This window comes from Prosthecobacter sp., from assembly GCF_014879935.1.
Taxonomy (GTDB): Bacteria; Verrucomicrobiota; Verrucomicrobiia; order Verrucomicrobiales; family Verrucomicrobiaceae; genus Prosthecobacter.
This window is the reverse complement of record NZ_JACSRD010000226.1, coordinates 1-57,671: the sequence shown is the minus strand read 5'-3', so window position 1 is coordinate 57,671 and position 57,671 is coordinate 1. Positions and strand designations below refer to the sequence as shown.

The window sequence follows — 57,671 nt, the reverse complement described above, 5'->3', positions numbered from 1 at the left end:
TTCTCCGGCAGCAGCACGTTGTTGCCGTGCGCGACGTAGATGTCGCCATCGGGGCCGAGTTTGATGTGATTGCGGCCATGACCGACTCCGCCGCCGGTGCGCATGAGCTCTTTGCGCTCATCGAAGACGCCGTCGCCGTCTTTGTCGGTCATGCGCACGAGGATCTTGGAGTTGTTGGCATTCGCGAAGAGCGATCCGTGCGCGTAGAGCAGCCCGCGGCACTCCAGCAGCTCGTCGTCGATGACTTCGACCTTTTGATCGCCGCTGCCGCTGATGGTGAGGCGCAGCAGGCCCTTCTTCTCTTTGCCCAGGGTAATGCGTCCCTGAGGATCGAAGGCCATGGAGACCCAGGAGTCTTCTCCGGGCTGGGCAGAGCGGATGAGTTCGGCTTTGAAGCCCGGAAGCAGCGTCAGTGTGGCTGGATCGGTTGCTTTGTTTTGCGCTCCGGGCTTCGCGAGCTGCCAGGAGTTGTAGGCGTCGAAGGTTTTCTTCAAATCGAAGGGGTTCTTCTCGGGGTCGGCGTCAGTGTGCTGCAGGGCTGCCGCGTTTTTCCAGCTCGAATCCGTCACGATCCACCGCACGGCAGCGAGATCGCCGTTAAGTTCGAGCAAGGCGGCCGTGCGTCCTTTTGCCGACGAGCGCAGACCCAAAAGATGCGGCTGCCCGTCGCCCAGTAGCTGGGTGAGGTCCGTGCCGGTCGCAACGTCTGAAGGCGGGATCGTCGCGATCCGATGCCCGTCCACCAGCACCTCGACTGTGGCATCGCCAGCGGTCAGCAGCACTGCTTTGAGGAGCTTGCCTGGATGCTGGACCTGCTTGCTGTAGGTGATCTGGCCGATCTTGGGACCCTCCAGCCACATCGGGACCGGCGGTTTGTTGGCCATTTGTGCGACGGCGGCGGACGTGATCAGCAGAAACAGGAGGCTGCGGGACATGCGCAACCAAACGTGCGCTGGCGTGTGAGCCTGTCTGGACGGCCTCAGAACGACGACGCGGCGATGGTGAATGTCACGTTTGTGAGGCGGGCCTTGTGCAGCGAGTTCAGGACGTCCATGACGCGTTCGTAGCTGGCGAGTTGCTCTGCCTGCACAGTCACGAGCACGTTCTGTTTTTGCCGCGCGGACGATTCTGCGAGGCGACGAAGATTGTGAGTGAGCGACGGCAGCGCCTTGTCCTCCGGCGAATCGAAAGCCTCGTCATTCATGGTCACGGTGCCGTCTTCGAGGACGCCGATGGTGACCTCGTTGTCGGGAAACGTGACATGACCTTCCAGCGGCGGTCCTGGCAGCCGCAGCCCGATGTCGCGCTCCACTTTCACGCTGCCAACCATCACCATGAAGAAGAGCATGATGACGAAGACGACATCAATCATGGGAGCGATCTGGAAACCGGGCATGTCGGTGGGCTGGCGGATGACGTGTTTCAGTTTCATGGCAGGAAGGGCGTGGTGAAGCTGTCACGAATGGCGCCACGTGTTCTTGGGGTGTCCTGGCGAAAATGATGCTCGCTCTTTCGGGTGATGTCGGCTTTTCTCATGGAAAACAATCATGAGGCGGGCTTCCCACACAGCAGAGAAGAAAGGCGCGGCGGCGAAAACCCGGAGCAGCAAACGGGGTGTCGAGCTGGGCATGAGCCTGGAGGAACTGCATGAGCTGGAGGAAAAAGCGGTGCGGCTGGAGAAGCTGGCCAAGACGCTGCTGAACACGCCGCAGCAGGCGTTTTACCTCTATGACCATCACGCGGGGCGTTTTGTCCTCGGGGAGAAGCACCTTCCTGGCCTCTATGGCTACAAGCAGGGCGAGGTGGAACGGCGCAAAGGGAGCTGGCTCGGCATCGTGCATCCCGACGATCTGCCGGAGTTCACGGGGGCTCACACGCGCATGATGGAAGGCAAGGGCGACGAGGTGCAGACGGTGCGGGTGCGCATCCGGCGGAAAGATGGGCATTTCGAATGGATCCTGGCTCACATGCGGGCCTTCGAGCGGGATGAAAACGGCCGCGTCATCTCCGAAGTGGGCATGGTGAACATCATCACGCCGCTGGTGGCGGCCGAGGGAGAGCTGCGAGCCACGCAGGCGCGTTATCATGGCCTGTTTCAATGCAACACGGCCGGCGTGCTCGTGTTCGACGGCAAGTTTCACATCGTGGATGCCAATCCGGCCGTCTGCCGCATGCTGGGTTATGACAGGAAGCATCTGCTCCGGTTGGGAGTGCTGGATGTGATCGCCCCGGGTGCGCGGCCGGAGATGCACAAGCTGCTGCGCAGTCTGACGACCGGCGGGCGGCCTGCGCCAGCCATGGACATCACGCTGGAGCGGAGGAACAGCGGGAAGATGGAGGCGATGGCCGGGGCGACGTGTCTGCATGACGCGCAGGGCAGTTTCCATCAAGGCATGCTGCTGCTGACCGATGTGACCGAACGCAAGGCCACGGAGCAAGAGCTGCGACGCGAGGCGGAGTTGAACCGCTTGTTGCTCGATCATTCGCCCGTGGCCATCGGTCTGCTGTCCGCCGAAGGACGGGTCGTGCGCATGAACGCGGCTGCGGAGAAGATGTTCGGCTATGGAGCGAAGGAAGTCCGCGGGAAGACGGTGTGGGCGCTGCCAGTGATGGATGCGGGTGAGATCGCCCTTTCCCGCCAGCGGTTTCAGGAGCTGACCAAAGGCGCCGAAAAAGTCACCGCCACCATCCCGATCCGCACCCGCGACGGCCAGGCACGGCACATTCAAAGCGAGACGCAGCCGGTGACGAAGGCGGATGGCACCATCGATTTCTTCATCGCCACCGGCGTCGATATCACGGAGCGGCACAAGCTGGAGACCGAGGTCATCCGCGTGGCCGAGCAGGAGCAGGTGCGCATCGGCCACGATCTGCACGATGGCGTGGGCCAGACGCTCACGGGCATCGCCTCGCTGGTCGAAGCCCTGGAGTCCAAGCTCCATGGCGAGGACCAAAAGGACGCCCGCCGCATCCACGAGCTGGTGAAAACGGCCATCGCTGAGACCCGCCGCTTGTCTCACGGGATGTCCTCCGCCGCCGTCAAGAATCGCGGCCTTGCCGGAGGCCTGAATCTCATTGCGGAGACGGTCCGGGAAAATTTCCGCCGGGAATGCCTGTGCCGCATCGAGGAACCCGTGCCCCGGGTGAGCCGGGACGCTGAAATCCACCTGTTCCGCATCACTCAGGAAGCCACGAGCAATGCCATCCGGCATGGCGGGGCCACAAAGATTCGCATCACCCTCCGGCGACAATCCCCTAATCGTGGAGTGTTGGAAATCAATGACAACGGACGGGGTTTCTCCGCAAAAAGCGCTGTTTCAAGAGGGGACGGCATCGGTTTGCGCGTCATGGCCCATCGGGCCAATTTGATCAACGGGGAGCTCACGGTTGAGGGCGTGAAAAACAAGGGAGTCCGGGTCCTGTGCCGGTTTCCTTTGGAGCTTCCTTAGGAACGTCGGCTTGACATTCTTTTCAAAATGAGTCTTCTAGGCGAACTGTGAAAAGCAAAATCTATATTCTCGACGACCATCCCATCGTTATCGAAGGGCTTAAGAAACTGATCGACCAGCAGGAAGACATGCAGGTCATCGGCAGTGCCGAAGACGCAAACATGGCATTGCAGCAGATCGCGAAACTCAAACCGGATGTCGTCGTGCTCGACATCACCTTGAAGGATCGCAGCGGCGTGGACCTCATCAAAAAGCTGCGGGCCAGCCATCCGAACATGCAGATCCTGGTTTATTCCATGCATGACGAGAACGTGTACGCCGAGCGCTGCCTGCGTGCCGGTGCCATGGGCTACGTCATGAAGGGTGAGCCCAGCACCCGCGTGCTTCAGGGTCTGCGCCAGGTGTCCGCCGGTTCCTTCTTCTTCAGCGCTTCCCTGCTCGGCAGCATCGTCTCCGGTGGCGGCCCTCGCGGTGGCTCCCGTGGCGAACCCGCCCGCATGCTCAGCGACCGCCAGCTCGAAATCTTCGAAATGGTCGGACGCGGCTTTGATTCTCACAGCATTGCCGAAAAACTCGGCCTCAGCGCCAAGACGGTCGATGCCCACAAGGCAAACATCCGCCAGAAGCTCGGTCTCGCCTCCGCACGCGAGCTCCTCATGGAAGCCGTGCGCTGGGTGGAGAAATAAGCCTCCGCGCCGTTCCAATCACTCCTCAAACCCGAAACGGGCGGCAGAACAGGCCGCCCGTTTTGTTTTGCGTCGCTTCGGTCCTGTTCAGTCCTTCGCCACCGCGTCGCGGTCAGCCCGTGCCTTGACAGTCATGCGTTCCTTCATGGTGGCGACGATGTTCGCCTTCTCGGCGGCCAGGTCCTTCTTTTCCTCGGGATCGGCCAGGATGTCATAGAGTTCGTACTTCGTTTTGTCGCCCTGGCGGTGCTCCACGAGCTTCCATGGGTCCAGGCGCAAGGCTCGGGACCTGAAGCCCGGGGCCACCGTGTAGATCATGCGCGTGGGTGGCACGGTGCCTTCCGCCAGTTGCGGCCACAGGTTCACGCCGTCCCATTTGAGATCCTTTTCGGGTTTGAACCCGGCCAGGGCGCAGAACGTCGGCATCCAGTCGGTGATCTGTGCGGGGAACTCGTGCTTCCCGGCCTTCAGCGTGCCGGGCCAGCTCGCGATGCACGGCACGCGGGTGCCACCTTCATACACGCTGCCTTTCTCATTCCGCAGCGGCTTGTTGTTTCCGGGCAAAGGTCCGGTGGGATAACCGTCCTGCGGATAGGTCTGGCCGTTGTTTTCCGTCGTGCTGGCACCGTTGTCGCTGGTAAAAACGAGCAGCGTGTTCTCCCGCTGGCCGTTTTTCTCAAGCGCGGCAACGATCCGGCCCACCGCATCGTCCAGATGCATGATGCAGGCCGCGTAATGTCGCGGCACATCGCCCGTGATGCCCGCAGGCACTTTGGTGAGCCACTCTTCCGGCTCTTTCAGTGGCAGATGCACGGCCGTGAACGGAACATAGAGGAAGAACGGCTTCCCGCCGCGCCCGCCAAGCCATTCACAGGCCTCCTGGGTGATCAGATCGGTCACGTGGCCGGTTTCGGTGAGCAGCTTCTCATTCCGATGCCAGGTCTCGCTGAACGGCCCCTTCTTGTAGTGATGGTCCCAAGGCCCGACGCCGCCCGCCAGCGAGCCGTAGCTGTGATCGAAGCCGAAATGATTCGGACCCCACTCGGGTTTGGAGCCCAGGTGCCATTTCCCCGTCAGGCAGGTGTCGTAGCCCACGCCTTTCAGCGCCCGTGGCAGCGTGACCGTGTCCCACGGCAAAGCCCGCTCGTTTTGCGGCGTCGTCACGCCAAAACGGCTCCAGCAGCGGCCGGTCATGAGCCCCGTGCGCGTGGGGCTGCAAACCGGAGCCACATAGTGATGCGTCAGTTCCACGCCCTCGGCCGCGAGCTTGTCCAGATGCGGCGTCGGCGCGTTCCCGCCATGGAAAGCCACGTCCGCCCAGCCGAGATCGTCGGCCATGATGAAGACGAAATTCGGGGTGGATGCCACGGCATGCACCATCATCACCAGCGGTGACAGGAGGAGAAAAAGCAGTTTCATGATGACGAAAACGGGCACTCCGGCGCGATCTCGCATGAACGGTTGCACGCTGGAAACCGTTGCGGCATAGACAATCCATGGGCGATGCTCCGGAATCCACACGTTTTCAAAAGCGCGCCGGGCAGTGGCTGGTTTACGCGCTGTTCCGGTGCGTGGAGGGCGTGATCAAATGCATCCCGCTCATCGCGGTCTGGTGGCTCGGACGCATGCTGGGCACGCTGGCTTACTTCGTGGCAGGCAAGTACCGCAAACTGGCGCTGCACAACCTGCGCATCGCCTTCGGCCGGGAGAAAAGTGAGGCGGAACGTCGCCGCATGGCCCGTGCGCACTTCAAAAGCCTCTTCGCCAACCTCCTTTGCGGCCTCAAGCTGCCGCTGATGGATGAGGCCGAGGTGGCAAAGCGGGTCACGGCTGAGAACATGCATCACCTCAAGGAGGCCTTTGATGCCGGAAGGCCGCTGCTGCATCCCATCATGCATGCCAGTTGTTGGGAGATCATGACGCAGGTGCCGTCCCTCTACGTGTTCGGCCACAAACCCGCCAGCATCTACCAGCCGTTGCGCAATCCCTACCTCAATGCCCTGGTGCTGCGCCGGCGCGAAAAACTTGGCTACAAGCTCTTCGACCGCCAGGAGGGATTCAACGCGCCCATCAGCTACGTTCGTGACATGGGCATGCTCGGCATCCTGGTCGATCAACATGCCGGCTACCACGGCCAGTGGAGCCCGTTCTTTGACCGTCTGGCCTCCACCACGAACATCGTGGCGCTGTGTGCCCTGCGCACCAATGCGGTGATTCTCCCCATGATGGTCTATGACGATGGGCCTGCTCGGTGGCGTTATGTGTGCGATGGTCCTCTCCGCACGAGCGAAGCCAAGCCTTCCATAAGCGGGATGACCGCTGACATCAATCAAACGGTCGAGCGCCTCATCCGTAAGCAGCCAGAGAGCTGGTTCTGGGTGCATGAGCGCTGGAAGACGCCGAATCCCAATTTTTTGTTTCCTGGCTACAAGCGCGGCGTGGTCTTCCCCTCCGATTACGATCAAAGCCGGCTGCAGCCCTTTGAACTCCTCATCCGCAGCCCAAATTGGCTGGGCGACGCCTGCATGGCCTTTCCCATGGTGCGGGCGATCAAAAGCGGCCGTCCGGACATCAAGATCACCGTGCTCGGGCCAGACAAGCTGGAGGAACTGTGGCTTTCCATGCCGGAAGTGTCCCGTTACATCGGCAAGCCGGCGAAGGAGGGCCTTTTCGCCGTCGCCAAGCGTATCAAGGCCGCAGGCGTTCATTTTGACGCGGCGTTGCTGTGCACCAACTCCACGCGCAGCACGTTGGAGATCTGGCTGGCTGGCATCCCGCATCGGATTGGCTACAAAGGCTCTTTCCGCTCCAAGCTGCTGACACACCTCGTTCGTGAGCCCAAAGCAGGCTTTCCCAACAAGCACCATGCCCATCTTTACATGTTCCTGGCTCGGCGCATCGGTGCCGATGTCGATCAGCCGGGCTTGTGGGATGCCGGTTCGCCGCCGGTTTCCACGGACGGCACGATCCGTGTCGGCGTCTGTGCCGGTGCGGAGTATGGTCCGGCCAAACGCTGGCCGCTGGAACGCTTCGCGGAGGTCGTGAATCAAATCTCCGCGCAGCATGCGCAGTTCCGCTGGCAGTTGTTCGGTGCTCCAGGCGAGAAAGACATGGGCGAAAAGCTATCCGCCATGCTCAAGGCACCGCACGAAAACCTGGTCGGCAGAACACGGCTTTCGGAGCTGATCGCCAAGCTCCGCCAGTGCCAGCTCCTGCTAACCAACGACACCGGCACCATGCATCTGGCTGCCGCGCTGGGCATTCCGACCGTCAGCATCTTTGGCTCCACCTGCCCCATCGAAACCGGCCCGCTGGGCGAGCGCCACACCGTCATCCAGCACAAGGTGCCGTGCAGCCCCTGCTTCGAGCGTGAATGCCCCTTCGGCCACTACGAGTGCATGACCCGGGTCGCTGCCGGCGAGGTCGCCGCTGCTGTGTTGAAGACCGCAGGTGTCAATCAGGCGGCGTGACCGCCTCCTCAGCGCTCCAGCACAGGCTCACGTCCCACGAACACGCCCAGCACGGCGCCACCGATGATCCAGGCGATCAAATGGTCCGCGATGTTCACGATCGTGTCGCGTCCAGGGTTCTCCATCCAGATCCACAGCGGCAGGTCGCAGGTCAGCCCGGCGAACAAACCGGCCGCCGCCACGAACGCGATGCGGGCCGGATAAAACAGCGCCACCTGGCTCAGCAGCGCCCCGATCAGACAGGCGCACACCAGGCTGCGGATGAAGCTCAGGATCATGCTCCGGCCCATGTTGATCTCGCCTTTGCCCGGGCGGATGATCGCATACACGTAAGGCCCGTTCTCCATCGCCTGCGCCTGCTTCTCTTCGAAGACCTTCTTTTCCTCGGCCGTGGCCAGTTTGGGCGCGTCTTCCATCGATGGCAGCCTGTAGATGCCGTGGCCGGCGGAAACGTTCGCCTTGATCACCTCGGCGACGGCGGATTCATCGCGAAACGAGCGGAAGCCGTTCACATGCCAGCTCAGTGCCGTCCAGGAAACGGCCTCCCACAGGAAGACAGCGATCGCAGTGAGGAAGGCTCCGAGGATGAACTTGATCATGGGCTGTTAGTAATGGCTCGAAGACGAAGGGCAAGCAGCCATTCGGCCAAATCCCCCCGCCGGTCAGCACACGGGTGTCAGCAGCGGCTTTCCTCTGACATGCGCTGCCAGATTGTCCACCACCAGCGCCGCCATCGCCCGCCGCGTCTCATGCGTGCCGCTGCCCAGGTGCGGCAGCAGCACCGCGTTCTCACATCGCAGCAGTGCCTCAGGCACGCGTGGCTCGTCTTCGAACACATCCAGTCCCGCAGCGCGGATGGTGCCGTTTTGCAGCGCCTCGATCAGCGCCGTTTCATCCACGACGGAACCACGGGCGATGTTGATCAGCGTGCCGTCGCCTCCGAGCGCCTGCAAAACAGCCGCGTTGATCAGATGTTTCGTCGCCCCGCCGCCTGGACAGGCCACGATCAGAAAATCCGATGCCTTCGCCAGCTCGATCAGCGATTCGAAAAACTCCCACGTCACGTCCTGCCGTGTGCGGCCGTGATAGGCGATTCGCATGCCGTGCGCTTCCAGGCGTTTCGCGATCGCCTTGCCGATGCGTCCCAGGCCCACGATGCCAGCCAGCTTGCCACGCACCGCATGCGCCAGCGGAAACGGCCCCTTCAGCCACGCTCCGGCATGCAGAAAGCGGTTCGCGGCGATCAAATTACGGCTCGTCATCAAAACGAGAGCGCTCGCCGTGTCCGCCACGTCCTCCGTGAGCACATCAGGCGTGTTCGTGACACGAATCCCATGCTCCCGGCACCAGTCCACCGGCACACCGTCGTAACCGACGCCAAACACGCTGATGATCTCCAGTTTCGGCAGCCGCTCCAGCAGCGCCACCGGCGCTACGCTTCCCCCGGCCATCACGATGGCGCGGATCTGCCCGCCCACCTCCGCCAGCAGCGCCTCCTTGTCCGTGGCGTGAAAGTAGTCATGACAGAGATGCGCCGCACGCAGCGGCTCCAGCAGGAAATCTGGCAGCGGGGCCAGGATGAGAACGGGGGTGGGGTCCATGAAAAGGTTATGAGCGTGATTTCTTCCAGTCCTGCGGCGGGATGAGGCGCACGCCCTCGGGCCAGTCCGCGCCTTGCTGGATCCAGTCGTGGATGATTTGCTCGTGCTCACGCTCCAGCCGTTCCGGCGTCGGCGGCATCGCCACCGGATTGTCATGACCCAGCAGCAGCACTTTGTAGAGCAGGCTTTGGTGCGGTGCCCCTGGCACGATCACCGCGCCGCTGCGGCCCCCTTTCATCGCCAGTTTCTTGGTTTCCAGGTTCAATCCGGCAAACACATAGCGGCTGTGATGACATTCCAGGCAGCGTGACTCCAGAATGGGCTGCACCTCGCCCACGAAGTCCACCGGCTCGCCCGACGCACCTCCAGATTGCAGGAGTTCACAGGCGGGGATGAGCGCCGCCACTCCCAGGGCGAGGAAAAGCTTTCGTGTCATGCCTGCATCATCCTGGGGCGGTCTGCGCTGACAAGCAGCGTTTCAACCTTCGCGATTCCGCATCATGTCCGCCACCTGGGCAAAGAATGAGCCGATCAGAGGAGCGGCCGCCTCCGGCACCGCTACCTCCTGCATCGCCTCCCCCATCAGCGTCATCCAGCGGTCACGCTCTGAGATTCCGATGGAAAACGGCATGTGCCTGCCACGCAGCCGCGGGTGGCCGCGTTCCTCAATGTAGGTCTGCGGCCCGCCAAAGCGATACACGATGAAATCCGCCAGCCGCTTCTCCGCCCCTTCCCAGTCGTCCGGCGGATACATCGTCCCGATGACATCATCCACACGCACACGCCGGTAAAACGCCGCCACCATGTCACGCAGCTTCGATTCGCCCACCTGGGCGCAGAGAGTCGAGATTTCGTCCATGACGGCGAGAATAGATCGAGCGTCGCAAACCGAAAGCAGATCAACGGCCCGGAACTTGGCCCGGGAACAGCCATTTTTGCCGGGGACCGGGGCATGGATGGCGAATCCTGGGAATTCCGTCGAAAGTTTCGCGTCTCATGGCACGGATGATTGACTCACACGTCTGATCCGTTCGTATCACCGTCATGAAAACCCTCGTCACCCTGCTCATTGCCCTCATGGCCTCCGTCACCACCCACGCCGCCGACGCTCCCGCCGCCAAGACCGAATCCGCCGTCATCGGCGGCGGCTGTTTCTGGTGCGTGGAAGCGCAGTATCTCCTCGTCAAAGGCGTCAAGAAAGTCACCAGCGGCTACGCCGGCGGCAAGACCGTGATGCCAACCTATGAACAGATCTGTGAAGGCGACACCGGTCACGCTGAGGTCATCAAGATCGAGTTCGATCCTGCGGTGACGACCTACAAGGAAATCATCGACCTGTTCTGGGACGCGCACGATCCCACCAGCGTGACGAAGGAGGACATGTACAAGCACGGCAAGTTCCTGCCCAAGGGCACCGCCTACCAGGGCAACGACTACGGCTCACAGTACCGCTCCATCATCCTCTACACCAGCGAGGAGCAGAAGAAGGTCGCCGAAGCTTCCAAGGCCGCCGCGCAGAAGAACTTCAAAGAACCCATCGCCACCGAGATCGTCCCGCTGACGAAGTTCTACGTCGCCGAGGACTACCATCAGAACTTCAAGGAGCGCAATCCCAACCAGGGCTACGTCCGCGCCGTCGTCGATCCCAAGACCGAAAAGTTCAAACACACCCTCGAAGACAAAGGCAAGATCAAGCCCGGGGCGAAGTAGCTCCGCCGGCTGTGTGCGGCATCGAATCACTCACGGGACACGCAGCCGCGTGTCCCGTTTGCGTACGTTGTTCACGCGTGTCCGGACTGTTTCTCACGCTCAAGCGTGAACAACATACCCAAACCGAATTTGCCTTGCCACGCCGCCGCGCTTCTGGCGGAATGCCACGGATGAGTAAGTCGCGCACGTTATCCCACAGCCCTGTTGTGCTTGTGATGGCCGTCTTGGGAGCCTGTGTTGGCGTTTTTGTCCAAGTCCTGCGGATAGCGAACAGGGTGCCGGAGTTCCGTTCCCTCGCCAAGGTAAGCGCAGAGGGTCCACGTATGATTCGAGGATACGAAGGACGAGTGATCGACCGCCACATGGTAATCGTCGAAACTCTTGGTTCGAGCGAAATGCGGCGTCGTGCTCTTGAACGCGTGAGGAGCCTGCATCCAGAACTCCAAGACAAGGAAGTCGAGATCAGGGTCTTTTCAGACAGCGCTGCTCCCGCCTTCAGCGTTCTTGCCACGGCCTCGGAGCCACGATACGCTCAGATCTTCCTTGGGGCGCTATTGGATGAATTCATCGCGTTTGAGATGGCGGCATGGGAGCAATCATTTAAACGAAACCATCGGCAACTGCTTGATGAGCTGGAACAGCGGCGGAAACAGACAGAAACAGCTTCCCAAAAACTTGAAACCCTCCGTGCTGAATCGCTAGCAGCAGTCGAATCAACGAGTGGCGCATCAGTTCGCAAGAAAGAGGCCGAAGCGGCTTTCGCCGCCGCAGATCTCGCAAGACGGGCGAGTTTCGCAACCGTCGAAGCAGCGAGAGAGCAGTTCAAGGCGCACAATCCCTTCATTGCTGTTCTCGAACGTCCCACCCCTGCGATGGAAAACATCGAAGACTGGGTCATGCCGTTCACAGTCGGTGCCATCGGTGGGGGTTTGCTCGGTGCTCTCGTGGGCCTGTTGCTTGCTTGGTTGCTCGTCTGCCAGCCTCGTGCCGCCTGACCTCGAATCACTTTTCTCAATCCAACCATGCAGAGCATCAATTCGCGCCTTCGTGGCGAACTACGCAGACTCGCCGCCAATCTTCTCCCGCCATGAACTCCCACCATCGCTGGCTGCACGAACAACTCCCGCAATGGGAGCGAGACGGCATCGTCACTGCCGAGAACGCCCGTTCGCTGCGGCAGCGACATCCGCTGGATGATTCCACATCCGGCGTGGGGCAGATCGTGATGGGTGCGCTCGGCGCGTTGCTCATCGGCGCCGGTCTCATCGCGGTGATCGGCTACAATTGGGATGACTTCTCGCGGCCGGTGCGGCTGTTGTTCGCGTTTCTGCCGCTGCTGGCGGCGCAGATCGCCAGTTTTCGCGTGTTGCAGCGTGGCGATGCCGCCGCCGCGTGGGTGCGCGAGACCGTGGCCTTGCTGCAAGCCCTCGCCACGGGTGCCTGCATCGCGATTGTCTCCCAAATCTACAATCTGGGCGGCGAGTGGCCGGATTTCCTCTTCTGGTGGATGCTGCTGAGCCTGCCGCTGGTCTGGGTGCTGCGTTCGCAGGCCGTTGCCATCTTCTACCTCATCGCCATCGCGACCTGGAGTGTCAGTCAGATCGAAACCGGCAGGGCCTGGCATGACAGCCCGCTGCTTTATCCGCTGTTGCTGCTGGGTCTGCTGCCGTGGTGGCCTGGCTGGCCGCCAAAAACAGCGCTTTCGGTCTCAGTGCGCTGGGTCATGACGATCAGCGCCATCTTCGGCCTGTGCAGCGCGGCCGTCTTTGTGTGTGAGCAATCCGACCGCTTCCTCAGTTTCCAATTTGAGACGGCGATGTGGCTTTGGACACTCACCGCCGCCGCGTTCGCGCTCTTCCCGCTCAATCAAGCCGCCTTTGAAGAACCCACGCGCCGCAAGCCGCAGGTCGTGCTCGGTTCTCTCTGGCTGCTTGGTTATGGCTTGGCCATGACTAATCATGAAATAGGCCGCGACATTCTTATGGGAGTCTCACGATCCATAAAGCTACCTTGGTGTTGGGGTTTGCTAATTGTGTTAATTCTGTTTGTGCTGCATGCATTACGGCGTCGTCGATGGGCTGTTCTGAGCCTCTCATCAATTGTGATTCTGCCATTGCCCAGTTGGCTTACCATGAATGCGATGAACTCTGTTAGCCAGAGTATGCTGTCGCTGCCATCTTGGCTGGCCACACTGCACCTCGCGGCCATCGGACTCACTCTCATCGTGCTCGATTTCAGCGGCAGGCGTGGTGCGCCGCGTTTCGGTGCTCTCTTGCTCTCCGTGCTGATCATTCTGCGCATGGCGGACAGTCATTTCTCCCTTCTGGCCAAAGGCGTCGGCTTCATCGTCGTCGGCATCGCCTTTCTGGCCTTCAATCTCCTCATGAGCCGCCGTCGTCGTCCATCCACGCTCCCCGCCGCATGAAAACGCTTCCCATCATCATCTTCGGCATTGCCGCGCTCGCTCAGTGGGCCGCGCCGCTTGCCCAAATCTGGACGCATGAGCAAACGCTCGCGAAAGGCACGCTCATCAGGCTGAAATGTGTCGCCCCTGACCCCTACGATCCGCTGCGCGGCCGATTCCTCGCCGTGCGGCCGGAGCAGGATCAGGCCGATGTGCCTGCGGGCATGAAAGTGGAACGTGGCATGCACGTGTTTGCGACACTCATCACCAGAGCGGATGGTCTCGCAACGATCAGCCAGTTGTCCCTCACACCGCCCACCAGCGGCGACTTCATCCGGCTGAAAACTCGTTACGCCTATGACAACAAGGCCACCATCGAATGGCCCTTCGAGCGGTTCTACATCAACGAAAAGCTCGCACCCGAGGCTGACAAGTGGTTCGCGGAAAACATCCGCACCGCCCAAGGCATCATCGCCGAGGTACGCGTGCTGAACGGTCGCGCCGTGCTGGCAGACCTCAGCCTTGGCGGCAAACCCTTCCGCGAGATCCTCAAGGAGCGGGTGAAGTGACAGAGTGGTCCGCACAGTCCTCTGTGCGGCGCTCCGTCATCACTTGGAGTTCCATGCCACCAAGAGGCGGAACTCCGTGCGAGGTCGTGTTTGCAGATGAGAACCATGAGCCTGCGTGAAACCGCACAGAGGACTGTGCTGACCACTTTGGCTCAGATCTTCACGTCCCAGCCTTTGCGATAGCTGCCGCGGCCCCAGAGCTTGTCGGCGGCGGCGTTGTCGAGGATCTTGCCAGTCTTCGGATCGCAGCGCACGACGGTGTTGGTGCGGTAGGCCATGTTGCCGAGGTGGCACATCATCGTGCTCTTCTGGCCCTCGTCGATGGGGCTGTTGAGCTTCGCCTCGCCACGAATGGCGTCGATGAAGTTGCCGATGTGGGACACGTCGCCGGTGCCGGCCGTGCTGGCCTTGCCCTTGCTGACCTCCACGCCTTTCGGGTCGTAGATCGTCCAGGTGTCGCGGGCTGCGGCCATCGTGCCGTTGTCGCCATAGAACATGACTTCGGCCAGCGGCTTCTCGGCCGCACGTGGATGGCAGGAGCTCTGCACCCACTCACACCCTGCATGGCCGAAGTCATAGACCGCCGTGCCCGTGTCCGGGGTTTCCTGGGCGTCGTCGTAGAAGTAGCGGCCGCCGGTGTAGGTGGTGCGCAGCGGATAGTCGCCCTTCAGGCCCCAGCGCAGGATGTCCAGCGTGTGGATGCCGTTGTTGCCGAGCTCGCCGTTGCCCCAGTGCCAGAACCAGTGCCAGTCGTAATGCACCATGCTCTTGAAGTCGTGTTTCGCATCATCCGGCACGGGGCCCTGCCACAGATTGAAGTCGAGATCGGCCGGAGCCGGTTTTTCATTCACGGCGACGGTCTTGCGCGTGTTGTAGTAGAAGCCGCGACCGAACCGCACGGTGCCGATCGCACCCTCATGCATCGCGGTGATGGCGTCCTTCATCCACGTGCGGCGTTGGTTGCCCATCTGCACCAGACGATCGTATTTTTTCGACGCTGCGACGATCATTTCGGCCTCGTTCGCGTTCTGGCTGCCAGGTTTTTCCACATACACATGCTTTCCGGCCTGCATGCAGAGCAGCGCGGCGGGGGTATGCCAGAAATTCGGCGTGGCGATGAAGACGGCGTCCAGCGTCTTGTCATCCAGGAAGGTGCGGAAGTCCTTCACGCCCTGGCAGGACACGCTTTGCTTGTCGTTCACGGTTTTGAGGCCGATTTCGAGGCGCTTCGGGTCCACCTCCGCGAGGTAGGCGATCTCCACGTTCGGGATCTTCAACAGCGCCCCCACATGCCCCATGCCGCGTCCCAGAGCGACGACGGCGACTTTGATCTTCTTCTGCGCCGCGTCTGCGGCGCGGAGTTTTGGCAGGGCGGAGACAGCGGCGAGCGCTGACGTTTGGTGGAAGAAAGTGCGGCGGTTCATGGCGGGGAATCAAATCGACCCGCATGATCCATCTCTTGCACGCCGCTGGGGCACGCGACGAGAAAGGCGGCCGCCACGACGCACTCGCGAATGAGTGGTTCGCTCAGAACAGCACGCCGACCTGAACACCTCCGCCATATTCCGTGGTCCCGGAGCGGAAGACATTGCTGTAGGCCGTCAGATTGACCCGCAGGGCCTTGTTGGCGAGGATTTCGACGCCGACCTGCACGTTGGCGAAGTTCTGGCTCGAATCCGAGCCTGCGATGGCGCTGGACGGACCCGTGCCGAAGGCCTGCACGCCTCCACTGCCGATCACGGAGAAAGGCGTGCCCTGGAAGCTCGCGACGGTGCTGCTGGTGTGCTGCGACTGGTAGATCCACGCGGCGCTGAAATACGGCACGATCTTGCCGAAGTCCGTGTTGATGTGGTACGCGGCGTTGTAGCCCAGGTTGACGCGGAAGACGGAGAAGTCCTGTCCGGTCAGCGTCATGAGGCCTGGCACCGGAACGGCGGAGCTTTCCGAGTAACCATCGACGGTGCCAAAGGAGTAACGCAGGCCGCCCGTGGGGCCATGCACCCAGCCCTTGTGACGCATGTTGTAGGAGATCACCCAGTCCAGCGTGTGAGAAGAAGAACCTGGCGATGCCTCGGCCTCGCTGCCGCCGATCTGACGGCGGATTTCCGTTTCGCCGAGGGAGTAGTTGTAGATGAACGAATTGGTCAGCCCATACCACTCGGTCAGCACCGAGATGCCGACCGCGTTGCCGCGGCTTTCCATGTCGAGATCGGTCGAATGGCCGGTGCCATAGAGGTAGCTCCAGAAAGCGCCGACCATCACGTGGGAGGTGGCCAGGAAATCGACGCCCACGGTCGCGGCACCGTAACGGGAGTCGAGGGCACCATTGTTCGTGCCGCCGCTGTCCGAATCGACGCGACCGAGATTGCTGGAGGCCCAGATTTCCCAACGCCGGGAGCCGAAACCGGCCAGTTCACGCAATGTCACCTCATCGCCGCCCACGTTTTCGAAGTTCGAAGTGCCGCGGGTGATCTGGTTCGCGCGGGCCTGCACCGTGCCGACGGGGGCCTGCAGCGGGTTTTGAGCCTGCTGCTGGGTCTGCGGGGCCGTGTTGACACCGTTGTTGAAGTTGGTGATCCCGGCGGCGTCCATGATCGCGAAGCCGGCGCCACCGTAGTCGCCAGCAGAGACGCCGTTGAAGGACAGGCCGACGAAGATTTTTTGTCCCTGAAGGAAGGCCAGGTTCGGCTGGGTCAAAATGGGCGCATACTGGGAAATGTCGCCAAACGTGCTGGCACCCGTGGGGAAGTTGTTGTCACCGCCGTTGAGCACACCCACGACCTCGAGCTTTCCATCGCTGTTCGTGTCCGCAAAAATGGCCGAGCCGCTGTCTCCTTTCGCCGTGCCGACCTCGTTCGGGCCGCCCGTGGTCGCGCCCATGGTGCTCGTGTTGCCATCCGGTTTGTCAAAGTCCGTGAGGATGACAAAACCTGATTCGGGGGTGATGGTGCCTCCCACGGTGATCGTGGGCACGCCCACGGAGTCGATGGTGTTGGTGCCGCCTTTGAGAATGCCGTTCACCTGGTTTTGATCGGCGATGTTGTTGCCTCCCAGGTTGACAGTCCCGTCGGCATGCAGGCCGTGTCCCGCCTGGATCGCCTGCATGCCCAGGGGTGAGGCGGAACTGACGGCCGACGCCTGGAGGGTGCTCGCACTCGGCTGTCCGCCTTCGTCACGAACGACCGGAGTGAGCTGATCGATGCGGAAACTGATCACCGCCAGGTCATTGGTGGCCACTCCCCCGGGCGCGGTGCTCCACAGCGGATTCAGCGCGATCTGATTTGCCGCAGCGGTGACCGAGTAGGTGGCGCCGGTGCCGTTCTCACCCGGCGTGTTGCCAAAGTAGATCTTGATCGTACCTGCGCCTCCGTCCAGCACGCCGTTGTTGTCGCTGTCCACGTTGTGCGCCGCGGTCAGGAACTTGAAGACACCGGCCTCTGTGGACGGCACCAGCGTTCCCGTTCCCGTTGCATTGTTGTAGTCCACAAAACCCATGGTGCGTCCCAGGTCCAGATTCGCCGCGAAAGTGATGTGCTGGTTGCCGATCACGCCAGGGGAGGCGGAATTCACGCCCACAATCGCCTGCGACGGAGACGTGGTAAAGAACACGGAAAGCAGGAGAACGGGGAAGGCACGAAGGCTCATTGTTTTCATCGTAAAAGAATGGCGGCCCGCCTTTTAGCTGTTTGCGGCGGCCAGTTCAAAAGCAAAATGAGTGCCGGGGCGATGTTGCCGACGCTGCGCCCTGAGCACACACTTTCCCCGTGCATCCGGTCCGTTTCCGGCCACTGTCCGGGCCGAATTTCCCCTCCATGACCTTCGCCGAGCTTCACCGCATCTATCACCAGCCCTTCTTTGACCTCCTCAAGCAGGCCCGCGCCGTGCATGACGAGCATTGGACGGACAACTCGGTCCAGCTTTGCACCCTGCTCAGCATCAAGACCGGTGGTTGCAGCGAAGACTGCGGCTACTGCGCCCAGAGCGCCCGCTACACCACCGGCGTGCAGGCGGAAAAACTCATGCCGAAGGAGCAGGTCATGGAGCGTGCCCTCGCCGCACGTGCGAACGGCTCCACGCGCTTCTGCATGGGTGCAGCCTGGAAAGGCGTGCGCAAAGGCACGCAAAAATTCGACCAGGTGCTCGACATCGTGCGCGACGTTTCCAAGCTCGGCATGGAAGTCTGCGTCACCCTCGGCGAACTCGGCGCGGAAGAAGCCGCCGACCTCAAGGAAGCCGGCGTCACTGCCTACAACCACAACGTGGACACCTCGCCGGAGCATTACCCGAACATCGTCAGCACGCACACCTTTGAAGACCGCCTGCGTACCATCCGCCACGCGCAGGACGCCGGCATGTCCGTCTGCTGCGGCGGCATCCTCGGCCTCGGCGAGACCATCGACGACCGCCTGAAGATGCTGGAAGTCATCTCCAACTTCAATCCGCAGCCCGAGAGCATTCCAATCAACGCCCTCATGCCCATCAAAGGCACACCGATGGGCGACAACGAAGTCGTCGATGCCTTCTCGTTCGTCCGCATGATCGCCGTCACGCGCATCGCCGTGCCGAAGGCCAAAGTGCGCCTCAGCGCTGGCCGCACGAACCTCAGCCGCGAAGCCCAGGCCCTCGCCTACTTCGCCGGTGCGAACTCCATCTTCTACGGCGACAAACTCCTCACCGCCGCCAATCCGCGCGCCAACGAGGACATGAAACTCCTCCGCGACCTCGGCCTCGCTCCCCTGGAGCCCAATCCCGACCTCGAAGCTCCCGAGGCCATGAACGGCGTCCCCCTCAGCCCCTGCTGTGACCATTCCTGCAACAAGGAAAAGGCGAGCGCTTGTTGCTAGCGAAACGTTCCAGCAAGCAACTCATGAGCCAACAAAGCCCGATGCGTTTTGTGATTCGGGCTATTCGGTTGCTTTTGTTGCCATTCCCTGCCGCGTATTTTTTGGGCACGTCAGTAATGGTGATCGCAGATCATGTCATGCGACCTGATCGCAATCGTGTTGAATCGGGAGACGCAGGTGAATACATCGGTGGCATCTTGTTGCTGCTTGTCGTTGCCAAGTTTCAAATTTTCCTCGGAGTCCCGTCGTTGCTGATTCTCGATGCCAAGGCATGCAGATTGCGCGGATACACAATCACTGCCTTCGTGATCGCAACTGTCATTTCGTTAGCGTTCTCCATGATGCTGCGGGCTCCCGAGCTCGGAGAGACGCTGGGATGGATGTTCCCTCGCGTATTCGCCATTCTGGGCGTTCCTGTTGTCCTGAGTTATCTGCTGGCGTTCAGCCTGCGGAGGAAAGGCGATCAATAGCGTTCACACCACCGCCTTCAACAGCCTCGCCAGATACAAACTCGCGGTCTTGCCGACCTCGACGACTTCGGCGTGATGCAGTGTCTGTGGCCTCAACCCGGCGGCCCAGTTGGTGAGCATGGAGATGCCGGCGACTTCCATGCCGAGGGCGCGGGCTTGAATCGCCTCGGGCACGGTGGACATGCCGACGGCGTCGGCGCCAAGGGTGCGCAGCATGCGGATTTCGGCGGGCGTTTCATACTGCGGGCCGAGCAGCGCGGCATACACGCCCGCGTGCAGCTTCAAACCGATCTCCACTGCTGCGGCGTGAAACCGTTCCGCCCACGGCCGCGAATACACCTCGCTCATGTCGTGGAAGTTCGGTCCGCCGAGCAGCGGCGTGGTGCCCTGGAGGTTGAGATGATCGGTGATGAGCATCAGACCGCCGACGTGCAGCGACTCATGAATCGCGCCCGCCGCGTTCGTGAGTACGATGCGCTTCACGCCGATCTCGTACATGAAACGAATGCCCGCCGTGACTTCGGCGGCACTGAGTCCTTCATACAAATGCCGCCTCCCTTGCGCGATCAGGACCGGCTTGTCGTGATGCCGCACTAAAACGAAACGCCCGGCATGCCCCGGCACCGTCGAGGCACTCAAGCCGGGCACGTCGGCATACGGCACTTCAAGGAGCGGGGGATTCGCTTCGCGGCTACGCAGCTGTCCCCCTCCCTCTCGCGGGTCGGGAGACCCCCATTCCTTGGTTCCAAACGCCTCCGCCACGGCCCCCAGGCCGGAACCAAGCACAATGGCGGTTTCAGGACGGGCGTTTTGAAGTGCAGTGAGCGACATGGCGTGAGAAAAGTGGTCCGCACAGTCCTCTGTGCGGATTTGGACGTCAGGTGGCGCTCGTTGCGCCGCACAGAGGACTGTGCGGACCACTATCTGGCGCTCATGCGTGTCTTCAACCGCTCACTTCACCATCAAATAATGCCGCGTCTTGCCGTGCTTCTGCTTGTTCGTCAGCGGCGGCAGGTCGAGGTGGAAGAAGTGGCGCAGCGTTTTGGTGTGATGCTTCAACACCGCTTTCGCGGCTTCCTTGAGCGCCATCCAGCGCTTCCACGGATGATCCGGTGCGTGCGTGATGTGGCGCAGCAGGCTTAGCCACTCGACGTAGGCGCGTGAGATGTCGCCCTCGGCGATGTCGGCCTTCAAATCCTGCGCACCGGGTTGTTCCGGATGCAGCATGGCATCGAGCAACTCCGCCGCGCCCTCGCCGTAATCGACCGGCAGGCCGTTCTCGAGATAGCCATGATGATTGACAAAGCCGTAAGTGCCGCGGCACACGGCGGCGAGACGTTCGGAGCCACAATCGAGCGGCAGATCGAACTTCGAGCCGCTACGCAGGTTCGCCATGTGATGCACGAGATCATCCGCAGGATAACTTTCGTCTTCGAGCGCCGCGACCACGGCCAGGCCCTCGCCGTGCTGGAAGAAACTGAAAATCTCGCCGCGCCGCGTCGGCACGCCGTGCGCATCGATGAGACCCAGCGTGCGCCACGCGTGAATCGGCGATCCGATGCGTGGCTCGCGATCGGTCGTGGTGGTTTCGGGCGTGTGGACGCCTGTTTCGTTTTTCACGACGATGCTGCGCTCCTGTGGTGCAAAGAGCAGCGCTCCATGACCGTCCTCGTAAGCCATCACCTCCACTGGAGCGAGATCGAAGCAGGCAAACACGAGGTTCTCTTTCGCAATTGTGCCGATGAACTCCGGCGCGACGTCTTGGATGACCTCTTCGATATTCGCGAGGATCGCCTTCGCCAGCTCGCCGGCATGCAGCACGGTGATTTCTTCCAGCGGCACAGTCTCGATCTTCCTCGAAAGCTTCAGCAGACGACGAATCGACTTGGTGGGCTTGATGAGATCTCCCTCCGGCGTGCCGAGGCTGATCTCGACGCCATAGGTCACTTCTTTCTCGCGACGAATCTTTCCCACGCGTCCGATGCCATGCGCAAACTTCGCCGCGAAGGCCGGAACGGCGAGCGTGCCATGCACGCGGCTCAGCGGCATGCGTTGCAGCGCGTGTTTGTGTTTGCGCTCCCATTCGCCAAACGAGTTCAAAACCTGCTTCTCCGTCGCTTCGAGTCCGAACAAGGCCTTCGCGTGTTCCAACTGCGGATGTGTGATACTGGGCTCCAGTTCCTCCAATCCGAGCAACGGCGGCACTTTGGCGAAAAGTCGTTCGGAGAAATGCTTCGCCGCCTCAAAGGGATTCTCCTGCGTCGTCGCCGCGTGCTTCATCACGCGCAGAAAAATCGGCCATGCGAGCAACGCGCTGCGGTGCAGCCGCGCGGGCCGCGCATCGAAGATGGAAGGACTGTCGCGGCTGGTGATGACGTGGCCCTTGTCATCGAGCCCACGTCGTCCCGCGCGGCCATACATTTGCAGCAGCTCATCTGGCGCGAGTTTGTGCTCGCTGCGACCATCGTGAAAAGTTGTACCTGCCACGTGCACGCTGCGCACGGAGAAATTGATGCCAGCAGCCAGTCCCATCGTCGCCACGATCACGCGGAGCTGTCCCGCCTTCGCCAATGGCTCGATCACACCCGCGCGTGCGCCGTATGACAATCCGCTATGATGAAACGCGATACGTTTCTCGATCAACGTCGCCAAATCCTTGCCGCACACTGCACGCTGCTCAGGCGTGAGATCGAGCGGATCGCCCATTGGCAAGTCGGCGGCGAGACGTCGTGCGATTGACTCCGCCTCCTTGCGACGTGGTGCGAAGATGAGCAACGGCGCGAGATCCGCGAGCATCACCGCCGCTGCAAAACGCGGCCAGTAGTTCTCAAACTGCCGCTGACGCTGCGGCAGCGTTTCAACGGGTGCTTCCTCGAGCGGCACGGGCCTCTCGCGCGTCGCCACGACTTCGGCTTTGCGATTCAACGAACGCATCCACGCCACGACATCCTCCGGATTCGCCACCGAACCGCTGAGCAGCAGCAAACGCGTCTCCGCCGGAGCCAGTGCGACAGCAGCTTCGTAATTCGCGCCGCGCGCATGATCCGAAATCATCTGATACTCGTCGATCACCAGCAGCGCCGGCCCTTCGCCGCGCACGAGACGCTCGAGCTGCGTCTCCAGCGTCGCCACCACGACTGGCGCGTCCACATTCTCCGCGATGTCACCCGTGGCGATGCCCACGTTCCACTTCGCCTCCTTCCACTCCGCATACTTGTCGTTCGCCAGCGCCCGCGTCGGCACCGTGTAGATCGCCTGGCCCTGCAGATGCCGTCCCTGATGCAGCAGCTCAAAGATGTACGTCTTCCCCGCACCCGTCGGCGCGCTCACGACCACATCCGTTCCTGTGCGCAGCAGATTCACCGCCTGGTGCTGCCAGGGATCGGGAAGTTTGAGCTGGTTGAGAGACGGAAGCAAGACAGCTCCTTATGGAGCACAAAGCTTCACTTGTCACGAAGGCTGGACCGCTTCTGACGCTGAAGCTTTTGCTTTTGGTACTTCACCTCTTTTCGTGACCGCAGTGGTGTCCCTGCTACGGCTTCCTCTCGCAAGAACAACAAACCTTGTTCGACGTTTTCCGCGTGATGACGTTTGCTGTCAGTCGCATTGACAACAGATCCACCGTTGATTGTCCCGGAAGAGTAAACAGCCCGACGGAAATCCACGGCTTCACCAGCCATCAAGGCATCGTAAGCATGAACAAGATCATGCTCGGTCGCGGTTTCGCCGAAGAAGCGAAAGGAACTGGCGGCCAGATAATCGAGTCGTTCCTCGAAGGCGAGCCAGTGACGACCTTCCCGTTCAGCGACCTGGCCGGTGGTGTTGGAACCTGCGAAAATGTCCAGCACCACGTCTCCCGGCTCGGTGAGAAAGCGGATGAAGAACTCCGGCAGCTTTGCCGGGAAGCGGGCGGGATGTCCTTTGGCTTCCACGGCCTTGCAGCCGCGCAGGTAGCAGCCGTTGGACTCGGAGTTTGGGATTTGAAGCAGATTGGAAGGAATGGCACCACCGTTGTCTTTGCCGAAACTAGCGCTGATGTCGTGGCCTGAAGGTCTCTTTTTTGGCGTGTAAAAGGCGGCGGGATCTTCGATGAGCTTTTTCATCCGGTCGCTGTATTCCGCCAGCACCTTTGACACGTTTGCCTTGGGCCAGGGTGTCTTGCTGAACCACCAGACCGTGTTCACCGCATCTTTTGCCCGCAGCTTGCGCTTGTTCACCCATTCGATGGGGCTGGGGAGTTTCGAGGGATTGTACCAATAAAAATCTTCCGCGAGATGAAAACCGAGGTTGTCGCAGAACTCGATGAGCACGCGGAAGGGATACAAACTGCGGCTTGGTTGTCCTGGTTCGTAAGCGCCACCGAGGTCGAGCACGAAGCTGCCAGTTTCCTTCAACTTGTCCTTCACCAGCCGTGCGAACTGAGCCAGCCAGGCCACATATTCATGTTGCTGCTTGTTACCGTATTCCTTCTCCCTCAGCAAGGCGAATGGCGGGCTCGTCATCACGAGATCGATGCTGCCGTCCTCCAGCTCCGCGAGCAGTCGCAGCGAGTCGCCGCAGTAGGCCGCGCCGTGGTTTGTCTGATAGATGGGTTCTGAGTGTGTCAGCAACATTGCGCCACTTATAGTCTGTAGATTCATAAGCATCAACCCGGCTTTGGTCACGACATCATGCCGCAACCCAACGCCCGACAGCGATTCGCCGCAAATCTGAAGGAGCAGAGGCTCGCCAAGGGACTCTCGCAAGAAGATTTAGCGGATCTGTGCGGCCTGCACCGAACCTACGTCGGTTCTGTCGAACGCGGAGAGCGCAACATCTCCATCGACAACATGGAACGCTTCGCACAAGCGCTGGAGATGCCGCTCGAAAAACTCATCCGGGAGCGCAAGGCGTGAAAGCCCACCCCGACAAAGCCCGGCTTGAACGTCTGCGTCCTGCCATCCGCGAACTGCAAGACCTCGCCACCAAGCATGGCATCAACGACATCTTCCAGGACAACGGTGGCAAGCTGCTCCAAGTCCTGATCCTCACCGGGTTGCGATGCCTTGGCAAACGTGAGGGCAATGATGCAGTGGATGAGCATGGCAACGAGTATGAACTCAAATCGGTGAACACGCTGCTCACCAAAAGCTTCTCCACTCACCATCACATGAACCCAACCATCATCCGCAAATATCGGCAGGTGGGCTGGGTTTTCGCCATCTACGAGGGGATAGAGTTGAAAGCTCTCTATCGCATGGCTGCAGAACAGCTTGACCCCTACTTTACGAAATGGGAATGCAAATGGCATGAGTCCGGTGGGAAAGACATCAACAACCCGAAGATTCCCGTTCGGTTTGTGGTGGAGAACGGAAAGCCGATCCCGTTTTGATCCGATCACTCAGACAACCGCGGACTTATTCACAGCATTCTCACCGCCGCGGCGCTTGAATCCATCTCGCGGCACGGTATCGCTGTGCGCACATGGATTGCCGCCAAAACGAAATCGTCACCAGCCTCATGGCCTCCTACTGCGAGGTGGGCGGGATCAATCATGTCGATTGCGGCAATCTGCCTTCCAAGCGCGCCATCGCGACGTTGTGCGAGGACCTGCTGCACCTGCTGTTTCCCGGGTTCTTCTCGGAAGAGGCGGTGTCGTCGCAGGAACTGGAGGTGATGACGAACGAACTCGTCTCAAGCATCCGCGAACGCCTGAACGTGGAAGTACGGCGCAGCCTGCGGCTCAACGGAGCCACGGAAAACCGCGATGCCGAGGTGTCGGGCCTGGTATGCCGCTTTTTGATGGGGCTGGCGGAAGTGCGGTCGCTTTTACAGACGGACGTCGAGGCGGCGTATGAAGGCGATCCGGCCGCGCGTTGCTTTGAGGAAATCATTCTCGCGTATCCGGGGCTCGAAGCGATTGCGATCCAGCGCACGGCACATGTGCTGTATAAAGAAAACGTTCCCGTGATTCCGCGCATGATGACGGAATGGGCGCACGGGCGCACGGGCATCGACATTCATCCTGGCGCCGAGATCGGCACGCATTTCTTCATCGATCATGGGACAGGTGTGGTGATCGGCGAGACGGCGACGCTTGGCAATCATGTGAAGCTGTATCAAGGCGTGGGCCTCGTGGCGCGTTCGTTGGCCGCGGGCCAGGCGCTGCGTGGCAAGAAGCGTCATCCGACGCTCGAAGACCACGTCACGGTGTATGCCAATGCCACCATCGTGGGCGGCGACACGGTCATCGGTGCCCGCAGCACGATCGGCGCGAATGTTTTCATCCTCGAATCCGTGGCTCCGGACATGACGTATGCGCTCAGCCAGCAGGAGCACCAGGTGAAGCCCAAGAAGCAGAAGTGAGCATGCGCGATTTCTCCCAGCTTTGCTTCGACTTCTCCGCAGCACCGCTGTGGACGCCGTTTCAATCGGTGCGCGAGCTGGCGCCGGTGGAGCCGCCGGAATCGAATGAATCGGGTGACGAATCGGTGCCGGATGGCCGCGATGAGTCGCTGGAGGAGCAGGCGCGCGCCATGCTGCATGCCTTGGAGCTGCCCGGCGGGGCGAAGCTGGTCACAGTGGCCTGGAATGCGCGTCTGCGCAGCACGGCGGGTTATGCGCGGTATCCGAGCTGGACCATCGAGCTGAATCCGCGTCTGCGGGAGTTCGAGGGCCAGGTGGAGCGCACTTTGAAGCATGAGTTGGCGCATTTGATCGCCTACCATCGCAGCGGACGCCGCCGGATCGAGCCGCATGGCCGTGAATGGCGTCTGGCGTGCGCTGATCTCGGCATTCCGGATGAAAAGGCGCAGCATCGCCTGCCGCTGCCGCGCAATGAGGTGGAGCGGAAGCTCAGCTACACCTGTCCGGCCTGCCGCACCGTGGTGCATCGTGTTCGGAAGTTCCGCCGGCCCACCGCGTGCCTGCATTGCTGCAACCGCCACGCGGGCGGTCGCTACGATGGACGCTTCCGGCTGGTCCTGGTGACGGCAACTCAGGCCTGAGGGAGGATTCCGCCAAGCTCCGCCGTGTCCGCTGCGTTTAGGCTTGACCATTCCACTGCAAAAGGCTGCTTTAGCCTTCCACCGCCTCTCCTGCCATGAAACCCACCTCGTGTTTGCTCGCTCTCGCTGTCTCCGGCCTGCTCGCCATCGCTCCTGCCAGCGCCCAAGTTGCTGAAGAATTCCGCATGTGGACGAACACGGCGGGCAAGCAGATCGAGGCGGCCTTTGTCTCCGTCGATGCCGTGGCGAAGACGGTGAAGATCAAGATGAAGGACGGCAAGGAGTTCGACGTGCCGATCGCCAGCCTCATCCCGGCCGATTTTGAATACGCCAAAGCCCGCTACGCCGCCATGCAGGGCGCTCCCGCAGCTCCGGCCGCCACACCGTCAGCACCTGCGGCGCCCGCCGCTCCAGCCGCCGCACCGAAAGGCGGTGCGAAGGTCGCCAGCAAGCCCGCGCCGCCACGTCCGGCGATCACCGTGATCCCCGTATCGAAGTTCAAGGCACCGGCAGCGAATGACTACCTCGGCGGCATTGCCAAGGTGCGTCCGCGTCTGTTGCAAAACGCCGCCGGCTGGGCCGCCATCAAAGGTCAGATCTCCGCCGATCCGGTGCTGGCAAAGCTGATGGAGAACCTGAAAGCCTCTGGTGAGGAACTGCTGAAGGACCCCGAGCTTAACCGCATCAACGGGGAGATTCGCGGCCAGGTCAGCGAGGGCTCCCGCGCCATCTACCGCATGGGGTTGCTGGCGGCGCTGCATTATGGTGACGGCGATTTGAAGTGGAAGGAACGGGCGGTGCGCGAGGCGATCCTGCTATGCGACAAGTCGAACTTCCGCGACTGGCATCCCGAGGAAAGCGACGCGGTCTCAGACATGGTGATCGCCGTCTGCCTGGCCTACGACTGGTTCCGCGATGGTTTCAATGCCCAGCAGGCCACCGACATCCGTACCTTCCTGGATCAAAAAGGCATCGATGCCCTGGTGGCCCACATTGATGACGAACCGGTGCCGGAATCGACCAAAGGTGTCTCCGGCGGTCAGACCGCGCCGAGCAAGGCTCCTGCGAAGGGCAAAGCCAAAGGCCCGCCTGCCAAGGGGGACGACATTCCTCCAGGACGGGAAAAGATGGCCGCAGCTTCGGCGCTGCTGCTCACTGCGATCTGTTTCGCGGATGAGGACATCAACCTCGCCAAGAAAGCCGCGGCTGCTGGTGCGAAAGTGTTCGGCGAAGGCATCCAGCGCTTCGCCCCTGCGGGTGTGTGGCCTGAAGGCATGTCCGCGGGCGATGCCGTGATGGACTACGCCGCGATGGTGATCCAGTCGTTGCGGAGCGCCACTGGCAAGGACCTCGGGCTTTCGATGCTGGAGGGCATTCCGCAGTTCGCCGTGGCACGCATGCATCTTTATGGCCCGACCGGCCAGCCCTTCAACTTTGGCGACAACGCGACCAACTCCGGCAGCCGGCCGTGGATCGCCACCTGGCTGTGCGGCCTTCATGGCAATCCCGGCATCCCGGCCGTGACCGCTGGCGCGAAAATGGCGGTGAACAGCGCCTTCTTCGGCAGCGCGGGCAATTACATCTACTACAACCCGCACGCGGCGGGCCAGGGCACGGCTGACAGCCTGGAGTACGCCATGCCGGGCGGTTTCGTCGCCACCGTTCGTTCCGGCTGGAACAAGGACGACCTGTTCTTCGCCGTCAAAGGCGGCGACAATCGCGACTACAAAGCGCAGCTCGACATTGGCAGCTTTGTTCTCGATGCAGCGGGCCAGCGCTGGGGCATCGAGCTCGGCTCGGAAGGTGACCGCGTTTCTGGCTACGAGGTCAAACCCGGCGCGGACCGCACCAAACGCTTTGAGTATTACCTGGCAGGCACCGCGGGCCAGAACACCCTCAGCTTCGGCGACAATCAGGACCTGGAGGCTCGCGCAGGCGTGCTGATCAGCGCCTCGGCGCCGGAACGAGGCGTCGCCGTGATCGACATGTCGAAGGCTTACTCCAAGGATGCGAAAGACGTGCATCGCGGAGTGATGGTCGTGCGCGGAGCCGCTCCTTATCTGGTCATCCAGGATGACCTGCAGGTGAAGAACACCAAGCCGCTCGTCTGGAACATGCAGACGAAGGCGGAGATCGCCGCGGATGGAGCCACGGCGAAGCTCACCCAGGGTGGGAAGACTTTGATTGCCACGATTGTTTCGCCCCAGGGCGCGACCTTCTCCACGGGCACGCCGCCGGAGGCCGCCAGCGAGCAGGCGCGTGACTTGATCAAGGAGAAGGTCAACATCCTCAAGGCCACGATTCCAGAAGCCAAAGGCCCGCAGAGCCTCTGCATCACCTTCACCACCGCCGCCGAGGCGCCTGCGCACACCGTGCAGCCCATCGCCGAGTGGGTGAAGGCGAAGTGAGCCTGTCACGCCCGCGGGTGCGCGGCCTCATAGACTTCCTTCATGCGCTGCGTGGAGACGTGCGTGTAGATCTGCGTCGTCGAAAGGCTCGCGTGGCCCAGCAGCTCCTGCACGCTGCGCAGATCCGCGCCGTTGTTCAGCAGATGCGTGGCAAAACTGTGCCGCAGCTTGTGCGGTGTCAGATGAACCGGCAGCCCTGACGCCTGCCAGTATTTGGTGATCACATCCCCCACCGCCTGACCGGTGATGCGCCGCCGCAGCTTGCTCAGAAACAACGCCCCAGCATGCACGCCCGCCTGCATGCGATAGCGCTGCACCGCCTCCAGAGCCTTGCTGCCCACGGGGCAGATGCGCTCCTTGCTGCCTTTGCCCAGGACACGCACCGTTTCCGTGTAGGTGTCGATGTCCTCCACATTCAGCGCCACCAGCTCGCTCAGGCGCATGCCGGTGCTGTAAAACATCTCCAGGATCGCCGCGTCACGCGCCGGTGCCCAGACCGCGTCACGCTTCGATTTCTCCATCGTCAGCGGCAGATTGAGCATCTGGTCGATCTGCGTCACCGTGAGCACCACCGGCAGCTTTTTCTCGCGTTTTGGCAGTTGTACCTCCAGCAGCGGATTCGTCTTCCAGCCACGACGACGCGTCAGCCATTTGAAAAAACTGCGCAGGGCGGCGAATTGCAGCCGGATCGTCGCACGACCGCGTTCCTGCTTCATCAAATCGAAGAGAAACGCGCGGAAATCATCCGCCGTGAGCTTGTCCCAGCCTTTGAACGGCTCCCGCCACTCGCGGAACTGCCGCAGTGCCAGCTCGTAGTTCGTCACCGTGCGGTCCGACGAACGCCGCTCGGACTCCATGAACATCAAGAACTCGTCGGCCAGCTTGTCAGCCATGGCGGTCAGCCTCCATTGCGTGCCGCACGGCAGGCGCTGCAGATCTCATCTCCGGAGTCCAGCACACGGAAGTCCAGATGCGGATCATCCAGCTCCGTCTTCTTGCAGACGGAACACTGATGGAAAAACGTGTCCTGCGGAATCTTCGCTGATTCAAACCGCCCGCGCCGGGCCGCCACCTTCCCCTGCTGCAGCCACATCTTCACAAAGTGCGGTCCGAACACGATGAGGAAGTTCAGATTCGCGAACACGATCAAAAGGATCGCTGACGGTGCGCCCAGAAACATGAAAAACATCGCCCCCGCATCCAGCAGCGCGATCCACTTCATCTTCAGCGGGATGATGAAGAACAGCAGGATCTCCTCGTTCGGAATCAGTGCCGCCACCGCAAAGATCAGCGTGTTGAACAGCCAGTAGCTGCTCAGCGGAAAGCCGAAGAAGATGCTCCAGACTCCGAGGCTCAGCACCAGCCAGCCGACATACAGGTTCACCCGGAACGCGCCCCATGCCTCCTCCAGCACACGTCCCAGCCACAGGCTGAAGGAAGAGATGCAAAGGCAGGCGAACGCACTGCTGAATGATGGCACCAGCACGTGCGAAAGCAGCAACCAGACGTGGCCGGACAGGATCTTGCCCGAATCCGGCACCAAGGCCGTCAGCACCCCTTCCCTGGTCTCCACCGGGCCGTAACGCAGAAGCAGAAACACGATCAACTGCAGGATCGCGATGATCTGCACCAGGCCGGGGATCGCGAACCGGCCGAATTTGGACTCTAAGGAGGAGATGATGCGCATGAACGCCTGTTGGTAGCCTCTTTTCAGCCGCCAGCCAACAGAAGAACGCCCGCCACACACAGCGCGGCCAGCCAGTCACGCGTACCGAAACGATCCGCGTCGCCGGTGAAGCGCAGCAGCTTGAACAACGCGCCCGTCGGGCAACCAAAGCGGCAATAAGCCAGCGGCGTGACCAGCGACCACAGCAATCCACCCACCGCGATCGCGATGCTGGCCCAGCCGGCCACGCGAAACACATACGCGTCGAACGGCTCCAGCGCGTTCAGATTGAGCGGCAGTGCGATGGCGACGCTCAGCAGCACGAACGCGAGCAACAGGAACGGCAGCTTGGTCAAAACACGCTCCACCGGCTTCGAAGGCGACCACTGGAAGCGCAACCTTCGTGCCACGAGCTGCTGCAAGGCTCCGTGCGGGCAGATGTGGTGGCAGTAGAGCTGCTTGCTGGTGAAAACCGGACCCAGCAATGCCACAGCGGCCAGCAGCACCAGCCCCTGCGCATTCCGCCACGGCGTGCCATGCGCCGCCCAGCCGACGAGCAATCCCTGCGAGAGCATTTCACCCGCGATGAAGCCGCCGTAGAGCACCAGCAGCGCATGATGTCCATGGCGGCACCATGCGATGCCACGCAAGCGCGTGAAAGCCATCGCAAATGCGGCGGCGATGATCGCCACATGCCCCGTGTCCTGCCAGCGCCAGCGAATGCGCGTCCACCAGCCGCGTTTCGCCTCCTTTTCCTTGATGAGCGACTGCGCACGCACCCGCACACCTTCGGCGATGCCGTAGCTCGTCTGTGTCGCGCCGGAGACGCCTTCCACACCGGCTTCGGCAAAGTCGATGTTCGCGATCTGCTCCAGCGCCATGCCGTCAAACGTCTTCAAAAACGCCGGATCACCGGTGACGTAGCCGACATACTGCTCCGTGTCATAACTGCGGCGCAAAGCGATGCCGCGCAGCGTTGAACCGCTCGCATCCATCAGCATGAAAGTGTCGCTTGGGCCTTTGTAGCCCACGATGCCATCCGAAGCCGGTGCTGTGCGCACGGCGAGCGCGATCGTTTCGCCCGTCACATCCAGAACTTCCTGCGAACCGGGATGCGTCGTCGATTCGCGCAGCTTCGCAGCCTGCGGCTCGATTTTTTTCACCTCGTCGAGAGTGATCGCGTCTGGAAAGCGCAGCGATGTCGTCGCGCTTTTGCCGAGACGACGCAGAACGCCCTCCGCGATCGCGCTGCTGGTCAGTGTCGCGCCTGAAACACCATCCACGCGCAGATTCGCCACCTCAGCCGGCTTCTTGTTCGTGAACTGCTTGAAGAACGACCGCTCTCCGACCACCTCCGCCACGTGATCCGTCGTGTCACCGCTGTGCAGGATGCGCAGCCCCAGCACCTTGCCGCGTGAGTCCAGCGCGATGAGCGTGTTCGTCGGCCCCGCGTAGCCGATGATGTCATCCGCCTCCGGTGAAGTCTGCATCACATGCCCGAGCGTGATGCCGGACCCGTCCTTGACCATCTGCATCCCATTCTGCGGCATCAAAACGGCTGCAGCGGGGAAAAAGTCCCGCACTCGCTCCACCGTCAGCTCCGCCATCTCCGTCTGCTGCGCCCGGCGGATCGCCACCACGGCCGCTGCGAGCAACGCCACGCGCCAGAGGCGCAGGGCGAGCGTTTTCCAGTGGCGGACCGGCCCCATCAGGTCAGCAATGGGTCCAGCCGCACCGCGAACCCAGGAAACAGGCTGCTGCGAGCCTCCTCGTTGGGTGAGAATTCACTGCGCGTGCCATAACCAGATACGGCCGGGTGTTGAAACAAAACCAGCGACCCGTTTTCAGGTTCGAACAGCCAGTATTCCTTGATCCCGGCCTCGGCGTAAACGGCAGCCTTGCTGCGGTCGCGTTGAAGGGTGTTGATGGCAATCTCGATGACCAGTTCGGCGGTGGTGGGGTGATGGTGCTCGTAATCCTCTATCTTTCCGGCAAAAACGGCCACATCCGGTTCCGGCTCAGATCTCGCGCACGTGATCGGGCACTCTCGATCCACGAAAAACCCGTCGGGCAGCGCGTTTTCGAGCAGGCGCTGGAGCTTCCGCGCCAGGGATTGATGCATGGGCGACTTGGACATCTTGGTGAACAACACTCCCTCCAGCAGTTCGACATCATCACCGATCAATCCGAGCCGTCCCGCCTCGTGGTAAAACTCCACGGTGAGGGGATACACGGTCTGCCGCGCTTCCGGCGTGTCGAGGACACTGATCATGGATTCAGTGTAGTGGGAAGGACCGGAAGGTGCAAAACTTACTTTCTTCCGAGCCTCACACCCCATTCGCGCTGGCGAGCGGGTCTCCGGCGGGCAGTTCGATCCAGAACTCGGCGCCGCCTTCGTCGCGGTTGCGGCAGCCGGTGTTGCCGTTGTGCGCATGGGCGAGCGCCCGCACGAGGCTGAGGCCGAGTCCCATGCCGGGCGTGTTGGCCGTGGCGGCACTGCCGCGCACGTAGCGCTGCCAGATTTTGTCGAGATCTGCCGCAGTGAGGCCAGGACCCGTGTCAATCACGGAAATCCGGGCTTGATCATCGCGGACAGCCAGTACGAGGCGGACGGTGCCGCCGCGGGGCGTGTACGCGAAGGCATTGTCGAGCAGATTGGCGACGGCTTGATTGATGCGCTGGCGGTCCAGCAGCGCCCATCTCGACTCGGATGCCTCCAAGGCGAAGGTCAGGCCGCGCTCGTCGGCAGCAGCCTTGTAGAGATCGTGCAAATCGGTGAGCAGCTCGCGAAGATCGAGGATCTCCAGGTGGAGCTTGAGTGCCTTGTGCTCGCCAGCGCGGGTGGTGAGGATGGTCTGCACGAGTTCGACGGCACGATCGATCTCCTCCAAGCCACGCGCTGCCGCGTCGCGGGCCGTTTCGTTGTCGGTGTGGTCGTGAAAGGTCTCCAAATTGCCACGGATGCGTGCCAGCGGGGTGCGCAGTTCGTGCGCGAGGTTGTCGTTCGCATTTTGCAGCTCGGAGGTGAGGGCGTCGATGCGGTCGAGGCCGTGGTTGAAGGCCTTGGCGAAGGCTTGCAGTTCAGGCACGGCCCCGGGGGCCTGGAGACGTGCGTCGGTGCTGCCTTCGGCCAGGCGTCGCGTGCTGCTCATCATTTCCTGCACCGGCCGCAGCACGTGCCGCACGAACCACCACAGCGGCAGCAGCATGAACGCGGCCGACACGAGGCCGGCGAGCCGCAGATGCCCGCGAATGTGCTCCACATAGGCGCGATCCTCGGCATCGGTGCGGCCGAACCAGAGTAGATTGCCGTCATTGAGCACCTGGCAGCCTGCCAGCAGCTCCTGCTCCTTGCCGGCGTGTTGGATGGTCATGAGCAGGGTCTCGGAGAGCTTCAGTTTCTTCGGGGTCTTCGCCGGCCATCGATAACCCTCCACCGCACGCGGGATCTGCTCGAACAGCACGGTTCCGTCCGGCTGGGTGATGCGCACGGCCTGGTCGTTCTCATGGCCGCCTGCGGCGAAGACATCCTTGATCTCCTTGAGGCCGTTGCGGTTGTAGAGCACCGCGTACTCGCCCAGGTCATCGAGCACCACGGCGCGGGCGATGGTGCTGAGGTTCTGCTTCATCGTCCATCCGGCGACGGAGATGCACAGCGCGGTGCTGCACACGAGCAGGATGGTGAGCAGCAGCCCCAGCCGCCAGATGGATGACAGGCGCTCAGGGAACAGTTTTGAAAACATAGCCTTTGCCGCGGACGGTTTGCAGGTGGGAGGGCTGTCCTGGCGTGTCGATCTTGCGCCGCAGGCGGCAGATCATCGCATCCACGACGTTCGTCCCGGGATCAAACTGGATGTCCCAGACTTTTTCGAGCAGGAATTTCTTGGTCAGGGTCCTGCCCTCGTTGGCCAGCAGCACTTCCAGAAGCGTCCACTCCCGCGGTTGTAGCTCCACCACGTTTTCACCCTCGCGCAGGCGACGCTTGACGGGATCCATGGCCCAACGGCCGAACTGCCGGATGCCCGCGTGTGGTGGTGCGCCGGAGCGGCGTTCCATGGCCTCCAGCCGCGCCAGCAGCTCTTCCACGGCGAACGGTTTGATCACGTACTGGTCGCCACCCGCCTTGAAACCGCGGACGCGGTCGGTCACATCGCCACGGGCGGTGAGGAAGAGCACCGGCACGCCAAAACCGCGCGCGCGCATCTGCTCCACGGCCGTGAAGCCATCCATGTCCGGCAGCCCGACATCGAAAATGGCGGCGTCAAAGGCCTCTTTCGCCAGCAATCGCAGCGCCGTCTCCGCACGATCCACATGCGTACAGGCATGGCCTGCCTCACGCAGCCAGAGCTTGGTCTGGCGCGCGAGCTCGGCATCGTCTTCCACGAGGAGCAGGTGCATGGCGCGTTGGGAGGCCGTTTTGACATGAAATGGCCGCCGCGTCAGCACCTTTTCGTTTCATTACCAAACGCTAACGTGCCCGGGGTGCGATTTTCCGGTGTAATGGCGGCATGAAATCCAACCTGCTGCGTGCCGGTGTCGTGGCGCTTCTCGTGCTGAGTCTGGCCTGTCAGTCTTTTGCCGGAGGCGGCCAATGGACGGTGGTGGCCTGGAACAATCTGGGCATGCACTGCATGGATGATGATTATTCCGTCTTTTCCATCCTGCCGCCCTTCAACACGATCAATGCGCAGGTCATGGATGCGGCTGGTCATCTCATCACCGATCCTGCGGCGGCGGGCATCACGGTGTCGTATCAAGCCATCGCGAATCCCGATGGCTCGATCAATACCACGGCGCTCGGAAAGACGAACTTCTATGATTTCGCCGCCGTCCTCTACGGGGCGAATCTGCCTGTCGATGCCGGTTTGGCCGGAAAGTCGATGCCCGGGGCCGCGAACACGCCACAAGCCATGAACTGGGTCGCGGGCATGAACTGGTTTGAGGCTGCTGGCATCCCGATCTGCCCCACCGACGATGCTGGGCACAAAAACGCGTATCCGCTGATGCGTGTGTCCGTCAAAAACGCCTCGAACACCGTGCTTGCGAGCGCCGACATCGTTGTGCCGGTCTCGGATGAGATGGATTGCCGTGCGTGCCACACATCCGGCACCGGTTCCGCTGCGGCCATGCCCGCCGCAGGTTGGGTGAACGACGCGAACGACAAGCGTGACTTCCGTCTGAACATCCTGCGCCTGCACGACGAGAAAAACGCCGCGAAACCTGCCTACGCCGCCGCTTTGGCCGCGATGGGTTATCCCTCGCAGGGCCTTTATCACAGCGTGGTGAATGCCAACAAGCAGGTGCTGTGTGCGCATTGTCATGCGTCGGAGGCGCTGGGCACCGGCGGTGCGGCGGGTGTGCCGCCGCTGACGGCTGCGATGCACTCGAAGCACGCCACGGTCATCAATCCGACCAACGGCCTCCAGCTCGACAATATCGCCAGCCGCAACTCCTGCTACATGTGCCATCCCGGCAGCGAGACGCGCTGCCTGCGCGGCGCGATGGGCAGTGCGGTGAATCCCGCCGATGGCTCGCTCGTGATGCAATGCCAGAGCTGCCATGGCAACATGGCCGCCGTTGGTGCCTCCACACGCACCGGCTGGCTGCATGAGCCGAACTGCCAGGCCTGTCACAGCGGCGATGCGCTGGCGAACGAAGGTCAAATTCGCTTCACCAGCGTTTTCACCACCGGCACCACCATGCGTGTGCCTGCGAACCAGCGCTTTGCCACGAATGCGAATACGCCCGCCGCTGGCATCTCGCTGTTTCGTTTCTCGAAAGGCCACGGCGGGCTCGTTTGCAGCGCCTGTCATGGCAGCACGCATGCGGAGTATCCGTCGCTGCATCGCGACGACAATGTGTATGCCTGGAACAAGCAAGGGCATCGGGGCAAGCTCGCGGACTGCACCGTTTGCCATGCCACCATGCCCACGAACAGCGTCGGCGGCCCGCATGGCATCCATCCCATCGGCAGCACGAATTGGGTGCGTGATCATGCCGACATCGCACGCAACGTGGGTATCAACGAATGCCGCGAATGCCACGGCAGCGACTACCGCGGCACAGCGCTCTCTCGGGCGCAGGCTGATCGCTCGCTGAGCACGAAATTTGGCATCCTCACGCTAAAACGCGGCATGGAGGTGAGCTGCTACTACTGCCACAACGGCCCCAGCAGCAGCGATCCGAGCACGCACGCCGGACCCACCGTCGCCAGCGGCCAGCTCAGCGTGCCGCTAAATACACCCACCAGCATCACCCTCACTGCCAGCGGCACGAATCCGCAGCTCCGCGTCATCCAGCAGCCCATGCACGGCACCATCGGCATCGCCGCCAAAGTCGCGACGTATTTCCCCGATCCCGGCTACAGCGGCCCGGATGTCTTCACCTACATCGCGAGCGACAGCGGCAGCTACATCGACTCCAAGCCCGCGACCATCTCCGTCACCGTCGGCGGCACCGATTACACGCTCGACACCGATGGCGACGGCATCCGCGACTGGATCGAATACGCGCTCGGCCTCGATCCCGTGCTGCCGAGCCCCTCGAAGCCCGTGAACGCCATCGAAAACGTCGGCGGCACGAATTACCTCACGCTCCGCGCCTTCCGCGGCCCCATGCTGCCGCCCGACATGCCTGTGACGATCAAAACCTCCGGCGATCTCCTCAACTGGACTGCCGGCACCATCCTCACGAACACCACCAGCGAACTCAAAGTCCGCGACACCGTCCCCGCGAACAACGCACCCGCCCGTTTCATCCGCATCGAGGCCACGCGGCAGACGCCGAATCCGTGAGGAGAATCTACCCTCTGCCGACATGAAAACACCTCGTTCACCGACTTTCACCGGGGCAATCGTCCTCCTCGTCGCCTGGATTCAGGTCGTGACGGCCTTCGCGGTGACGTACACGAATGTCTTCTTCAATGCCGCACAGACGCGGACCGTGCTGGCTTCGAGCATCAATTCCGTGACGATCCGCAGCGGCGACTACACCTTCACCTATTCCGTGGACGGTTACTGGTCCCCGGTGCAAGGCGGACAGCCGACGGGGCGATTTTTCAGTGTGAACTGGCCCACGGGCGTGCAGGCGCAGGCGATCACCGCCGGGCCGCTGTTGGGCAAGGGAGCCAACATCACCCTCAAGCGGGCGGACGGTAAAAAGTTCGACCTGAAGGCATTCACTGGAAAAATCCTGCTCAACACGGCCGGGGCTGGCGCGGCGTTTGAAATCATGCCGCTGGTGGATGGTGAGGACGCCTTCAACGATCCGCTGATGTACGACTGCACGGGTTACGGTGGCGCTTCGTTCTCCTACACGCCGTCGCTGGTGAACTACGACACGTACAAGATTCACATGTGGGGCGATTTTGCGCTCACCGCGCTCACCCTGATCGACACGAATCCGCCCCTGCCGCCGCTGACATTCAACATCACCGCCAGCGTGTCATCTCCTGGCGTGGGCACAGCGGCCGGCGCGGGAACCTTTGACAGCGGGACCTCCTGCACCCTCACGGCCACCGCGAACCCAGGCCACTTTTTCGTCAACTGGACGGAGGCCGGCGTCGAGAAAAGCACGCTGCCAGACTACACATTCACTGTGGGTGCCGACCGGGTGCTCGTGGCCAATTTTGCCGTGCTGCCAGTGATGGAGGTGACCCCGCCTGCCACTCCGGCGGGCGATTTCCAGTTCACGTGGCCTTCCTCGCTGGACTGGCTGCTCGAAGAGAGCGGCGATCTCCTGGACTGGACGCCATCAACGCAGATCATCACGACCAGCGGCGGGCGGAACCAGATCAGCATCCCATCTTCGAGCGGCGGGCTGTTCTTCCGGCTGGTGAAGCCGTGAGCAAACGGGGTTCCGTAACCATCCCGTTACTTCATTACCAATCGCTAACGTGTGATGGAGCCCCGGCTGTGGCTAGATGGTGCTGTCGAGGAAGACGAGTGCTCCTCCGGCACCACAAATCCTACCAAATGGTTACCGAGCCAGGGTTCCCATCGGACGGGACAAGTGGTTCCATTTCACGCAAGCCCATCTCATGAACTCCGTCAGCCCACAGATGCCCGAAGCCGCCCGCGATGAGCGCGGTGCGTGGTTCATGCAGGCATTGCGGGGGGATTCCGACGCGGCCACACGGCTTTACGATGCCTGCGTGCCAGCCATCCGCGTGTGGCTGAGCTCACGTGTGGCGGAGGACATCGCCGCTGAATGTGCGCATGAGGCGATGGTGCGTGCGTTCAGGCATGGCAGGCGCTTTGAGCCGGGACAGAGCTTTCTGGCCTGGCTGCGCACGATTGCCTGGCATCTGGCGCTGAAGGAACTGCGCAACACAAACGCGCCGCCGGGCGCGTGAGGCGGCCTATCATGCGGAAAGCCGCCTGCACTCGTCCACCGATCATGCCACGGACCGCAGGCTGATGGCCGCGCTGACGCATCAGGTCTCCACGTTGCCGCCTGATCAGCAGGATCTCATTCAACGTCGCTTTCACCTGCGACACTCCCATGGGGAGATCGCGGCCTCGTTGGGCCGCACGCGCGTGGCGGTGTCCGTCAGCCTGCACCGCATTTGCAAACGCCTCCGCTCCGATCTGGAGCAGCACGCCCGCCTTTGAACCAAAACAACACACGATCATGACACGCATCCTGTTCGCCCTCATCACCCTGGCGGCCCTGCTCGCTGGTGAAACTGCCCGCGCCAGCATCGCCTACGGCAGCATCAACAACTTCGACACGGTCAACGACACCGGGCACGTCTGCCACGGCTTCGAAATCGAGATCGAGGACTGCCGCACGACGGACATCACCTACACCTACAATTACAACCACTACGGCGTGCCGCGCTTTGAGCAGGATGACACGGACCCGCTGCATCCGAAGTGCCGCATCCGCTGGGAGAGCAAAAAGAACGCGGATGGATCCTGGGCGGCCTACACAGCGATCCCGAGCGGCCCGATCGCGCCGACAAACGGCCACATGTTCACGAATCCGAGTGTGAACTTCGGCGGCGAGCACTTTGGCGTCGGCTACAGCAAGGCGGTCGGTGCCATCCGCTACAACTGGCTCATCGACAATGGCAGCGGTGCTCTCATTCACGGCGGTGCGGTGCAGGTGGCGACGCCGCAGTTCACCTACTTTCCGCCGGTCGTCGGCGTGGCGGCGCAGGTGCAGGCGGTGATCCAGCCGCCCGTGCCACCGGTGCCGCCCGTGAAGGAATTCGGCAAGGCGGTGTGGGTGAAGGAGATCAAGACCACCACGCACAACAACAAGGAGATCAAGCTGCGTGAGCTGGTGAGCGATGATCCCGCCAAGGCCGACGACAAAAACTGGGCGAATGGCGAGCCGGACGAGGTCGAAACGGAGTGGCGCATCCTGCAGAAGCGCAACATCCCGGATGGGGGCGCGAATGACGAGCTGGCTGGTGCGCCCGAGGATCTGCCGAATGGCGACGAGGTGGTGACACGGCGCTACGAGTTCTACAAGTACACCGGACCGCTCGACGGCGAGAGTGGCGAGGCAATGGCGGACACGGTCGATCCCGATGGCGTGCATGGCGAAGGCATGCGAACCTACAATCATCACATGGTCGGCGGCGAATGGGTGACTGTCACCGAGGACATGGCGACGAAGGTGGTCGTGGGCGATTTCACCGGCTCCCAAATGGCCGCGGTGGATGTGGAAGCACCAGTCGGACTCATCGACCATGTGAGCGAAGGCATGATCAACTCGCCCTACGCCGCCCGCACAGTCGTCATCGAGGGGGCCCTGCCCTTCACAGCCGTGAGAGAGGGCGATCTGCCGCCGGGAATGAGCTTTGACGAAGTCACCGGCGTGCTCTCCGGCACTCCCACCGCCAGCGGAAGTTTCCAGTTCAAGATCACCGCCAGTGACGAGGTTCACCCGGATGTGTCGAAGAATTACACCCTCATCATTGCCGCCGCAGGAGCGCCCCCTCCTCCGGCCAGCTTGCTGGACACCACGGTTTCACCTGTGGGCAGCGGCACCACGACTGGCGACGGTTCGTATGGCATCGGCGCCGATGCCACGGTGACGGCGACGCCGACCGCAGGCTATGCCTTTGCGAACTGGACGGACAATGGCACCGTCGTCAGCACCAACAGCAGCTACACGCTCACGATGGACGTGAATCACTCGCTGGTGGCGAATTTCCTGCCGGTCTTCGCTTTGACGACCAGCTCGTCCCCGATCGCGGGTGGCACCACGACCGGCGACGGTCAATTCAGTGAAGGCGACAGCGTGACCGTCACCGCCACGCCAAACGCGGGCTACACTTTCGTCAACTGGACCGAAGGCGGCGCTGTGGTGGGCAACACCTCCAGCCTGACCTTCAACATCGCCTCCGACCGCGATCTGGTGGCGAATTTCACGCAGGGCACGGCCTACTCGATCTCCACCTCCGCCACACCGGCGCTCGGCGGCACCACGACGGGCGCTGGCAGCTACGCCAGCGGTTCCAGCGTGACGGTGACGCCCGCCACGAATCCCGGCTACGCTTTCGTCAACTGGACGGAAGGCGGCAACCCGGTCAGTGCGAACTCCAGCTACACCTTCACCGCCACGGCCAGTCGCACCCTCGTGGCCAACTTCACCCTTCTCGGCGGCACACCACGCACCATCACCACGGCGTCCTCACCTGCGGGAGCGGGTACGCTGACTGGCGCAGGTGTTTACGCGGATGGATCGAGCGTCACCGTGACGGCGACGGCCAATCCGGGCTACAAATTCTCCAAGTGGAAGAACGGTGGCTCAAACGTGAGCTCCACCCCGTCCTACACCTTCACCGCGACGGCCAATGTCACCCTCACGGCGACCTTCACGCAGGTCTATTATGTCACCACCACCTCCGCTCCCGCCGCCGGCGGCACGACCGAGATGGACAGCTCCAGCTACAAGCTCGACGAGAACGCCCGGGCCGACGCCACACCGAATGCTGGTTATCAATTCGTGAACTGGACGGAGAACGGTACCGTCGTCAGCACTGCAAACCCCTACAACTTCAATGTGACCGGGAATCGCGATCTCGTGGCAAACTTCGCGCCGATCGGCGGTGTCACCATCACTGCGAGCGCGGCTCCTGCCGCTGGCGGCACCGTCAGTGGTGGCGGTGCGGTGGCCAGTGGAGCCAACGTCACGCTGACAGCCACGTCGAACGCCGGCTACGGCTTCGTGAACTGGACTGAAGGCGGCGCTCCCGTGAGCAACAACCCGGCTTACAGCTTCACCGCGACAGCGAATCGCACCCTCGTGGCGAACTTTGTCGCAGGCAATGTCATCGGAGCGGCGGCCAGTCCGCTCACCGCAGGAAATGTGAGTGGTGGTGGCGTGGTGGCCTCAGGTGCGAGTGTCACGCTTTCGGCAGTGCCTCTTCCCGGCTATGCTTTCGTGAACTGGACCGACGCCACCGGCACGGAAGTCAGTGTCGATGCCAGTTACACCTTCACCCCCACGGCGGCGGGCGTGTTCACGGCCAACTTCGCACCGGTGCCGGTCACCATTCCGTTCGATTTCGACACCGCGTCACCGCAACTGCTGCTGGAACTGCCGCTGCCATTTGACCAGCTCAACGGCGGCTACACGGCGTCCTTCTCTTCGACCGCAGCAGGCGACTTCAAAGTGACCACCGAAGCCGCGAGCGGCCGTGTTTTGTCGCAGTTCAGCGGAAACTACCTCGATCCACAGGTGGATGATGCGGTGCTCATGGTGCAGTTCGACCAGCCGGTGACCGGCGTGAGTCTCGACTTCGCCACGGTGGAGGCGTTGAATGTTCCCGTGGCCTCCACGGTGCAGATCACCGCAATCGACAACTCCAGCGGTGCTCCGGTGATTGTGGGCACGGCCATTGCGCACGGAACTGTCACGCCGGGAGACACCTTGCCGGTGGGTTCCCTCTCGCTGAACACCGCTGACGCCAGTTTCGATCAAATCATCGTTCAGTTGCCAGACGCGCCCGCCGGCGCCCGCCGTTTCCTGGTGGACAATTTGGTGATCAGTCCCGCATCCAGCACCGGAGGCAGTCTGCTGCTGGCCAATCCAAACTGGAACATCACCCTCACCGACTTCGGTTACTCCGACTTCCTGCTCGACAACACACCCGGCTTCGAAGGTCGCGAGTATCTCTCCGGTGAATGGGGCAGCGCCATTGCATACACCCGGAACGGTCAGACGAAGAATCCCACCTGGTTCGAGCCCAACTTCCTCTTCCCGGACTGGCAGACGAATTCCGACTTCCATGTGGTCACGCCGATCCACCTCGTCGGAATCAACCTCGACGGCCTGCCCATCGCGGAATCCGTCATCGCAAACGACGACATCGAAGTCACGCTCCGCTTTGAAATGGTGGACACCGTCGTCGGCACGCCGATGGGCGTCACGCCGGCGTCTTCGGCGTCGGCAGCCGATCACGTCAACAGCAACCGCTACGTCATGAACCAGACCTTCGTGGTCAAGAACATCAGCGGCACGACCCTCAGCAACATCCAGCTCTTCCAGTTCCTGCACGGCTTCATCTCGCAGCACGGGCAGTATGACAACCGCAGCTACGCCGGGAAGCTGACGGAATACCAATACGACATGACGATGTCGGGCATCGATGAAGGTGCTTCTGGTTCAGGAAGCTCCAGCGTGGGGCTTGAGGACCTCATCGGCTTCCATGCCAAGCTCGCTCCGAGCGCCTTCGAGATCGGCAGCTATGGCACGGAGGGCAATGGCATCGACGACCATTCCGTCGGCAAGCCCAGTGACGGCGTTCATCTGTCCGTGGAGGACAACTGGCAGCATGCGCCCTATCTCGGCCGCAAAAACCGCGACAGTTTTGCTCCGTCGCACCGCTGGGTCAGCGGAGCCCAGCGCTGGGAGCTCGGAAGCCTTCCGGATGGCCAGAGCGTGAGCTTTGACGTCGTCCTCAGCCTGCTCACCGGCACCAAGGTCATCGTCACCGGTGGCGGCTCGAATGGAACGGGTGGCGGCGGCAGTTGCAATGGCGGCTCCGGCCACACTGGCGGCGTCGATTTCGAGTTCGAGGACATCGACCAGGAAGGCACCTTCTTTGGCGAATACTCCGAGGCCGATGATGACGAGATGCAGGAACGTGAGGACGATGGCGAGTTCTCGTTGCCCAGCTTCGAGCTTCCGAACGGCACGCGCCGTCAACGCTGGAACCTGAAATACAGCGGGGCTCACACGGGCAGCATCAAACTGAAGTTCGCCTACAATCCGGCGCTCCTTCCCGCCGGCTACGATGAGAACCAGCTCGTCATCTACCACTTCCGCAACGGCCAGTGGGAGAAGCTGCCCTGCAAGGTCAATCCTGTCACCAACACCATCGAGGCCGTCACCCCCAGCCTCAGCCCCTTCATGCTGGGCGTGAATGACGTCGTCGTGAAACCGGATGTGAAGCTTTCCGTCACCACGCCCGGAAATTTTGATGTTTCCTGGCCGGATTCCTTCACCGGCTGGCAGCTCCAGGAGAGCCCCAACCTCAGCACCTGGACGAATTCAACCCGCCCAATCATCAACGATGCAGGCACGAACAAGGTCGTGGTGCCTGTGAGCTCCGGCGTGAAATTCTTCCGCTTGCTGAAGCCGTGACGCTTGTGCGCAGGTAAAATTACCAAATGGTAATCTCCGAATCCCTTCCTTGAGGATGCAGACGACGAAAATCTAGACACACTGCGCTTCGGCTGCCGGACCTTCTTCCGGCGGTCTCTGAACAACGCGCATGAAACCTCTGCTTCTTCTCGTCACCCTTTTGGGTGCCGCCGCTCTCCACGCTGAAACCTGGAATGGCAATGCTGCCATCACCTTTGACGGCACCTCCACGCTGCATGACTGGGGCGGGAAAGTCTCCGCACAGCCGTTCAAGGCCGAGGTCACCATGAGTGGCGACAAACCTGTGCGCATCGTCTCCACCGTGACGGTCAAAGCGGCCGAGATGGACACCGAGGAGGCCAAACGCGATGAAAACATGCGCAAGGCCATGAAGGTCACCGAGCATCCGCTCATCGTCGGGAAGATCGACGCGAAGTTCTCCGAAGTCGCCGCCGCGGGCACGCCGACGAAGCTGCCCATCGAGTTGAATTTGCTCGGCACACCGCAAAACGTCACCGGCACCATCTCGAATTGGAAGCTCAGCGGCAACAAAGCCACCTTTGACCTCGAATTTCCGGTCTCGATGAAGGCCAGTGGCATTAGCGTCCCCACGGTGCTCTTATTCATCAAAGTAGGGGATGGCATCAAGGTGCGTGCCTCGGTAACGTTGACCAAGAATTGAGTTCATGCCCGCTTACATCCATCACATCGCCACCGAGACCCCGCCGCATCTGTATAGCAACGAGTTCGCCTGCTCGCGCATGAAGGGCTGGGTGCAGGATCCGCGGGCGAAGCGCATGGTGGAGCTGATTTACGAGCGCACCGGCATCGACACACGCTACAGCGTCAGCGACGACTTCATGAAGGAAGACGGCGGTCTCTTCCGCACGCTGCCGGATGGCACCATCAACTCGCCCAGCACCGGCCAGCGCAATGAGCTGTATGGCAAAGCGGCACGCGAACTCGCGGTGAAGCTCGCCCGCAAGACGCTGGCGGAGTGCCCGCAGTTCGCGAAGGAGCAGATCACGCATCTGGTATTCGCGTCATGCACCGGCTTCACGAATCCCGGGCCGGACTACCACATCATTCGCGAGCTCGGTTTGAATGAAAACGTCGAGCGCTACACCGTCGGCTTCATGGGCTGCTACGCGGCCTTTCCGGCGCTGCGCATGGCGGCGCAGTTTTGTGAGGCGAATCCGGACGCGGTGGTGCTCGTGATGTGCTTGGAGCTTTGCACGCTGCATCTTCAGGTGAGCGACAAGACCGAAAGCATCGTCGCGAATGCTCTTTTCGCCGATGGAGCCGCCGCGGCCATCCTGAGTGCTCGCAAGCCCACCGATGAGCGGCCTTACTACCGCGTGCAGGGTTTTCACTCGGCGCTCGTGCCGTCTAGCGAGGCGGACATGGCCTGGGAGATCGGCGATCACGGTTTCAACATGGTTCTTTCTGCCTACGTGCCCGGTTTGATCGGCAGCAACATCCGCGAGATGCTCAGCGGCGTGCTCGCGAAGCGTGATCTCAAACTCAGCGACATCGACGAATGGGCCGTGCATCCGGGTGGTCGCGCCATTTTGGAGCAAGTCGAGCAGCATCTGCAACTCCCGCCCGAGGCGCTGGAGATCTCACGCGGCGTGTTGCGTGATTACGGCAACATGAGCAGCCCCACGGTCATGTTTGTGCTCAAGGGCATGCTCGAAGAGGCGGAAACGGATCGCGCCACCACCTGCGCCATCGCGTTTGGTCCCGGATTGACGGTGGAAACGGCCGTGCTGGAGCGCTGCGGCGCTGCCATCACCTCGCCGACGAAAACGAAAGCCGCCTCGCACGCATGAAGCCGGAACTGGATGCCATCATCGTCGGCGGAGGCCCTGTGGGGCTGCTGCTGGCGTGTTTGCTCCAAAAGCGCGGCCTCCGCTTCCGCGTGCTCGAAAAGCGCACGCAGCCTCTCGCGCATTCCGCCGCCATCGGCATCACACCGCCCTCGCTGCACATTTTGGATCAACTCGGGCTCGCACGGCAGTTCATCGAGGCCGGTGTGAAGGTCTATGACTGCTTCGTGCATGGTCGCAAAAGCAAACTCGGTCGCGTGACCTTCCGCGACATTCCGGACGAGCATCGCTTCATCCTCTCGCTGCCACAGGCGACGACGATTTCGATCCTGCAAAGCCATCTCGGCACGGAATGCATGCAAACCGGCTGCGAGGTCACCGGCATCACGCAGCACGCGGATCACTGCGTCGTGCAAACGAATGCCGGTGAGTTCACCACGCGTTTTGTCATCGCCTGCGATGGTGCTCGCGGCCGTGTGCGCGAGTTCATCGGCATGCAGGCCCCGGTGAAGCCCTACGACTGCCATTTCGTCATGGGCGACTTCATCGATCGCACCGACTTCGGCGATGCCGCGCACCTCTTTTTCACGTCAACAGGCTCCGTGGAGTCCTTTCCGCTGCCCGGCGGCCAGCGACGCTGGATCGTGCAGACGGATCAACGTCTCGATGCACCGCCAAAAGGCCTCGTCAGCTACCTCACGCATCTGCGCACCGGCATCAACGTGCCCTCTGCCGATCAGGTGAACGAGAGCGTCTTCACGCCGCGTCGCTTCAATTGCGACCGCTACTACTCGCACCGTGTCATCCTTTGCGGCGATGCCGCGCACGGCATGAGCCCCATCGGCGGCCAGGGCATGAACACCGGCTTCGCCGATGCGGAATTCCTCGCCGAGGTGCTCGCCAAAGCGGACCCGCTCGCGCTGTTGCCCGCCTACAATCGCTTCCGTCGAAAGGCCGCGAAGACCGCCATCTTCCGCGCCGAGTGGGGCATGTGGCTCGGCACGTGGCGCGGCAATGCACGCTCCGCGCTGCGCGATGTCATTTTGAAGTTCCTGCTCTGCCAGGGACCGGTCGCCCGGCGCATGGGACCGTTTTACGCCATGCTCACCATTCCCTTCAACACGCTCGCCCGCGTCCCCCAGGCCAGTTTGAGGCCGCACACCGCTTGATTCATGTCCACCGACTACGTTCCCACCATCGACGGCGCCGCCTCGCACTATGATGACCTCGATCAGTTCTACCGCGAAATCTGGGGCGAGCACGTCCACCACGGCGTGTGGTTCACCGGCAAGGAAAGCGACACCGAGGCCGCTGAGAACCTCGTCAAGATCGTCGCCGAGCTCGGCCACACGGGCGCGGCCACCGACGTGTGTGACATCGGCTGCGGCTACGGTGCCACCGCGAAAATCCTCGCGCAGCGCTACGGCGCGAATGTCACCGGCATGACCATTTCGAGCGTGCAGCTCGCCTACGCGCAGGCGAACAACCACGTGCCCGGCAAAACGACCTTCATGGTGCGTGACTGGTATGACAACCAACTGCCCGCCAACCGCTTCGATGTCGTGCAGACCGTCGAAAGCCTCGAGCACATGCCGGATCTGCCCACTTTCTTCCGCGAATGCTATCGCGTGATGAAGCCCGGCGGTCGTCTCGTCGCCACTGCGTGGATGTCCTGCGAAAATCCCGATCCCGTGGCTAAACGCCACTTCATTGATGCAATCACACGCGAAGCCCAGATCGCCGGCGTGCGCCCCGAGAGCGAATTCCGCGCCGCCACCGAGGCCGCAGGCTTTGTGAACTACCAGTTCAAAGATTACGCGCCCCTCGTGAAGCACACCTGGCCGCTCTGCGCCCTGCGCACCGTCAAAGGCCTGCTCACCAAGCCGCACTACCGCAGCTTCCTTTTCAGCTCGCGGAACCCAAATCGCATCTTCGCCCTCACCCTCTTCCGCATCTGGCTCGCCTACGAACTCGGCATCCAGCGCTACGGCATCTTCAGTGCGGAGAAGCCTGTTTGACCCGCCGGACGATTCGTTTATCCTTCGACCATGAAAACCGTGTCCATCACCTTGGAAGACGACCTCTACGAGGCCGCCGAGGCGCAGGCCGTGCGCAACCGCAAGTCGCTCGGCGACTTCCTGCGCGACGTTTTCGTGTCAGGACTCCGCCATGGCTCTGCCAAAACCCCAAGCGAAACCACCACGCTGAACGCGCTCTGGCAGCTCGCCGACGCGCACCCGCTCACACCGGGCTCCGTGGGGCCACTGAACCGCGAGGACTGCTACGAACGTGGACTTTCTCGACACTAACATCCTCGTTTATGCCGTCAGCCGACGGGCTGAAGACGCGAAGAAAGCCGCAGCGGCGCGGGCGCTCATCCAGCCGTCTGGTCAGGCCGTCTCCTTGCAGGTGTTGCAGGAGTTTTACCGTGTCGCCACACATCCGAAAAAGCTCGGCTACACTCACGATGAGGCCGTGGCGTTTTGCGATGGCTGGCGGCGCACCTTCACCGTGCTGGAGCCCACTTTGCGAATGTTCGACGCCTCCCTCGCCATCTGTGCCCGCTATCAAATCAGCTACTTTGACTCCTGCATCGTTGCCGCCGCGAAGCAGCTCGGCTGTGCCACCATCTACTCCGAGGACCTGAACCCCGGCCAGACTTACGACGGCATCCGCGTCATCAATCCTTTCCTGAATCTTTGAATCATGCCCATCACCGAAGAACGCCAGCAGCAGATCACCAAGTCGCTCAAACGATGCAGCGAGGCCACCGTGGCCGCCGCGTTGCGTTTTGAAGAGTCGCGCGATCTCGATGAACTGCCCGCCATCATCCTCGGCGTGCTCGAGCGCGATGCCGCAAACCCCAAACCGGAAGGCGTGCATGCCGCCACCGATGACTCGCGCCTCATTGAAGACATCGGCATGGACTCCTTTGGCATGATCGAGGTCGTCATGACCGCGGAGGAGGTGCTCGGCATCACCGTCGCCACGCAGGAGATGAACGGCATCCGCACGCTCGGTGAATTGAAGACCTTCCTTCGTTCCAAGCTCGCCGCATGAACCGCGTCGTCGTCACCGGCCTCGGCTTCATCTCCAGCATCGGCAACAGCCGTGCAGAGGTGCTGCAAAGCCTCCGTGAAGGCCGCTGCGGCATCGAAGTCATGCCCGAACTCGCTGCCGCGAACGACCGCGTGAAGCTCGCCGGCACCTTGAAGGGCTTTTCCTTTCCCACCGCCGATCCGCTCGACTGGACCTTCCCCGCGCACGTGCAGTTCAGCCGCTCGCAGCTCCGCACACTCGTGCCGAATGCCGTCTTCGCCTCCGTCGCCATGGACGAGGCCATCCGCGATGCGCAGCTCAATCCCGCGCTCGTCTCTTCACCGCAAACCGGCCTCTACTGCGCCTCCGCAGGCTCGTCGTGGATGACGCATGTCGCCCTCGACTCCGTTCTCACCCGCGGCCCCGCCCGCACCTCGGCACCGACCGTCGTCACCGGCATGCCGAACTCGCTCCACCTCAATCTCACCGCGAAGTTTGCCATCAAAGGTGCCTCCGTCGGCTTCAGCAGCGCCTGCGCCTCCTCCGCGCACGCCTTGGGCAGCGCATGCGATTTGATTCGCATGGGCCGTCAGAAGATCATGTTCGTCGTTGGCGCGGAAGATTGTCATCCGTGCAACATCCTGCCCTTTGCCTCGCTGCGTGCCTTGAGTGCTCAAAGCGATCCCGCGCTTGCTCCGCGACCCTTTGACGTGAATCGCGATGGCTTCATCATCACCGGCGGCGGTGCAGCGCTCGTCCTCGAAGACGCCGAACACGCCGCCGCCCGCGGCGCGACCATCTACGCCGAAGTCAAAGGCTGGGGCCAGGCCTCCGACGGCTACGACGTCGTTGCGCCGGATCCTAGCGGTGCAGGTCTCGCCCGTGCGATGACGAACGCATTGCAAGACGCCCATCTCGACCCCAGCGCCATCGACTACCTCAACGCCCACGCCACCGCCACGGCGGCTGGCGACCTCGCCGAACTCAACGCCCTCAAAGCCATCTTCACCGGCGACAAAAGCCCGAAAGTTAGCAGCACCAAAGCCCTCACCGGCCACGGTTTGAGCCTCGCCGGAGCCCTCGAAGCTGGCATCTGCTGTCTCGCCCTCGGCGAAGCCTTCATGCCCGCCTCCGCGAAGACCCAAAACCTCGATCCCGCCTGCGAAGGGATCTCGATTCTCACTGAAAGATGCGATGAAGCCCCAAGCGTGGCGATGAGCAACAGCAGCGGCTTTGGCGGCGCAAATGTGGCGCTTATTTTCGGTCAGGCGTGACGCAGGCGCGACAGCGTCATGGAGTGCGCTGGCCCTCCAGCGCTTTCGTGAGGCCACGATATCAACGAAGACCCAACAGCCTTCATCGAAGCTCCTGACTGCCGAAGTGAATTTTCCGGCGACTCGCGCGTCAGTGAGCGCCCGAAAGCGGCGGAGGGCCGCCGCACTCCAAAACGCTGTCGCGACTTGCGTTGTCCTTCAAGCCTTCCACACTCCCCCATGCCAAAACCATCGATTGGCCGCATGCGCCGCCGCATCGACTCACGGAGCGTGGCACCTATTTCGTCACTGCGGCGACCTACCTCAAAGCGCATCACTTTCGCGGTCCCAAGCGTCTCGAAGTCCTCCAGCGCGGCCTGCTGATCGTCACCGCCAAATACGGCTGGTCTCTCGAAGCTTGGGCGGTCTTTTCCAACCACTACCATTTCGTCGCCAAGTCCCCGGAACACCCCGCCACGCTCGAACCGATGCTCGGCATGCTGCACGTCAAACTCAGCGGCTGGGTCAACAAGCTCGACGGCACTCCGGGTCGCAAAGTGTGGCACAACTACCGCGAGACGCAGCTCACGCACACGAACTCCTACTTCGCCCGCTTGAACTACACGCACAGTAACGCTGTGCATCACGGCCTCGTGCGAGTCACCAAAGACTATCCCTGGTGCTCCGCCGCCTGGTTCGAGCAAACCACCAGTCCCGCCCTCGTGAAGTCCATCCAACGCTTCAAGACCGACAAAATTAACGTTCCCGACGACTACGACGTTGATTCGGAGTGGTGATTTCGAATCTCGCGACAGCGTTTTGGAGTGCGCTGGCCCTCCAGCGCTTTCGTGAGTCCACATCGCTCACGAAGTTCAAACAGCCTTCCTCGAAGCCCCTGAGTGCCGAAGTGCATTCTGCTGTGGTTCGCGAGTCGGTGAGCGCTCCAAAGCGGCGGAGGGCCGCCGTACTCCAAAACGCTGTCGCGCCTCACTTGATCCACTTCCACCTCGCGAAGAGGAAATAGAGCACGGGCAGCACCAGCAGCGTCAGTACCGTGGCAAACAGCAGGCCGAAGATGTGTACGGCAGTGAGCGGTCGCCACAACTCGCCGCCCGTCAGCGCCAGCGGGATCAAGCCGCACACGGTGGCGAAGACGGTGGCCAGAACGGCACGCAGACGCACCAGCGCGGCATGCATGAGCGCCTTTTCGAGCTCCACGCCTGCGGCACGCTCTTCCTCGATGAAGTCCGACAAAACGATGATGTGGCTCACGATGACTCCGGCGAGGCTCACGATGCCGATCAGCGCCATGAAGCCGAAGGACGCGTGCGTCGTCGCCAGGCCGGTGAAGGCTCCGATGAGCCCCAGCGGCACCGTGAGCATCACCACGAGCGATTTCATGATCGAGCGGAACTGGATCACCATCGCCAGCGCGATCAGCGCGAGCGAAATCTTCAACACGCGCTCCATCTCGCGCTGGCTGTTGGTCAGTTCGCGCTCCTCACCGCCGAAAGCGATGCCTTCCTTCGGAAAATGCTCGCGAGCCTTCGCGAGGATGCGCGAGGCCAGCTCACCGAATGGCGCGAGCGCCTTCACGGTAATCGTGCGTCGCTGATTGAGCCGTGATAGAATGGCGGAGTCGTCGTGGACCTTGTAAGCACCGGCTTTTCGCAGCTCCTCGGCCACTTTGGCTACCTTGGCTTCCAAATAACCCGGGCCGCTGACTTCGATCTGGATCGGTGTTTCGAGCGCTGGGCCTTGTTCGATCTGTTTCACGAGGCAAAGCGCGTCCGTAATCTCGCGGTCGAAGACTTCGCGCAGATGCACGATGAGCGCGGGCACATCCTCGGCCTTTCGCGTGTTCACCAGCACCTGCGCCACGTTTGCGGCGCTCTGGCGTGGCAGCACGTTGTAGTAAAACATGGGCGTGCCGCCGCCGCTGACCATCACGGCACTTTGGATGGCGTCGTCTTTTTGCAGGAAATCGCCCATGCGAGCCGTGACGGCCATCGTTTGCTCAATCGGGCTGCCTTCGGGCAATTGGATGTCCACGAGCAGTTGATTCCGCTCTGCGGCCGGGAAGAACTGTTTGCCGAAAAGCGGGATCAAAGCCGTGCTGGCCGCCAAAAGGGCAAAAGCGCCCAAAACCGTCGCCAGCGGCCTGCGCAGCCCAAATTGCAACGCGGCGCGATACACCGGCACGAGCCGGTAAAGCGGATGCGAGCCACTCACGGCATCAAAACCCTTCTGTCCCTTCAAAAGATAGTAACCGAGCAGCGGAATGAAGGTCATCGACACGATGCGCGACGACACCAGTGCCAGCGTGATGACAATCGGCAGCGAAATGATGAACGCGCCCATGTCTCCCGGCAGCAGTGCCAGCGGCAGGAAGGCCACGATGTTGATCACCGTGCCGAAAAAGATCGCGCGACGCAGTTTAAATGGCCCCAGCCACGCCGCGATGCCGCGCGGCTGGCCTTCGGCGAGCTCGCGATTGATGCCATCCGACGCCACCACCGGATCATCCACGAGCATGCCGAGCGAGATGATGAGCGCCGCGATGGAAATCTGCTGCAGCGGCACGTCCAGCGCCGCCATGCCGCCGAGCGTCATCGCAATCGTCAGCGGAATCGCCACCGCCACCACCAGTGCGGTGCGCCAGTCCATCAGCAGCAGCGCCACCAGCACGACCACGATCACCGCCTCGATGAAACAGCGCAAAAACTCCTCGATGCGATGCGCCGTGGCCGCCGGTTGATCCGACACCGTGATGACGCGCACGCCCTCCGGCATCTTCGTTTTCTCGATTTGCGCCAGCACATCCGTTTTGAAGTCGCGGATGATGTTCCCCGCCTTCATCTCCACCGCCACCAGCACACTCGCCGATGGCTTCAACGGGCCATCGCCCTCACGATGCAGCGTCCGCGTGCTGTAGCTCGCCGCCACCATGTCCTCAAAGCTCAAAATCTCCGCCGGTGGATGCCCAAACTGCCGGATGCGCCCCGTGCTCGGCACTTTTTTGAGTTCCTGCTCAATGATGTCGGCAGCTTCGCCTGCCTTTGTTCCATCGTCAGCCAAAACAGAAAAGAGCAACGTCGCCGGAAGCTGAAAATCCGTCTCCAGCCGCGGCTCGTTGCAGCCCTCTGGCAGCTTTACCTCCGCGATGAGTTCTTTCGCCTGCTTCCAGTGTGCCTCAATGACCTCCTTCCGGTCCGTCTTCAAAGTAACCACGATGATCGACACGTTGTCCTTCGACTGCGACTGTAGTTTCTCCAACGTCGGCAGCTTCACCAGAGCCGCTTCGAGTTTGATGGTGATTTCCTTCTTCATCACCTCCGCCGGAGCCCCCGGCATCACCGTGATGAGCACCGCATCATGCGTCGGAAACGTCGGGTCCTCCTGCTGCGGCAGTTGAGTGAATGAAAGGCAGCCCCAGGCCAAAACGGCAATCATGGCCAGCCAGCCGAGGACTCGATGCTCTACAAAGAACTGGGTGATGCCGCCGCGTGTGATGGCTGGAGTTAGGGAGGAGTCCATGCGAGTTCCCAGTTTCAACGCGGCCCCGCCGTGGTGCAAATTGCGGGTCAGGGAAACGCCGATGTGAGAACGGTGGACGGGACAGGGTGACAGGACGCACTGGCTCCGTCAGTCTGGCGGCTGAAAGGCCCCTTTTTCGAACGCCACCGGATGAAACATCGCTCCATTGAGCCCGAGCTGCTCGACCTGCTGCCACCGGATGATCCCGAGGCCATTCGTACGCGGGAGCAGATGCTGTGGGTGAACGCCGTGATGGGGAATCATCGCTGGATCGAGCGCATGATGCGGCGTCATGGAAAGGTGGACTGGGATGTCAGCGAACTTGGCGCTGGCGACGGCACCTTGTCATTGCGCCTGTTGCGCGCGGGTTTGTGTCGCGAAGAGGGGCTGCACGCGATCGATCTGGCGCCCCGGCCGCGTCACTGGCCTGCGGCAGCGGCGTGGACGGGTGGCAATGTGCTTCACCATCCGCTTCCTGGATCGAGGATCGTGATCGCCAACCTGTTCCTGCACCACCTGACGGATGAACAGCTCGGTGTGCTGGGATCGCGGCTTTCATTGAGCACCCGGTTGATCGTGGCCGTGGATCCGGCGCGGCTGTGGATTCATCGCGTCACAGGCCGGCTGTTCGCCGCATTGGTGGGATTGAACCGGGTGCATTGCCATGACATGCGGGTGAGCATCCGCGCCGGATTTCGCGGCGACGAATTGCAGCGGGCGCTCGGATTGGATTCGGAGTGGGAAGTCCGCGTCAGTCTGCATCCACTGGGTGGATATCGTTTCCTGGCAAAGCGCTGACAATTCCCAGCCATGCGGACGTTTTGAGGCCCATGATCCGCATGCTTTTCCTCCTGGCGTTGATGGCCGGTCACGTTCAAGCCAAACAGCCGAACATCCTGCTGCTGATCGGCGACAACTGGTCCTACGAGCATGCGGGTGCGAACGGTGACAAAGCGGTGCGCACGCCGGTGTTCGACCGCATGTGCCGCGAGGGCATGCGTTTCACGAATGCGTTCTGCCCGGTGCCATCTTGCTCGCCCACACGTTCCTGCATCGTCACCGGGCGTGTGGCGCATCAGCTTGTGGATGCGGCGAGTTTGTGGAGCAAGTTTCCGGGGAAGCTCCGTGTGTTCGGCGATGAGCTGTCAAAAGCTGGCTGGCATGTCGGTTTCACCGGCAAAGGCTGGAGTCCTGGCAATTTCATCGACTTCGGACGTGAGTTGAATCCCGCTGGAGCGCAGTTTGAGGACTTCGCCAGCTTCATGCAGGTGCGGAAGGAGAAGCAGCCGTTCTTCTTCTGGTTCGGATCGACGCACACCTCGCTGAACAAATGGAAGGAGGGCCTGGGCGAGGCGCGTGGCATTGATCCGGCCAAAGTGCGGGTGCCGAAGTCGCTGCCCGATGTGTCGGAGGTGCGTGAGGAGATCACCGACTACCTCGCACAGGTGGAACTTATGGATGAGGCCTTCGGCGGAGCGATCGCCTTGCTCGAGACAAACGGCGAGCTGGACAACACGGTGGTCATTCACACCAGCGACAACGGCTGGCAGATGCCACACGGCCTCGCGCATTGCTACGACGATGGAACTCACGTGCCGCTGGCGGTTCGCTGGCCGGGAAAGGTGAAACGAGGCTCGGTGAGCGCCGACTTCATCTCGCTCACCGATCTGGCGCCGACGTTTCTGGAGATCGCCGGTCTGCAGCCGTGGCCGGAGATGACGGCGCACAGTTTTGTCGATGTGCTCATGGGAAAACCCCCGGCGGTGAGGCGAGATCACGTGTTCATCGAACGCGAGCGGCACGCCAACGTGCGGCGGGGTGACTTGAGCTATCCGGTGCGTGGCGTGCGCACGGCGGGACATTTGTACCTGCGCAATCTGCGGCCGGAGCGCTGGCCGGCGGGCGATCCGGAGCTCTACTTCGCCGTGGGGCCGTATGGCGACATCGATGGCTCGCGCACGAAGGCCTACATGATGACTCATGCCGGTGATCCCAAGGTGAAGCCGTTGTTTGAGATCAGCTTTGGCAAACGGCCAGCGGAGGAGCTCTACGACTTGAAGAACGATCCTGATCAAGTCGTGAACCTCGCCGCCGATCCCCGTTATGAGCCGGTCAAGGCGGAGCTGGCCCGCAAAGTGGACACCTGGATGCGGGAGACGGACGATCCGCGTGCCGCGGACCCGGCGACGAACGTGTGGGACGCGTATCCGTATTTCGGCGGACCGGCGAAGGACAAGCGGGCGGCGAAAAAATGACGCCGCGTTGCCGTGGCGGTGAAGTGCGGCATACTGCGGGCCATGATCCGGCCCCACACGCCGAAAGAGACGCCCGCCGAAAGAACCGCGCACAGCGGCGATGGCGCGTGGGCGTCCCCTTGGGGACTGGATCACGAGTGGCAGGACGCCCCGCCAGCGAAGAAGAAGCGTGAGGTCATCGACGAGCCGGAGCCGCCGCTGCCGCCGAAGGTGGAGGCAAAGCCGAAGGCCGAGCCGCGGCCTCAAGTGCCTGCGCGACCACCGACGAGACCGGAACCGGTGGCAGAAGAGTCCCCGATGGCTGCGTCTCCACGTGTTGCGGAGAAGCCGCGAAACGTCTCCACGCCTGCGCCACACAGGCCGCCGTTGCAGGTGGAGCGTGAAGCTTCGTGGGGCACCCTGACCGTCCTCAGCATGGGTTTGCTGCTCTTTGTCTTCGTCGCCTGGGTTTACATCCATGACGAGCCGCCGGGATTTGACCAGGATCTGCGGCCGAGGCGGCTTGTGGATCAAGCACTGACGATTCGCACGCCGGAGAAGCTGAAGAAGTTCCTCGCGTCGGTCACTCCGATGGCAGGTGATGCCGCTCGTGGACGGCCGCCGTGGCTGTGGGACACGCCCACGCTGTCGCGGATCGTTCAGGCGAACGGTACGGCGCTCGACAACCTGCGTGACCTGCTGGAAGACGCCGACTGGCACGCCAGCCACTCCGCGTGGCATGCGGAGGATGTGTGCGGAGATGCCCGCTGGCGTGACGCGTTGCTTTTGAAGCAGGTGGAGGCAGCCTACCTCTCCCGACGCCAGCAGGAGGCGGAGGCGTTCACCGCCGCGATCGATCTGGCCGAGATCGGCTGGCGTCTGGAGCAGATGCACGCCTGGCCCTCAGGTTATCAAAGATCGCTGGAGGCGCAGACGCTCGCCGCACAAACACTCGGCGACCTTCTGCGGCAGACGAAACTGCCGGAGGCGACGCTGCGGCAGTTCCAGCGCCAGTTCAGCGTGTGCCAGCCGACGCGGGAGATGCTGCAAAGCGCGCTGAACGCCTTTTACGTGCATGAGAAGAAGCTCATCCTCGGCCCCGGCAGCCAGGAGCCGCTGGACACGATGCCGGGAGGTGCGCAGTTGCGGCGGCCGGGGCGGCTGTTCTTCAAACCGAATGAGACCGTGCAGCTCTTTGCCACCGCCTTCCGCCAGTTACGGGACGAAGCAAGGGCACCACTGGCGCAGACGTCCGACATCCGCCTGAAGGAGATGCCTGGCGGAGAGGGTTCAGTGCAGCCGAACTCGGAGGGGCGGGTCTATTTCATTCGTCACATGAAGACTTACACGCCGCTGCCGGCGCAGCTCGATCTGGTCCGCACGCGTGGGAATCTGATCATCACCCTCTTTGCCATCCGCCGCTGCATCGCGGAGAAAAAGACCGTGCCCGCGTCGCTTGAGCAGCTTCGCAGCTTCAACTTCCTGCTCGATGTGCCGCTGGACCCCTACACCGGCGCTCCGCTGCAATATGACCTCGCTCGCGGAGTGATCTGGTCCGTCGGCAACGATTTGAAGACCTCCGGCGGCAAATCGACCGAACCGCCGATGAATGACGCGACGGAGCCGACGCTGGAAATTGGCATCAAGATGGCCGGAGCGGTGAATTAGCCTGCATTTCTCACACTGTGTGGCTTCCATGTCCTGTGGGCGTCGCTTCGGAGGTTGGAGTCCAGGCTTTAGCCGATCCGCAGGCTGTGAGACGTTCGGATCGCCTCAAGGCTACACTCCAACCTCTGCCGATGAGTGCGTGCTCTGAACAAGTGTGAGAAATGCAGGTTAGGTCCAATGCCGTTAAGCTATAATTTCTGTACTTTCTGTTTTGGTGGTTAACTGACAATGGATGCCCCCATC

At 61.9% G+C, this 57,671-nt stretch carries 50 protein-coding genes (1 of these 50 running past the window's edge); 31 read left to right on the top strand and 19 right to left on the bottom strand.

Translation table 11 applies throughout. The annotated features are described in order from the left end of the window. Positions 1–935, bottom strand: the beginning of a protein-coding gene (locus IAE77_RS26425; protein WP_294233323.1) for a hypothetical protein. 1,918 nt of this gene lie to the left of the window's left edge; 935 of the gene's 2,853 nt are visible here — the first part of the coding sequence; its start codon is at positions 933–935; its stop codon lies beyond the left edge, outside the window. A gap of 44 nt (positions 936–979) precedes the next feature. Further along, positions 980–1,432, bottom strand: coding sequence for a biopolymer transporter ExbD (locus IAE77_RS26420; protein WP_294233321.1), 453 nt, complete (start codon positions 1,430–1,432; stop codon positions 980–982). A gap of 115 nt (positions 1,433–1,547) precedes the next feature. Here IAE77_RS26420 and IAE77_RS26415 point away from each other — a divergent pair, with 115 nt between their 5' ends. Then, complete coding sequence (locus tag IAE77_RS26415) at positions 1,548–3,449, top strand: PAS domain-containing sensor histidine kinase (protein WP_294233318.1); 1,902 nt, start codon at positions 1,548–1,550, stop codon at positions 3,447–3,449. Between the two features lie 47 nt (positions 3,450–3,496). Further along, on the top strand, positions 3,497–4,135 hold the full coding sequence (locus IAE77_RS26410; RefSeq protein WP_294233315.1) for a response regulator transcription factor: 639 nt from the start codon (positions 3,497–3,499) through the stop codon (positions 4,133–4,135). Between the two features lie 87 nt (positions 4,136–4,222). Here the strand turns inward: IAE77_RS26410 and IAE77_RS26405 are convergent, their stop codons facing one another. Further along, complete coding sequence (locus IAE77_RS26405) at positions 4,223–5,554, bottom strand: sulfatase-like hydrolase/transferase (RefSeq protein WP_294233313.1); 1,332 nt, start codon at positions 5,552–5,554, stop codon at positions 4,223–4,225. Between the two features lie 77 nt (positions 5,555–5,631). Between IAE77_RS26405 and waaF the strand changes: the two genes are divergently transcribed. Beyond that, positions 5,632–7,605 (top strand): lipopolysaccharide heptosyltransferase II, encoded by a 1,974-nt coding sequence (gene waaF / locus IAE77_RS26400; protein WP_294233308.1) that lies wholly within the window; start codon positions 5,632–5,634, stop codon positions 7,603–7,605. Positions 7,606–7,613: 8 nt separating this feature from the next. On the opposite strand, the gene IAE77_RS26395 is transcribed toward waaF, so the two are convergent. The 4 genes from IAE77_RS26395 to IAE77_RS26380 all read right to left on the bottom strand — a co-directional run bounded on the left by IAE77_RS26395 (position 7,614) and on the right by IAE77_RS26380 (position 10,065). Next, a complete protein-coding gene (locus tag IAE77_RS26395) occupies positions 7,614–8,204 on the bottom strand; it encodes a hypothetical protein (protein ID WP_294233306.1) in 591 nt (196 codons plus the stop codon). Positions 8,205–8,267: 63 nt separating this feature from the next. After that, positions 8,268–9,206 (bottom strand): 2-hydroxyacid dehydrogenase, encoded by a 939-nt coding sequence (locus IAE77_RS26390; RefSeq protein ID WP_294233303.1) that lies wholly within the window; start codon positions 9,204–9,206, stop codon positions 8,268–8,270. Positions 9,207–9,213: 7 nt separating this feature from the next. Continuing rightward, positions 9,214–9,642: a c-type cytochrome domain-containing protein gene (locus tag IAE77_RS26385; RefSeq protein WP_294233301.1), complete on the bottom strand. Its 429-nt coding sequence runs from the start codon at positions 9,640–9,642 to the stop codon at positions 9,214–9,216. A gap of 42 nt (positions 9,643–9,684) precedes the next feature. After that, entirely contained in the window at positions 9,685–10,065 is a 381-nt protein-coding gene (locus IAE77_RS26380; protein WP_294233298.1) for a globin, read from the bottom strand. Positions 10,066–10,250: 185 nt separating this feature from the next. On the opposite strand from IAE77_RS26380, the gene msrA reads away from it, so the two are divergent. From msrA to IAE77_RS26360, 4 genes are all read left to right on the top strand, one after another. Next, positions 10,251–10,916: a peptide-methionine (S)-S-oxide reductase MsrA gene (gene msrA / locus IAE77_RS26375; protein ID WP_294233295.1), complete on the top strand. Its 666-nt coding sequence runs from the start codon at positions 10,251–10,253 to the stop codon at positions 10,914–10,916. A gap of 77 nt (positions 10,917–10,993) precedes the next feature. Then, complete coding sequence (locus tag IAE77_RS26370; protein WP_294233293.1) at positions 10,994–11,911, top strand: hypothetical protein; 918 nt, start codon at positions 10,994–10,996, stop codon at positions 11,909–11,911. 92 nt (positions 11,912–12,003) lie between these two features. Further along, positions 12,004–13,341 carry a DUF2157 domain-containing protein gene (locus IAE77_RS26365; RefSeq protein ID WP_294233290.1) on the top strand — a complete coding sequence of 446 codons (1,338 nt, stop codon included), beginning with the start codon at positions 12,004–12,006 and terminating at the stop codon, positions 13,339–13,341. After that, positions 13,338–13,889 (top strand): GDYXXLXY domain-containing protein, encoded by a 552-nt coding sequence (locus IAE77_RS26360; protein WP_294233287.1) that lies wholly within the window; start codon positions 13,338–13,340, stop codon positions 13,887–13,889. The genes IAE77_RS26365 and IAE77_RS26360 overlap by 4 nt, the downstream gene beginning before the upstream one ends. A 152-nt stretch (positions 13,890–14,041) precedes the next feature. Here the strand turns inward: IAE77_RS26360 and IAE77_RS26355 are convergent, their stop codons facing one another. After that, on the bottom strand, positions 14,042–15,313 hold the full coding sequence (locus IAE77_RS26355; RefSeq protein ID WP_294233285.1) for a Gfo/Idh/MocA family oxidoreductase: 1,272 nt from the start codon (positions 15,311–15,313) through the stop codon (positions 14,042–14,044). Positions 15,314–15,416: 103 nt separating this feature from the next. Next, positions 15,417–17,459, bottom strand: a complete 2,043-nt coding sequence (locus IAE77_RS26350) for an autotransporter outer membrane beta-barrel domain-containing protein (protein ID WP_294233282.1) — start codon at positions 17,457–17,459, stop codon at positions 15,417–15,419. Between the two features lie 242 nt (positions 17,460–17,701). On the opposite strand from IAE77_RS26350, the gene bioB reads away from it, so the two are divergent. After that, positions 17,702–18,733, top strand: coding sequence for a biotin synthase BioB (gene bioB / locus IAE77_RS26345; protein WP_294233280.1), 1,032 nt, complete (start codon positions 17,702–17,704; stop codon positions 18,731–18,733). Between the two features lie 23 nt (positions 18,734–18,756). Continuing rightward, positions 18,757–19,203 carry a hypothetical protein gene (locus IAE77_RS26340; protein ID WP_294233277.1) on the top strand — a complete coding sequence of 149 codons (447 nt, stop codon included), beginning with the start codon at positions 18,757–18,759 and terminating at the stop codon, positions 19,201–19,203. A gap of 3 nt (positions 19,204–19,206) precedes the next feature. On the opposite strand, the gene IAE77_RS26335 is transcribed toward IAE77_RS26340, so the two are convergent. The 3 genes from IAE77_RS26335 to IAE77_RS26325 all read right to left on the bottom strand — a co-directional run bounded on the left by IAE77_RS26335 (position 19,207) and on the right by IAE77_RS26325 (position 23,867). Continuing rightward, the gene (locus IAE77_RS26335; RefSeq protein WP_294233275.1) at positions 19,207–20,034 is read right to left on the bottom strand and encodes a purine-nucleoside phosphorylase; all 828 of its coding nucleotides are present in this window, start codon (positions 20,032–20,034) and stop codon (positions 19,207–19,209) included. 120 nt (positions 20,035–20,154) lie between these two features. Continuing rightward, entirely contained in the window at positions 20,155–22,620 is a 2,466-nt protein-coding gene (locus IAE77_RS26330) for a DEAD/DEAH box helicase (protein ID WP_294233272.1), read from the bottom strand. Between the two features lie 26 nt (positions 22,621–22,646). Further along, on the bottom strand, positions 22,647–23,867 hold the full coding sequence (locus IAE77_RS26325) for a site-specific DNA-methyltransferase (RefSeq protein WP_294233269.1): 1,221 nt from the start codon (positions 23,865–23,867) through the stop codon (positions 22,647–22,649). Positions 23,868–23,873: 6 nt separating this feature from the next. On the opposite strand from IAE77_RS26325, the gene IAE77_RS26320 reads away from it, so the two are divergent. The 5 genes from IAE77_RS26320 to IAE77_RS26300 all read left to right on the top strand — a co-directional run bounded on the left by IAE77_RS26320 (position 23,874) and on the right by IAE77_RS26300 (position 28,597). Then, positions 23,874–24,098: a helix-turn-helix transcriptional regulator gene (locus IAE77_RS26320; RefSeq protein WP_294233266.1), complete on the top strand. Its 225-nt coding sequence runs from the start codon at positions 23,874–23,876 to the stop codon at positions 24,096–24,098. Further along, positions 24,095–24,574 (top strand): hypothetical protein, encoded by a 480-nt coding sequence (locus tag IAE77_RS26315; RefSeq protein ID WP_294233263.1) that lies wholly within the window; start codon positions 24,095–24,097, stop codon positions 24,572–24,574. Before IAE77_RS26320 ends, IAE77_RS26315 begins: the two co-directional genes overlap by 4 nt. A gap of 92 nt (positions 24,575–24,666) precedes the next feature. After that, entirely contained in the window at positions 24,667–25,548 is an 882-nt protein-coding gene (gene epsC / locus IAE77_RS26310) for a serine O-acetyltransferase EpsC (protein WP_294233260.1), read from the top strand. Positions 25,549–25,550: 2 nt separating this feature from the next. Next, positions 25,551–26,189, top strand: coding sequence for a SprT family zinc-dependent metalloprotease (locus tag IAE77_RS26305; protein ID WP_294233258.1), 639 nt, complete (start codon positions 25,551–25,553; stop codon positions 26,187–26,189). A gap of 95 nt (positions 26,190–26,284) precedes the next feature. Beyond that, a complete protein-coding gene (locus IAE77_RS26300) occupies positions 26,285–28,597 on the top strand; it encodes a heparinase II/III family protein (RefSeq protein WP_294233256.1) in 2,313 nt (770 codons plus the stop codon). A gap of 5 nt (positions 28,598–28,602) precedes the next feature. Here the strand turns inward: IAE77_RS26300 and xerA are convergent, their stop codons facing one another. Genes xerA through IAE77_RS26270 form a run of 6 tightly spaced genes read right to left on the bottom strand, consistent with a single transcriptional unit; the run spans position 28,603 to position 34,661 of the window. Further along, positions 28,603–29,490 (bottom strand): site-specific tyrosine recombinase/integron integrase, encoded by an 888-nt coding sequence (gene xerA, locus IAE77_RS26295; protein WP_294233253.1) that lies wholly within the window; start codon positions 29,488–29,490, stop codon positions 28,603–28,605. 5 nt (positions 29,491–29,495) lie between these two features. Continuing rightward, positions 29,496–30,284: a hypothetical protein gene (locus IAE77_RS26290; protein WP_294233250.1), complete on the bottom strand. Its 789-nt coding sequence runs from the start codon at positions 30,282–30,284 to the stop codon at positions 29,496–29,498. A 23-nt stretch (positions 30,285–30,307) separates the two neighbouring features. Beyond that, complete coding sequence (locus tag IAE77_RS26285; RefSeq protein WP_294233248.1) at positions 30,308–31,972, bottom strand: FMN-binding protein; 1,665 nt, start codon at positions 31,970–31,972, stop codon at positions 30,308–30,310. After that, the gene (locus IAE77_RS26280; protein ID WP_294233245.1) at positions 31,972–32,535 is read right to left on the bottom strand and encodes a Uma2 family endonuclease; all 564 of its coding nucleotides are present in this window, start codon (positions 32,533–32,535) and stop codon (positions 31,972–31,974) included. Before IAE77_RS26280 ends, IAE77_RS26285 begins: the two co-directional genes overlap by 1 nt. A gap of 55 nt (positions 32,536–32,590) precedes the next feature. Beyond that, entirely contained in the window at positions 32,591–34,006 is a 1,416-nt protein-coding gene (locus tag IAE77_RS26275; protein WP_294233242.1) for a HAMP domain-containing sensor histidine kinase, read from the bottom strand. Beyond that, positions 33,984–34,661, bottom strand: a complete 678-nt coding sequence (locus IAE77_RS26270) for a response regulator transcription factor (RefSeq protein WP_294233239.1) — start codon at positions 34,659–34,661, stop codon at positions 33,984–33,986. The genes IAE77_RS26275 and IAE77_RS26270 overlap by 23 nt, the downstream gene beginning before the upstream one ends. A 110-nt stretch (positions 34,662–34,771) precedes the next feature. On the opposite strand from IAE77_RS26270, the gene IAE77_RS26265 reads away from it, so the two are divergent. The 14 genes from IAE77_RS26265 (at position 34,772) to IAE77_RS26200 (ending at position 50,786) form a co-directional block, all read left to right on the top strand. Continuing rightward, positions 34,772–37,057 carry an Ig-like domain-containing protein gene (locus IAE77_RS26265; RefSeq protein WP_294233236.1) on the top strand — a complete coding sequence of 762 codons (2,286 nt, stop codon included), beginning with the start codon at positions 34,772–34,774 and terminating at the stop codon, positions 37,055–37,057. Between the two features lie 22 nt (positions 37,058–37,079). After that, complete coding sequence (locus IAE77_RS26260; protein ID WP_294233233.1) at positions 37,080–38,108, top strand: hypothetical protein; 1,029 nt, start codon at positions 37,080–37,082, stop codon at positions 38,106–38,108. A 193-nt stretch (positions 38,109–38,301) separates the two neighbouring features. Next, the gene (locus IAE77_RS26255) at positions 38,302–38,616 is read left to right on the top strand and encodes a sigma factor (RefSeq protein ID WP_294233228.1); all 315 of its coding nucleotides are present in this window, start codon (positions 38,302–38,304) and stop codon (positions 38,614–38,616) included. Positions 38,617–38,680: 64 nt separating this feature from the next. Next, positions 38,681–38,875, top strand: coding sequence for a sigma factor-like helix-turn-helix DNA-binding protein (locus tag IAE77_RS26250; RefSeq protein ID WP_294233226.1), 195 nt, complete (start codon positions 38,681–38,683; stop codon positions 38,873–38,875). 19 nt (positions 38,876–38,894) lie between these two features. Then, positions 38,895–43,868, top strand: a complete 4,974-nt coding sequence (locus IAE77_RS26245) for a putative Ig domain-containing protein (RefSeq protein WP_294233223.1) — start codon at positions 38,895–38,897, stop codon at positions 43,866–43,868. A gap of 130 nt (positions 43,869–43,998) precedes the next feature. Beyond that, positions 43,999–44,550, top strand: a complete 552-nt coding sequence (locus IAE77_RS26240) for a YceI family protein (protein ID WP_294233219.1) — start codon at positions 43,999–44,001, stop codon at positions 44,548–44,550. A 4-nt stretch (positions 44,551–44,554) separates the two neighbouring features. After that, the gene (locus IAE77_RS26235; RefSeq protein WP_294233216.1) at positions 44,555–45,700 is read left to right on the top strand and encodes a type III polyketide synthase; all 1,146 of its coding nucleotides are present in this window, start codon (positions 44,555–44,557) and stop codon (positions 45,698–45,700) included. Further along, positions 45,697–46,866 carry an NAD(P)/FAD-dependent oxidoreductase gene (locus IAE77_RS26230; protein WP_294233214.1) on the top strand — a complete coding sequence of 390 codons (1,170 nt, stop codon included), beginning with the start codon at positions 45,697–45,699 and terminating at the stop codon, positions 46,864–46,866. Before IAE77_RS26235 ends, IAE77_RS26230 begins: the two co-directional genes overlap by 4 nt. A gap of 3 nt (positions 46,867–46,869) precedes the next feature. Next, the gene (locus IAE77_RS26225) at positions 46,870–47,715 is read left to right on the top strand and encodes a methyltransferase domain-containing protein (protein ID WP_294233211.1); all 846 of its coding nucleotides are present in this window, start codon (positions 46,870–46,872) and stop codon (positions 47,713–47,715) included. A gap of 30 nt (positions 47,716–47,745) precedes the next feature. Continuing rightward, positions 47,746–48,006 (top strand): hypothetical protein, encoded by a 261-nt coding sequence (locus IAE77_RS26220; protein WP_294233208.1) that lies wholly within the window; start codon positions 47,746–47,748, stop codon positions 48,004–48,006. Continuing rightward, the gene (locus tag IAE77_RS26215; RefSeq protein WP_294233205.1) at positions 47,987–48,400 is read left to right on the top strand and encodes a PIN domain-containing protein; all 414 of its coding nucleotides are present in this window, start codon (positions 47,987–47,989) and stop codon (positions 48,398–48,400) included. The genes IAE77_RS26220 and IAE77_RS26215 overlap by 20 nt, the downstream gene beginning before the upstream one ends. Before the next feature lie 3 nt (positions 48,401–48,403). After that, complete coding sequence (locus tag IAE77_RS26210) at positions 48,404–48,757, top strand: acyl carrier protein (protein ID WP_294233202.1); 354 nt, start codon at positions 48,404–48,406, stop codon at positions 48,755–48,757. Then, a complete protein-coding gene (locus IAE77_RS26205; protein WP_294233200.1) occupies positions 48,754–50,010 on the top strand; it encodes a beta-ketoacyl-[acyl-carrier-protein] synthase family protein in 1,257 nt (418 codons plus the stop codon). The genes IAE77_RS26210 and IAE77_RS26205 overlap by 4 nt, the downstream gene beginning before the upstream one ends. A 191-nt stretch (positions 50,011–50,201) precedes the next feature. Next, positions 50,202–50,786 (top strand): hypothetical protein, encoded by a 585-nt coding sequence (locus IAE77_RS26200; protein WP_294233198.1) that lies wholly within the window; start codon positions 50,202–50,204, stop codon positions 50,784–50,786. A 190-nt stretch (positions 50,787–50,976) separates the two neighbouring features. Here IAE77_RS26200 and IAE77_RS26195 read toward each other — a convergent pair whose 3' ends face one another. Beyond that, complete coding sequence (locus tag IAE77_RS26195; RefSeq protein ID WP_294233195.1) at positions 50,977–53,526, bottom strand: efflux RND transporter permease subunit; 2,550 nt, start codon at positions 53,524–53,526, stop codon at positions 50,977–50,979. 150 nt (positions 53,527–53,676) lie between these two features. Here IAE77_RS26195 and IAE77_RS26190 point away from each other — a divergent pair, with 150 nt between their 5' ends. From IAE77_RS26190 to IAE77_RS26180, 3 genes are read left to right on the top strand one after another with little or no spacing between them, the layout of a single operon-like run. Further along, positions 53,677–54,324 carry a hypothetical protein gene (locus IAE77_RS26190; protein WP_294233192.1) on the top strand — a complete coding sequence of 216 codons (648 nt, stop codon included), beginning with the start codon at positions 53,677–53,679 and terminating at the stop codon, positions 54,322–54,324. Positions 54,325–54,356: 32 nt separating this feature from the next. Further along, positions 54,357–55,781 (top strand): sulfatase, encoded by a 1,425-nt coding sequence (locus IAE77_RS26185; RefSeq protein WP_294233189.1) that lies wholly within the window; start codon positions 54,357–54,359, stop codon positions 55,779–55,781. 42 nt (positions 55,782–55,823) lie between these two features. Then, positions 55,824–57,428, top strand: coding sequence for a hypothetical protein (locus IAE77_RS26180; RefSeq protein WP_294233186.1), 1,605 nt, complete (start codon positions 55,824–55,826; stop codon positions 57,426–57,428). Positions 57,429–57,671: the final 243 nt, after the last annotated feature.

Excerpts from the sequence above, each read along its gene's own strand:
- IAE77_RS26420 (WP_294233321.1), bottom strand. The coding sequence starts at position 1,432 with ATGAAACTGAAACACGTCATCCGCCAGCCCACCGACATGCCCGGTTTC.
- IAE77_RS26415 (WP_294233318.1), top strand. The coding sequence starts at position 1,548 with ATGAGGCGGGCTTCCCACACAGCAGAGAAGAAAGGCGCGGCGGCGAAA.
- IAE77_RS26405 (WP_294233313.1), bottom strand. The coding sequence starts at position 5,554 with ATGAAACTGCTTTTTCTCCTCCTGTCACCGCTGGTGATGATGGTGCAT.
- waaF (WP_294233308.1), top strand. The coding sequence starts at position 5,632 with ATGGGCGATGCTCCGGAATCCACACGTTTTCAAAAGCGCGCCGGGCAG.
- IAE77_RS26395 (WP_294233306.1), bottom strand. The coding sequence starts at position 8,204 with ATGATCAAGTTCATCCTCGGAGCCTTCCTCACTGCGATCGCTGTCTTC.
- IAE77_RS26390 (WP_294233303.1), bottom strand. The coding sequence starts at position 9,206 with ATGGACCCCACCCCCGTTCTCATCCTGGCCCCGCTGCCAGATTTCCTG.
- IAE77_RS26385 (WP_294233301.1), bottom strand. The coding sequence starts at position 9,642 with ATGACACGAAAGCTTTTCCTCGCCCTGGGAGTGGCGGCGCTCATCCCC.
- IAE77_RS26380 (WP_294233298.1), bottom strand. The coding sequence starts at position 10,065 with ATGGACGAAATCTCGACTCTCTGCGCCCAGGTGGGCGAATCGAAGCTG.
- msrA (WP_294233295.1), top strand. The coding sequence starts at position 10,251 with ATGAAAACCCTCGTCACCCTGCTCATTGCCCTCATGGCCTCCGTCACC.
- IAE77_RS26365 (WP_294233290.1), top strand. The coding sequence starts at position 12,004 with ATGAACTCCCACCATCGCTGGCTGCACGAACAACTCCCGCAATGGGAG.
- IAE77_RS26360 (WP_294233287.1), top strand. The coding sequence starts at position 13,338 with ATGAAAACGCTTCCCATCATCATCTTCGGCATTGCCGCGCTCGCTCAG.
- IAE77_RS26355 (WP_294233285.1), bottom strand. The coding sequence starts at position 15,313 with ATGAACCGCCGCACTTTCTTCCACCAAACGTCAGCGCTCGCCGCTGTC.
- bioB (WP_294233280.1), top strand. The coding sequence starts at position 17,702 with ATGACCTTCGCCGAGCTTCACCGCATCTATCACCAGCCCTTCTTTGAC.
- IAE77_RS26340 (WP_294233277.1), top strand. The coding sequence starts at position 18,757 with ATGAGCCAACAAAGCCCGATGCGTTTTGTGATTCGGGCTATTCGGTTG.
- IAE77_RS26335 (WP_294233275.1), bottom strand. The coding sequence starts at position 20,034 with ATGTCGCTCACTGCACTTCAAAACGCCCGTCCTGAAACCGCCATTGTG.
- IAE77_RS26320 (WP_294233266.1), top strand. The coding sequence starts at position 23,874 with ATGCCGCAACCCAACGCCCGACAGCGATTCGCCGCAAATCTGAAGGAG.
- epsC (WP_294233260.1), top strand. The coding sequence starts at position 24,667 with ATGGATTGCCGCCAAAACGAAATCGTCACCAGCCTCATGGCCTCCTAC.
- IAE77_RS26305 (WP_294233258.1), top strand. The coding sequence starts at position 25,551 with ATGCGCGATTTCTCCCAGCTTTGCTTCGACTTCTCCGCAGCACCGCTG.
- IAE77_RS26300 (WP_294233256.1), top strand. The coding sequence starts at position 26,285 with ATGAAACCCACCTCGTGTTTGCTCGCTCTCGCTGTCTCCGGCCTGCTC.
- xerA (WP_294233253.1), bottom strand. The coding sequence starts at position 29,490 with ATGGCTGACAAGCTGGCCGACGAGTTCTTGATGTTCATGGAGTCCGAG.
- IAE77_RS26290 (WP_294233250.1), bottom strand. The coding sequence starts at position 30,284 with ATGCGCATCATCTCCTCCTTAGAGTCCAAATTCGGCCGGTTCGCGATC.
- IAE77_RS26285 (WP_294233248.1), bottom strand. The coding sequence starts at position 31,972 with ATGGGGCCGGTCCGCCACTGGAAAACGCTCGCCCTGCGCCTCTGGCGC.
- IAE77_RS26280 (WP_294233245.1), bottom strand. The coding sequence starts at position 32,535 with ATGATCAGTGTCCTCGACACGCCGGAAGCGCGGCAGACCGTGTATCCC.
- IAE77_RS26275 (WP_294233242.1), bottom strand. The coding sequence starts at position 34,006 with ATGTTTTCAAAACTGTTCCCTGAGCGCCTGTCATCCATCTGGCGGCTG.
- IAE77_RS26270 (WP_294233239.1), bottom strand. The coding sequence starts at position 34,661 with ATGCACCTGCTCCTCGTGGAAGACGATGCCGAGCTCGCGCGCCAGACC.
- IAE77_RS26265 (WP_294233236.1), top strand. The coding sequence starts at position 34,772 with ATGAAATCCAACCTGCTGCGTGCCGGTGTCGTGGCGCTTCTCGTGCTG.
- IAE77_RS26260 (WP_294233233.1), top strand. The coding sequence starts at position 37,080 with ATGAAAACACCTCGTTCACCGACTTTCACCGGGGCAATCGTCCTCCTC.
- IAE77_RS26255 (WP_294233228.1), top strand. The coding sequence starts at position 38,302 with ATGAACTCCGTCAGCCCACAGATGCCCGAAGCCGCCCGCGATGAGCGC.
- IAE77_RS26250 (WP_294233226.1), top strand. The coding sequence starts at position 38,681 with ATGGCCGCGCTGACGCATCAGGTCTCCACGTTGCCGCCTGATCAGCAG.
- IAE77_RS26245 (WP_294233223.1), top strand. The coding sequence starts at position 38,895 with ATGACACGCATCCTGTTCGCCCTCATCACCCTGGCGGCCCTGCTCGCT.
- IAE77_RS26240 (WP_294233219.1), top strand. The coding sequence starts at position 43,999 with ATGAAACCTCTGCTTCTTCTCGTCACCCTTTTGGGTGCCGCCGCTCTC.
- IAE77_RS26235 (WP_294233216.1), top strand. The coding sequence starts at position 44,555 with ATGCCCGCTTACATCCATCACATCGCCACCGAGACCCCGCCGCATCTG.
- IAE77_RS26230 (WP_294233214.1), top strand. The coding sequence starts at position 45,697 with ATGAAGCCGGAACTGGATGCCATCATCGTCGGCGGAGGCCCTGTGGGG.
- IAE77_RS26225 (WP_294233211.1), top strand. The coding sequence starts at position 46,870 with ATGTCCACCGACTACGTTCCCACCATCGACGGCGCCGCCTCGCACTAT.
- IAE77_RS26220 (WP_294233208.1), top strand. The coding sequence starts at position 47,746 with ATGAAAACCGTGTCCATCACCTTGGAAGACGACCTCTACGAGGCCGCC.
- IAE77_RS26210 (WP_294233202.1), top strand. The coding sequence starts at position 48,404 with ATGCCCATCACCGAAGAACGCCAGCAGCAGATCACCAAGTCGCTCAAA.
- IAE77_RS26205 (WP_294233200.1), top strand. The coding sequence starts at position 48,754 with ATGAACCGCGTCGTCGTCACCGGCCTCGGCTTCATCTCCAGCATCGGC.
- IAE77_RS26195 (WP_294233195.1), bottom strand. The coding sequence starts at position 53,526 with ATGGACTCCTCCCTAACTCCAGCCATCACACGCGGCGGCATCACCCAG.
- IAE77_RS26190 (WP_294233192.1), top strand. The coding sequence starts at position 53,677 with ATGAAACATCGCTCCATTGAGCCCGAGCTGCTCGACCTGCTGCCACCG.
- IAE77_RS26185 (WP_294233189.1), top strand. The coding sequence starts at position 54,357 with ATGATCCGCATGCTTTTCCTCCTGGCGTTGATGGCCGGTCACGTTCAA.
- IAE77_RS26180 (WP_294233186.1), top strand. The coding sequence starts at position 55,824 with ATGATCCGGCCCCACACGCCGAAAGAGACGCCCGCCGAAAGAACCGCG.